The following is a 53,755-nucleotide window of genomic DNA, read 5'->3' as shown; positions in this document are numbered from 1 at the left end:
GCGTTCTGGGGCTGTTAGCAGGGCCAGCTGGCTAATTGCCTGCGTATCGTCACTGGCCATCGACTGCAGCAACGTCTGGAAATGGCCTGCATAGCGCTGCGCCGTGGCATGGTCGAACAGATCGCTGGCATACTCGATATGCCCATCAATAATATTACCGTGATCTGTCAATGACAGGCCTAAATCGAACTGGGTGGTCTGGCTCGGCAACTTTAGCGCCGTCAATGTCAGGCCTGGCAGCGTCAGATTATCGGGTCGCGGCAAATTGTTAAAGACCATGATTGCCTGGAACAGCGGACTATGGCTCAGACTGCGTACTGGATTGAGCGCTTCTACTACTTGTTCGAATGGTAGATCCTGATGGGTATAGGCTTCCAGCGCGGTTGCCTTGATCCGCGCCAACAGTGCTCCCACGCTTGGATCATCGCCGAGCTGCGTCCGCAATGCTAGGGTGTTAACAAAAAAGCCAATCAGGGGGTTGAGTTCCGCACGTTCACGGTTTGCCACGGGTGTACCGACGACGATATCGTTCTGTCCGCTCAGCCGTGCCAACAATACGGACCAGGCGCCAAACAAGGTCATGAATAATGTGACGCCATGGCGCCGGCTCAGATTGCGCAGGCCAGAGGCCAGTGCCGCAGGCAGTGTGACTTGGACGCGCCCGCCCTGATAGCTTTGTTCGGCGCTGCGCGGCCGGTCGGTCGGCAGTTCCAGCAAGGCGGGTGCACCGGCCAGGTGTCTATGCCAAAAGCTGACTTGGCGTTGCAAGGTTGCCCCTTGCAATGTATTGCGCTGCCACGCCGCATAGTCGGCATACTGGATCGCCAAGGGCGGCAGTGGGTCGGGCGAGCCCTGGTAAAACGCTGTGTACAGCGCGGTCAATTCTTGGATGAGCACACCGATCGACCAGCCATCTGAAACAATATGATGTTGCGTCACTAGGAAGACGTGATCTTCTTCGGAGAAGCGGAGTAGCTGGCCCCGAATTAATGGACCTTGCGATAGATCAAACCCTTTTGTCACCTCGTCATGATGTGCCGACACTATTGCGGCATGTCTGTCTTCCTCGGAAGCATCTTGCAAGTTCTTGATACTTAAGTCGAAGGGCTTGTTTTCACGGGATTCTTGCATGACCTTACCATCAACGCACGAGAATTGAGCGCGCAACACGTCGTGGCGGTTGAGAATGATATCTAGTGCCGCCTGCAAGATATCTACATGTAACTTACCCGCTAAATGCACGGCATCGAAGATCAGATAGGCTGATCCCGCTGCAGGGTCAAGTTCGTTCAGAAACCATAGGCGCTGTTGTGAAAATGAGCTATCAAGTAAACCATTTCTCTTGGCGGATGTAATGCCACTGCCACTCTTTTCACGATTGAGTACCTCGATGATTTCCTTCTTCTGATCTCGTATCATGCCCAGTAATTCACTTGAGACGGATTCCTTGGCTCCTCGATATGACAGCGAATCACCTTGAACTTCTAGCACAATCATTTTCTCTTTAAGAAGGTCGAGCAGCTTGTATACGTTCATCCAAATATTCCTTGCTTAGTTGTTCTCGAGTGGATTTTCCATTTGCTGCGTTTCAAAAACTCACCAAATGTTTCTATTTTCCTAGAAGAAAAATAATTTCCTTTGAGAAAAATTAAATTCCAGGGGATAAGGTACGCTTTCTGGAAGAGTTGGTAAGTTATGTTAGCAATAATGTCGGTATGGAATCTATTTTAGGAAAACAGTGGTAAAAATAACCACAAAAATCAGAAAAATGTGGTGTTATGTTACCAAATTATGAAGCATTTTCGATAGAAAATTTACTTGTTCTTAACGTTGAATTACTGGTAATATATTTGAGATCATTTAGAAAAGTCGGTAACGGGATCTTGAAATGAGGTGTTCCCGTTCGACTATGGCTTGTATGGTGCCGTATTGCCATTAATTTTCTTCGTATCTATTGCATGCTCCTTAAAGTAATGAGTGTTTCTCTCTGTTGACTTTCAGTAGGATGGATGCTGTTTCAAGTTGATCCTAGATGAAATTATTATTCACTACATCCGAAGGTGTTTGGAAAATGAAATTTCCGTTGAGCATCAATAATTGCAATGGAATCCATGCTGGAATACTTTTTGCCACATCGATTCATTTTCGGCACTCTTAATTCTATCCAAATGTAACTAATAAGATCGCCATCTTCGATATGGTGGTGGTTCATCGTTGTCGCCTTTCTATTTATCCGGAGTCCGAAGCGTGTCTGAATTGCCTAACCCCCAAGAATCTTCATGTGACATTGCAATAGTTGGTATGGCCTGCAATGTTCCTGGCGCGAAAACGCTGGACGAATACTGGTATCTGCTGCGTTCGGGTCAAAATGCAGTTCGGACGCTCAGTGCGGACGAATTGAAAAGAGCAGGCGTGGACTCGGAGCTGGCTTCCGATCCGAACTATGTGCCAGTGCGCGGCATTCTCGATAATGTTGAAATGTTTGATGCTGATTTCTTTGGTATGAGCCCGCGGGAGGCGGAGCTAACCGATCCTCAGCAGCGGCATTTTTTGGAATGTGCCTGGTCTGCTGTGGAAGACGCAGGCTACGATCCCCGTGCAGTAAGTGGTAGCGTGGGTGTCTATGCCGGATCAGGGTGGAACAGCTATCTGTTGCTCCAACTTGCGAGCCAAGCAGATCTTTTGAGGTCGGACGCCGGGCATCAAGCGTTGCTTGGCAACGAGAAAGACAACCTAACGACTCGGTTGTCTTACAAACTCAATTTGACAGGCCCCAGTGTGGCGATTCAGACAGGCTGCTCGTCATCTCTCGTGGCTATCTCGATGGCGTGCCAAAGCCTGCTGGAATATCAGTCTGATATGGCAATCTCGGGTGGTGTGTCGATTACTGTGCCGCAAGGTGGCTATCTGCATCGTCAAGGAAGTATTTTGTCCAAAGACGGTCAGTGCCGAGCCTTCGACTGCGATGCGAATGGTACCGTACTCGGTAACGGAGTTGGTGTGGTGGTACTCAAGCGTTTGGAAGATGCTCTTGCGGACAAAAACCATATCTATGCCGTCATCAAAGCAACTGCCATCAACAACGATGGTGCGCGTAAAGCCGGCTTCACCGCTCCCAGTGTCGATGGTCAAGCCAGCTGTATTGCCGAATGTCACAGTTTGGCAGGTATTTCATCTGATTCAATCTCGTATGTAGAAGCCCACGGCACTGGAACGGAAGTGGGTGATCCAATTGAAATCGCAGCACTTAAACAAGCATTCGGTCCAGCAGTAGCTGATAGTGAGCGTTGTCAGATTGGCTCTGTGAAGACAAATATTGGTCATTTGGACGCTGCTGCTGGCGTTGTGGGGTTGATTAAGGTGGCGCTCATGCTCCATCACAAGGAAGTTGTACCGACTCTTCATTTTAACCGCCCAAACCCTAACCTGAACTTGGAGAGCAGCCGCTTTGAGATCAGTACTACGCACACACCATGGCCGCTCGGCACCGCCCCACGACGCGCCGGTGTGAGCTCTTTCGGGCTAGGCGGCACCAATGCGCATGCTGTGCTAGAAGAGGCGCCGTTCGTTCCCATTGACCGCACAGTCTCGACGGAGCCGCAACTGCTGGTACTGAGTGCACGCAGCAGCGCCGCGCTGAAAGAAGTGGCCTGTGGTCTGTCCCGACATTTGCGCATGAATATGGACACATCGCTCGCCGCGGCCGCATTTACGTTGCGACAAGGACGGACGCCTTTTCAGTTCCGCCGCTTCATTGTCGCCCGCGATATCTCACATGCGATCGAGCAACTTGATCTTCCAGACCATGCAGTCCCCCAATCTGTTCAGTCAGATGTGACACCTGTTCAGGCTACGCTACTGTTCCCAGGCCAAGGTAGTCAGTATGTTGGCATGGCGTGTGGCGCTTACCAATCCAATCCGACGTTCCGCCACCATCTGGATCGCTGCCTGGGGCAGCTTGCCAGAAGACACGATATTGTATTGCAAGACCTTCTTTGCTCTGACCTGCCCCCTACGATTGAGCAAAGCAGTCGTTTGACTCAAACTGCTATTGCGCAGCCGGCATTGTTCGCAGTCTGTTACGCATTGGCACGTACCTGGATGGATGCCGGTGTTCAGGTGCACAGTTTTATTGGTCACAGCATTGGCGAAATAGTGGCCGCAACGCTCGCAGGCGTATTTTCCTTTGATGATGCGCTCGCGCTGGTGGTTGCTCGGGGCGCTCTAACACAAGGCATGCCCAAAGGCAGCATGATGGCAGTTTCGATGCCGGAAGATAGTCTACGCGCCGTACTTCCAGAGAACCTGGATATCGCAGTTGTGAATGATGTCCGATCTTGCGTTGTGTCAGGCTCGGATGACGCTATTGCGTTGTTCAAAGAGAGCTTGAAGCAACGCGAAGTCGCCTGCCAACATTTGCATACATCTCATGCATTTCACTCTCGCATGATGGACGGTGCAGTTGCGCCATTTGTACACTTACTGGAATCGATGACCCTCCATGCTCCGACGCTGCCATTTATGTCAAATGTCACTGGAAAATGGATCACCAATAGCGATGCTACAGACCCGCATTATTGGGGCCGACATCTGCGCCAAACCGTACGCTTTGCCGATGGACTGAACCTGCTTTTTGAAAAAGCGCCGAAGATCTTGCTGGAAGCCGGGCCAGGACAGACACTGACAAAATTGCTCAAGCGCCACCCTGCGTTGCTAGCTGGACAGATGGTCATTACAAGCATGTCGGACAGCAATGTGGGCTGGCAGTCTACCACGATGCTCGAGCAATTCGGCCAGCTATGGATGGCTGGCTGTAATTTGAACTGGAGCATGGCCACGCCAGGAAGTGCACAGCGGATCCGTCTTCCAACCTATCCATTCCAACGCCAACGACATTGGATCAATGCGCTGTCGCCGTTGGCTCCGCCAAAATCTTCATCGGCAGCTGAAATCTGGACCGCACTTCTGCAGGGGGCGGAAAGTCATAGTACGACGGCGTTAGCCAAATTCGATCGTCCTACCCACTCGACACGCAAGGAAGCGCTGAACTTACTATGTGTTGCGTACATTAACCGTGCAATGCAAAAGTTAAGGTTGTTCGGCAAAGGCGACATTGTCTACCCGGCTGATCAATTGTTGTTGCAATCGAACGTGAGTACCAGTTTCCGGCAGCTCTTTTTGCATATGCTTACCACGCTAGTTCTTCACCAGCAGTTGCGCAAGCAACATGATGGCTACTCCGGGTTGCAGCTATGTAGTGACGATGCGTTGAGTCTGTTGTTGCAACAAGCACGTCTAGTGTGGGCCGGAGAAGAAGAGGTTGTTGAACTGTCTGTTGCATGTGGCGAAGCGCTGGTAGCTGTGTTGCAGGGAACGCAGGCACCCCTTGAATTGTTTACTTCAGTGCTAGCGAAAGTCCAGGCGCCAGTGCAGGCCGGGGCATCTTTGCATGACGCTTACAACACGATTATCCGCGGTGGCGTAGAGGCCATCTTGCAACGTTTGCCGGAGGCTGCGCCTATCCGAGTGCTCGAAATTGGCGGTGGTACTGGGGTGGCCACAACGGCACTGTTGCCTGCGCTGCCTGCCGATCGAACCCATTATCAGTTCACCGACATTGGTGGCTATTTCGTTGCTAAGGCGAAAGAGAAATTTGGTTCCTATCCGTTCGTCGACTTTTCTGTGCTCAACATCGATTGCCCACCGCATGAGCAGGGACTCGTTCCACATCAATACGACATCGTTATTGCTGTCAATATGTTACACGTGACCCGTTCCATCGCGACATCGTTACAGCACGTGCGATCCATGCTTGCTCCTGGTGGAGTGCTGCTCATCTGGGAGATTACTCGCAGCGCCCCAGACTTCGATGTCACATATGGTTTGCTCATGGATGCCATTCATGATGGGCGCCGCAACCAGGGCGATCCCTTTTTCAACGCCACCGAGTGGACTGAATCGCTACAAGCAAATGGTTTTTCTCAAGTAAAGGTGTTGCCAAACGATGGATTCTTTGAGGAGCAAGTCATTCTTGCCCAAGCAGATGTACATTCCGAGGGCACTCTATTTGGAGGTGCAGCACCTCGCCTCCCCCGCTCTCCTGTGGGCATGCCTAGCACGCTACTTGATAAGAAAGGCGATATCTCGGATTGGTTCCATGAGATATCGTGGAAACGCCGAGCTCAACCCCGGATAAATAATGAGGATACGCCTGCAAATCAGCGATGGCTAGTATTGTGTGATGTGACACAACTCGGCCTGCCGCTCTCCCGGCGCTTACGATCCGACGGTGAGGACGTAGTCACGGTTGTACAGGGTGATCGCTACCTACGCGAATCGCCCCAGCACTTCGTTATCCGGTCCGGCGAGCTTGAAGACTATGTTCATTTGCTCATGGACCTACAGGAGGATCAGTGGACGCCTAACCATATTCTCCACTTGTGGGGTATTGACAGCGCTCCGCTTATGTTAGCTGCCGATGTGGCGCATATCAACAAGCTGGGCCACTTTGAAGGGCTGTTGTACCTTGCGCAAGCTATCGGAGAGCATCTCGGTTCCGCCCCTATTGGGCTAACAGTCCTCTCTGATGATCTCCATGAGGTCACCGGCTATGAATCGCTTGAACCGAGCAAGGCTCTTTTGCTTGGTTTTACGCATGTAGTTGGCCTGGAGTACCCGCATATTCAATGCCGTAACATTGATCTGTCTATGGGGGGCCTTCCCTTTGAAGAGCAGTGGCTTGGACGTCTTGTGGATGAGCTGCGCCATTCGGCTGCCCCAGCAGTGGTTGCCTTACGTGGTGAGCATCGATGGGTCAGAGGCATTGAGCCGATGCGACTTCCTCCAGTAAAGAAATCACCAGGCCAGTTTGGGCGACTACGTCATCAGGGGGTCTATTTAATCACAGGTGGACTGGGCAAGATCGGGTTAGCACTGGCCAGCCACCTCAGCCAATCCGTTGCTGCGCGTCTGGTTTTGGTTAGTCGCACACAAATCCCTGCGGAACAGGATTGGCAACGGATAGTCGATGACACGACTCATGCCCGCGAGCTTCGTGAACTCTTAGGGCAACTACTCAAGTTAAAAGAGTCAGGTGGAGAAGTATGTGTTGTCCAGGCTGATGTTGCCGATGCGCTGGCGATGGAGAACGCGGTCCGTCTTGCAGAGTTACGCTTCGGTGTCGTTCATGGTGTGATTCACTCGGCAGGTTTGCTCGGCGATGGCGCCATTCAAGACAAATCACTCGGCCAGATCAATGCAGTGCTCAGGCCTAAGGTGATCGGCACCATGGTATTAGACGAGATATTTAAACAGCGCCCTCTCGATTTCTTTGTATTGTTCTCGTCACTCTCGGCCCTGAAGCCGGGTTTCGGGCAATTGGCCTACTGCGCGGCAAACAATTTCGCGGATGCGTTCGCACGGGCTAGAAGCCAACGCAATACCATTTGTCTTAGCTGGGACGTATGGAAAGGTGAGGGGATGGCTTATGACGCAACCGCCCCCGCATTAATCGAGCAGATTAAACAATCCGATTTCATGCAGCGTGGGTTGACCACCTCTGATGGCGTAGAGGTGTTCATGCGTGCACTTGAGTGCCAGCATAGACATGTACTGGTTTGCACGTCGGACTATCTGCATGCGGACAGCAAAGATATGGCAGAAATCTATGCGACAAAAGCAGAAAGTGTTACGCGTACCTCACATCCTGTGCGGCCACAGTTCAAGCACAACTATGTCGCACCAGGTACCGAAATTGAGCATACGCTCAGCCAAATCTGGGGTGAACTGCTGGGTATCGCTGATATCGGTATCGATGATGATTTCTTTGTCCTCGGTGGCGACTCGCTGATTGGCACCTTGCTTGTTTCACGTATTCTGGCCAGGCTGAACGTCCGCCTACCCACGCGCTCCGTCCACGAGTGCCGCACCATTCGTGCCATCGGTGTGGCAGTGGAGGACACCATCCTTGCGCAAGCCAGTGATGACGAGCTTGACGAGGCATTGCAAAATTTGCATCACATTTAACCTGGCGCACGGTGTGGCCTCCCTTAGACGACTACTAGGAAGAATTCTATGAGCTTAGAAAGAAAAGACATTATTACCGCTCTGACACCGGAGAAACGAGCGGCAGTATTGCAAGCCTTGAAGAACAAAGGACTGCATGGACAGGGGGCGGTATTGAAGCCGCGCGCTCGCCAGGGTGATACCGCCCCCGTTTCGCCTTCGCAACAAAGCCTTTGGGTGCTGGAGCAAATGCACGGAAGCGGAGCATACAATGAGCTAGCTGCATTTCGTATTGAAGGCGAAGTAAATGTCGGAGTACTTGAGCGCGCTCTTCAAACTATTACACAACGACATGAGATTCTGCGGACTACCTTTCCGACCATTGCGGGAGAAGTCGTGCAGAAAATTTCTGCGGCGGTAGCCGTTGAGTTGAAAGTCATTAGTCTCAGCGGACTTGGTCATGCGGAACAGGATCATGAAGTGGCCTTGCATGTGGCTCATGCGCGTGCCTCCGAATTTGATTTGGAGCTTGGGCCATTATTCCGTTTGGAGCTATTACAGCGATCAAATGGTGTCAGCGTACTACTCGTCGCCGCGCACCATATCGTTCTCGATGGCTGGTCGATCGGTATTTTTCGCAGTGAATTGTCCGCGTTGTACCAGGCATTCCTCGACGGCACGCCATCGCCATTGGCGCCGCTGTCCATTCAGTATGCTGACTATGCAATCTGGCAACGACTGGAAACAGAGCGCCATGAAAAGCAACTCACCTATTGGAAGGAACAGCTTGCTGACATTCCTCCGTTACTGAATTTATCTGTTGCCAAACCAAGACCTGCTGAGCCGACAAATCTCGGGGCTCGTCATTACTTCAGTCTGTCACAGGATCTGACCGACCGTATTAAGAAACTGTCGCAAGATGAAGGGGTTACGTTATTCATGACCTTGCTTGCCGGTTTTCAGATCATGTTGCATCGCTATAGCCAGCAAACGGTGATCCCGGTGGGTAGTGCTGTTGCAAACCGCAATCATCCTGACCTGGAGAGGTTGATCGGTTACTTTATCAACACAGTGGTAATGCGCGGCGACTTCACGCAGGATGAAAGTGTCAGCCAATTCATTCGACGTACCGGCGAGACTGCGGTGGCAGCGTTTGACCATCAAGAAGTACCATTCCAGTCGGTGGTGGACACGTTGCAGCCACAACGCTCATCGAATCATCACCCGTTGTTCCAAGTTGCTTTCAATTTGCAAAATACGCCCAAGGCCGAACAAGCTAATTCATCCCTGCAACTGATTGCTGAGGATATGCATCAGGTCTCAGCCAAATTCGACCTGATTCTTTGGATGGAAGATCGGGAATCAGGATTACGCGGGTACTGGGAGTACAGCGCTGATCTGTTTGATGCTCCAACGCTGGATCAAATGTGTAATCATCTCCAATCTATCCTTGGGGCCATGGCGGAACAGCCAACCACACCAGTATCGTCACTGCCGATGCTGTCGAGCCGTGAGAGAACCGAGATGTTGGTAGACTGGAATGCAAACCAGGTGCCAGCGCCGACGGATCCCTATATCCATCGACGGATCGAATCGCTAGCACAACGTACGCCCAGTGCGCACGCGGTCACGCATGATGGCGTACACCTGACTTACTACGAATTGAATCAGCGGGCCAATATATTGGCACACCACCTCCGCCGACAGGGGCTGTTGCCCGGTATGTTGGTCGGTTTATTCGTGGATCGTTCATGCGAGATGATTGTCGCCCTGTTGGCGGTTTTGAAAGCGGGTGCTGCCTACATTCCGTTTGACCCCACCTATCCTGCGGCACGCAATGCCGAAGTTGTAGTGAGTGCCAAACCCAGTATTGTTCTCACACAAAGAAAAATATTGGATCGCCTACCTCCGGTCGACGCTACCGTAGTCTGCCTGGAAGATGCTGTTGAGCAGAACCTCGCTGCCTTGGCCGACCTCTCGCTTGCTATTCCGTCTGATTCTCCGGCCTACGTCATCTTTACGTCAGGTAGTACAGGCGCTCCCAAGGGCGTGGTTGTTAGCCACCGGAATTTGTTGTTCTCAACAACGGCCCGTCAACATTACTATGCACATCCTCCGAGTAGCTATCTCCTATTGTCGTCGATTGCTTTTGATAGTTCAGCCGCAGGTATTTTCTGGACGTTAAGCGAAGGAGGTTTGCTGGTCATTCCCGCGGAGGAGCGCCTGCATGACATCGCCTATTTAAACGATCTAATAGCAACCAACCGCGTAACGCACTTCCTGACAATTCCTGCATTCCATAGTGAATTGCTGCGAGCAGCACTACCCTCGCAACTCACTTCGTTGAAGACCGTCGTCCTAGCGGGGGACGTGTGTTCACCAAGCATCGTTGCGCAGCATTTTCACAAGCTCCCCTTGGTCGAGTTGTTCAACGAATACGGGCCAACGGAATGTACGGTATGGAGCACGGTGCACGCGTGCAGCCGATCCATGAATGAGCAAATTGTCCCGGTGGGCAGGCCCATACCGTATACCCAAGCGTACATATTGGATCAGCAACAAAGGTTGCTGCCCGTTGGTGTGAGAGGCGAGTTGTATATTGGTGGAGAAGGAGTGGCACAGGGGTATTTGAATCGCCAAGACCTGACTGCACAAAAATTTGTTAACTTGGTTATTGACGGCATCGACTTGGGTCGAGTGTACCGTACGGGAGACGTGGCCTGCTGGCGTCCGGATGGCACTATCGAGATTCACGGGCGAACGGACCAACAAGTCAAAGTCCGTGGCTACCGTATTGAACTTGGCGACATTGAGGCTGCATTGAAGCTACATCCGGGTGTTGACGAAGCAATTGCGCGTCTTGACGAAACCAGTGAGGGAGTAAAACGCCTTTCTGCCTTTGTCACTCGAACATCCAATGCTGACGTTTCGATCGATGAACTCTATGCCAGTTTGAGGGAGCGCCTCCCTGCATATGCAGTTCCCTCTATGTTACAAATGGCAGTAGAGCTGCCCAAGCTGCCGAATGGAAAAATTGATCGCTCTAGGCTGCCAAGCACCCTGGTCGAGCCGGCATTGAGTAAGGTAGTGAGTCCGATGGAACAGCTCATTATCGATATCTGGAAAGAGACATTAAAACTTCAGCAGGTCAATGTCGACGATGATTTCTTCAAAATTGGTGGTGATTCGCTGCTGATGATCCGCGTGTACAACCAGTTGCGTGATGCATGCGAAGTTAGTCTTCCCATTGTGGAGTTGTTTAAGCATCCCACGCCAAGATTGCTAGCGGAAAAGATTTCTCCAGCGGCTGTGCCGCAGGATGAGTGGTCTCCCCTCGAACGTAGCATTGCTGATATTTGGAAAACGGTACTTAAGTTGGAAGACGTTGGCCGACACGATGACTTCTTCAAGATAGGCGGTGATTCTTTGCTGATGATCCGTGTTTACAATCAACTACGTACCATCGTCGATACCAGTATACCGATTATCGAGTTGTTTAAGCATCCAACGCCAAGCTCATTAGCCACGCTGTTGAGCGCCGACACTGTCGTGGGTATTATATAAGATGCTAGTGCAGTCGACATTGATCAGCAAGGATACTGATGCTCGCATACCAACTGGCGTACACATTGTGGTGGCAGGTGGCGGGCAATCTGCCCGCTGGCTGTTATATCTGCTGGCGGAGCAATTGGCACGCGATGGTACTGCTATCGACGGACTGCGTGTCACCGTTATAGAAAGCGGTTCACAGTTTGGTACAGGCTTGGCATGGGATCGGCACAATGTATTGGAGGTTCACCTTGCCAGTCGAGCAGATATGGTCACGCGGTGGCAATACGGGGATCAACAGCAGTTGCAGTTTGAGCGTACTGCTGAGTTGCTGCGGGAATTCGGCGCGGCGGTGTTGATGATCGACAGCGATGAAGTAATCGATTTGGTGGAAATGCCAGGTGGTTTTCACCTGACGTTACGATCAGGGGTTATTCTCGATGCACAGTTTGCCATTCTTGCCACGGGATACGGTACCAAACCGTGGCGCGGAAAGGCTACTCAATTGGATCAGGAAGTATTGTCTGGACTGCCAGGGATTCACCGCTGTCCTTGGCCGGCCAAAGAATTACAGTCTGCGGTATTTCCCCCCGCAGAGTCTGTAGAACAAAAGCGCATTCTGCTTCTTGGTTCCTATCTTACTGCGGTGGATACTGCTGTGACGTTGGCATCGCAGGCTGGTCAGTTTAATCGCGATGATCACGGCCGACTGCGCTTTGACGCATCATCCGATTTCCACATTTGTATGGCCTCACGATCAGGCTTACTCCCTGCGGTTTGGGGACGTGAGGCCGCTAAACCTTGGAGATGCCGTCATTTCACCGAGGCGGCGCTGAAGAATCTACGTGAAGTCACGGGTAATGGCCAATTTGTCTCCATGGCGGCAGTGCTGCGGCTGCTGGGTGAAGAGTTATGTGCTGCAGCAGCAGAGATTGACGGGAGCGTACCTAAGGTTTTGTCCCGGCTAAGCAATCCGGAACGCCGACTACGAGCGCTTCGCAAGCTGATGTCGAAACGTAGCGCCGCCGAGTTGCTGCAAGTTGCACTGCATGATGTCGTTGCAGATGGCGAGATGCCGCACTCATACCTTGCACTGAGGCATTGCGGATGGCAAGCACCGATTGATAGTGCAATTGCTCTCTGGAACGACTGCTCACCGTGGTTTTCGGCGGAGGATGCCGACAGCTTTGAGGCCGAACTCAAAACTACGTTCTATAACTATATGTTGCCGATGACACTGAATAGTGCGCTGGAACTAGAGGCCATGATGCGCTCTGGGCACCTGTCACTTATCGCCCTGGGATCGCATTATGAACTTGCACCGCACTACCCGACCGGGTCGCGCTTTACTTTGCGCCGAGAGGCTGGCAATTCGGAAGCGCATGAACTCCATTTCACCGATATCGTTGATGCCACCGGCCACGATGGAGATTTGCAACAGTCGCACTCCACACTGTTTCAGTCCTTGTTGCAGAGGGGAGTCATTCAACCAGCCATGCGCCAATTCCGCTATGCGCCAGTTGCACACCGAAGCCGAGTCAATAGTCATCGGGTTCTTGAGCACGCTGGATGTCAGTTCCTACGCGGCACGGGAGTGTACGCGAATCCGCGTACATGTGAGGTCATACCGAGAGGTCACTTTAGTACCGACTACATGCGCACGAGTAATAAAGGACTCTATGCCATGGGCCCCAATCTGTCGGGGCAATTTTCCGATGCGCAAAGCATCGGTCAAGTACAGCGGGATGCTCGACGTATCGTCGCCGACATTCAGAAAAAAATATTGGCCTAGGCACCAGTGCTAATGCACTGCTGTAGCAACCGGGTTTTCACTTCAACATTTTCAGGAGATACACAAATGAATCTTGTTCCTCAGCGATTGGATGGAAGTGGCGGTGTCTTGATAAGCCGATGTAACGGTGAAAGCCTGCTAGATCTGCCAACAGAGTCGGTTAAATCGTTGATGAGGTCGGCAGGTGTCGTAATGTTTCGGGGATTCGATGCGGGGCCGGAAATGATGAAACAGTTTGCAGATCAATATTCGTACAAGTTCAACCGTGATCGTCTCCGTCCGACTGTCGAAGGCAGCGGCGGCCATGTGCAGATGGTGACTGAGGGAATGGGCTATGTCGATCCACATTGCGAACAGGCAAATTCGCCATTTCGTCCTGATGCTCTCTGGTTTACATGCACTAAGCCGGCGGCTGAGGGGGGGGAAACGCTTTATTGGGATGGCATACGGCTTTGGGCAGCACTTAGTGATGAACTGAAGGATGTGTTTCGCCAGAAAAAGCTGCGTTTCTTTCAGCGTTACAGTAAAGAAAAATGGCAATTGTTTCTGGGCTATGACGCGACAGTCGCCGATATCAAGAAAGAGCTTGATGGAGTAGAGGGCGTCTCCTATTTCCTTAATGCAGACGAAGCGCTGTATTTGGAATATGTATCTTCGGCCGTAGTCCAGACGCGTTATGGCCATGTCGAGGCATTCGCTAATAGTTTGATGTCCGAATGGAAGAACACCTTGGGTGATTTGATGACTTTTGATGATGGCTCGCTCATCACTGAAGACATTGTACAGGAGGTGAAAACCGCATTGGACAGCTGTACCGAGGCAGTTGATTGGCAACCGGGTGATCTGGTGTTCATCGATAACTCGCGCTTCCTCCACGGGCGCAATGGTTTTACCGATACTACTCGTAAAATTTACTCCAGCCTAAGCTTCTTAAATTTTTAATAGACACGGCTGAATACGCCAACGATGAAAGTTCGCGTTCCGTAAACCCACCAATGCGGCGACAGCCAATGCAGCCGCCGCATTGAATCACGCATGAATGGATAATTATGCTTCATCACATTTCCTTGGCTGTACTAGACCTCGACCGAGCCGCTGCGTTTTATGACGCGACACTTGCCACCCTTGGCTTCGTGCGGGTATTTGCCGACGATGAAGCCGTTGGATATGGCTATGAGGGCGGTGGCGATAAATTGGCGTTGAAGCTTGCACCCGCCGTGACGATCCCAGGCGAAGGCTTCCATCTTGCCTTTGCTGCATCCTCTCGGGAGCAGGTCAGCCAGTTTTATGCTGCTGCGTTACGGCATGGCGGGCGCTGCAATGGTAGTCCTGGCCTGAGACCCGACTATGGTGAACACTATTGTGCCGCCTTTGTCTTCGATCCTGACGGCTATCGTATTGAGGCCGTTATCAATGAGCCTGTTTAGCGACAAACCTTGCGCCGCGGGTTACAGGACGGTACGCATCCTAGTCGACTCAGTCACCACACCAAAATTTCAATAGAGATAGCAATGTACGAACAAACAACTACTTTAGTAACTCTCCGCGCGGGCGTGCGCCTTATCCCCATGGTGAATAGTTGGTATGCCACACCGTTGCTCGTTTCACCGCTCACCTTTGGGCTGGTGACTAAGCGAAGCCACCTTCCGCTCATCAGTTCCTATATCGATTCACCTGACGTCCATCAGCAATGCGTCGCTACGCCCGAGTTGCGGGGGGGGCCATTTGTGGACTATTCAGGTGATCCGGCTGCTGTTGCCGCATTGGCCAACTTTACCTATGCCGAATGTGCCGGAGCATTGCGTGTTGCAGACGCTATCGAGTCGTTATTTGTGCGTGTAGACGAGGAAGGAACTGGAGGAAGCCTGCGTAGATTGTATGACACAGTGGATGCGTCATTGGCTGGCTGTGTTGAGTTCCACTATGATGCTTATAAACGACCTGGAATACGTTTTATTGAGTCGACCATCTATAGCAGGATGCATGCGTATGCAAAGCTTCAAACCTGCAGACTCGAGCACGTGACAAAGGATGAGCGACCTTTCTTTCTCAGTACACCACTTCTGACCAAGGGGCATAGTACTGTCGACATTCACGCTCCGTTTGGTGCCCCGATTTGGGATACGCTTTATCGCCGCCAGCCGCTTGAAATGGCGGCAGTGATTGAGCAAGTTACCCCCTATTTGGCAGACCCGGACCGTGATATTCCTGTCCTGCTGGAGATGTTTACCCCGCAATTGCCGGATAAAAAACCTCACGGTATGTTACCTACGGGAGCCGCTCGAGTTCGGTATTTCGGCCATGCCTGTGTGTTGTTTGAAAATGCATCCACCAGCGTTCTCATTGATCCGCTAATCAGTTATCCAGGAGAGTCGGACATCGAACGGTTTACTTTTGATGATTTACCTAAGCATATCGACTACGTTCTTATCACGCATGCCCATGTTGACCATTTCGTGCTCGAAACCCTGTTACAACTTCGGCACAAGGTTGGATGCGTAGTGGTGGGACGCGCCAGTGGCGGAAGCCTGCAAGATATCTCGCTCAAGCTAGTATTGGAAAATTGTGGTTTTGATAATGTCATTGAGCTTTCAGAGCACGAAAAAATAGTATTCGAAGGTGGTGTCATTGTTGGCGCTCCATTTTTTGGGGAGCACGCCGATCTCGATATTCGCGCCAAAATGACGTTTGGCGTGACGCTAGGAGAATCGACCTGCGCCTTCTTTGCCGACTCCAATCCGCCGCATCCAGATTACTACGCACACTTCAAGTCGATGTTACCCCCCCTGGATTGTATTTTCATCGGTATGGAATGCGTGGGGGCACCGGCATCATGGTCATACGGACCTTTGTTGCAGCGTACGCTCTCGCGCGCCGAGGATCAGTCCCGTCGGCTTGATGGTTCCGATGCGAAGACAGCAATTGCATTACAGGCGTTTTTCGCCCCTAAGCGTATGTTTGTGTATGCAATGGGCGCCGAACCTTGGGTAACTCACCTTTCAAGCATTGTTTATTCGGAAGACCTTCCGCAATTTAAACAAGCGCGCATATTTGAACGCACCGCGAAAGAGAACGGCAAGCATGCAGAAGTACTTTTTGGAAAAATGGAGCTAGTACTGGCACCGCGCGCGTAACAGTAGGCTATCGCTGGCTACAGGGAGGCGGCGGGCCCGCTTGGCACCAACGACAACGACAACGGCAACACGCGGGAACGGGGCGGTCTACTCGCCTCGGTTTTGGGTACCCCTGCAGCGAACTTGCCAGTGTCTGGACGACACTGGGCGCATGGGGCGACAGCTTTCTCGCCGCTATGCACGCTTTCCACACTTGGTACGCGACAAAACGAAGATGCCCACCATGACCTTTCCACAGTAAAACTACAAGGATACCGAGGCAGATGAATCCAATCTCCCCCCCACAATTGCGCGGTGCGCCTGCACCAACCATCGTCGATTTAGTGATGGAGCGGGCTAGCCATGGCCATGACAAAAAGATTCTGGTCTATTTGGAAAATGGCACTCATGAATCTGCTTCGCTGGACTATGTCCAACTTGATACTCAAGCAAGAGCTCTTGCGGCAACGCTGCTGAAACAATGTGCGACAGGCTCCCGTGCATTGCTCTTGTTCCCCCCCGGGCTGGACTTCGTCATTGCTTTTTTCGGTTGCCTGTATGCTGGCGTTGTTGCGGTCCCGGCATATCCACCAAAGCGTAACCAGAAAGCAGTCAGATTGCAGGCTATCCTTAACGATGCTAGCCCTGCAGTGATACTGGCCACTAGTTCCATCTTGAACCGACTGAAAAATGACGATGCTAACGCTGAAGATTTTAGCCACGTTCCCTGTATCGCCACGGATGAAATTGATCCCGCGTTGGCAATCACTTGGCTTCCAGTCCGGCCGCAACTGACGGATCTCGCTTTCCTGCAATACACTTCTGGGTCCACAGCGACGCCCAAGGGTGTGATGGTCACTCATGGGAACCTTATTGCAAACTCTGAGTATATCCGGCATGCATTCGATTTATCCAGCGACCAGACCATTTCCGTATCCTGGTTGCCTAGCTACCATGATATGGGTCTCATCGATGGTATTTTGCAGCCCATCTATACTGACTTCACCGGCTATATCATGCCGTCAGCTGTCTTCTTCCAACAGCCCATTCTCTGGCTTGAAGCAATATCGAGATTTAGAGCGACACATTCCGGTGGCCCTGATTTTGCCTATAGTTTGTGTGCGCGTAGCACGACTGCAGAACAGAGATCTACCCTTGATCTGAGCTGCTGGACGACAGCGTACAATGGTGCCGAACCCGTGCGTGCGGCCACTCTCGACTTGTTCGCCGCGACGTTCGCCGCCTGTGGTTTCAGAAGCAATTTCTACTTTCCCTGTTACGGAATGGCAGAAACTACATTAATGGTATCTGGCGTTGCGGTCGACTCCGAACCGCCCATCTGTATTGTGGATGCAGTGGCGCTTGAAAGTGGCTTGGCCGTTAACGCCAACGCCGACAGTGCAAAGCAGGTAAGCTTAGTTAGCTCGGGACATGTGTTCGCCGGCACCAGTGTCGCTATCGTCGACCCGGCATCAGCGATAAAGCTTCCTGAGGACCAAGTAGGTGAAATCTGGGTCTCAGGATCGTCCATCGCAGCTGGATACTGGAACAATCCACAACAAACGGCCGAAATATTTAACGCCTATATCGAAACATCCGGCGAAGGCCCTTTCTTGCGTACAGGCGACCTTGGATTTTTTCGTGAAGGCGAACTGTTCGTCACTGGTCGCCTTAAGGATGTGATCATTGTTCGAGGACGCAATCACTACCCACACGATATTGAACTCTCTGCCGAGCGAAGCCATGCAGGATTGCGTCCTTCATGCAATGCCGCATTCTCCATTGAGCGTGGTGGCGAAGAGCAGGTTATTTTGGTTCAGGAAGTCGAACGCACGCAGGTTCGCAGGCGTAACACAACTGAAATCGTTTCGCAAATACGCCGTGCAGTCGCCGTCGAACATGGTTTGCACATCCACACAGTGGTGCTGTTGGCTCCTGGGAAAATCCTCAAAACGTCCAGTGGCAAGATACAGCGTCGAGCTTGTAAATCTGCGTATGAGGCTGGCACGCTGGATGCACTGGATATCAACACCGCCGACGGTGGCGATTTTCTGCTGGCCGATGCAAGCATTCGGGATGAATTGGCACTATTGGCGCCCGAAGAGCAGCGGCGCCGATTGTGTATTTATTTGCAAGAGGTGCTAGGGCGGCTGCTCGATATCCCTCCCCTCCAGATCAATCTCAATGTGGCGGTGGTTGATCTTGGACTGGATTCGTTAGGCACTGTGCAGTTAAGGCATCGCCTCGTCACCGCGCTTGGCTATGTTCTGACGCCAATGGACTTGCAACAACCAACTGTCTTGCGGACCCTTGTCACCCGGATTGCTGCCCATCTATCAGCACCACCTGCTTTCAATAGCGCCGTTATCAACCCATTGGTAGGGGATGTGGCAGACGATGCTTTGTCCCGTGGACAGCAAGCGATTTGGTTTCTCCATCAATTAGATCCGAATGGCGCAGCATATAACATGGCCTTTGCGGTGGACATTCTGTCCCCCATTGACCCTGCCATGTTTGAACGCGCGCTCGGCGTTGTTATCAGCCGTCATCATGCCTTACGTATGCGCATTACAGTGAGGGACGGCGTGCCATACCAGCAAGTAGAGGATGGCGGGGGAATGGATTTTGTCTTGCAGGATACAGCAAGCTGGGGGGATGAAAAACTTAATGAAGATATCGCTGCTTGCAGCCATATGCCATTTGATCTCACAGCTGACCGGCTCTTCAGAATACGTCTGTATGCAAACTCTGCTGCGCGTTTTACATTGCTCATCGTTGCGCATCACATCGTGACTGACTTCCGTTCGCTAGAGATCTTCTTTGATGAACTATCTGCTATCTATGCCACGCTTCGAGCCGGCAGAGAGGCGAACTGGAGACCTGTTGTGCGGCAGCAGGCTGACTTTGTACAATCTCAGGCCCGTTTATTGGCGAGCGACGTTGGGGCTCGCCAGGCGCAGTACTGGAAAGAAAAGCTCACGGATAGTCAACCCGCTTTGGCCTTACCGTATGACTCCCCTAGGCGGATTGGCATGCCTGTTCAGGGAAGTGTGCTCCGCGTTCCTCTGACTAGGATGTTAAGCACTGAAATCCGTCAGTTTGCGAAAGCACAGGGAGTGACACCATATACAGTATTGTTAGCCATTTTTAAAATTCAGCTATTCCGATACACGGAACAGTCCGATATTTCAGTTGGCTCTTCGGTCGACCAACGCAGCGCAGGTGAGTTTCACGATACGATGGGTTACCTGGTAAATCAGGTGGTGATTCGTTCATCAATCAACGCCGACGCATCGATCACTGATGTACTGCTCCAGCTCCGTGAGTCGTGCCAGGGGGCATGGGAACATCAGGACTACCCATTTTCCAGATTGGTTGAGCAGCTGCGGCCTGAACGCAGCAATTCCAGGTCGCCTCTATTTGATGTCATGTTTGGTTTTCTGCGCGCGTCACATCCCAGTGGGATCGGCCAACTGGCATGTCAAGTGCCTGGTCAAAGTATCGATTTGGGGGGGCTACGGTTTGCCTCCCGTCCGCTGCCGCGGCAAGCAACACAGTTCGATTTGATGCTAACGGTGATGGATTCGGGGGAACATTTGACAGCTTGTTGGGAGTTTGATAACGCTCTTTTCCGGGAATCTAGCATTCAGCGCATGCATGGCCACTTTATGACGTTGTTGCAAAGTGCTATCGCCGATCCTATGGTGACGGTGGGGAGTGTTCCACTGTTGACGTTGCCGGAGCGACAATTGCTCGCCCATGAATGGAACAATACGATAACCCCTTTCCCTGCTCACCTTTGCGTGCATCAGGTCATAGAGGCCCAAGTAGCTGAATCCCCCAACTCGACTGCCGTAGTGGACGCTAGCGGACAGCTTACTTTCGATGAGCTTAATAGACGTGCAAATCAGCTGGCCTGCCACCTGCGTGCGAACGGGGTAGGTGCCGAAGCGTTGGTCGGTATCTGTATGCGCCGCAGTATAGCGATGGTGGTTGCGATGCTGGCCGTTTTGAAAACAGGGGGGGCATATATCCCCCTTGATCCTGTGCAGCCGGATGAACGACTGCGAACCATGATCAACGACGCGAATGTGCCGGTTCTCCTTACTGATCGGTCAACAGCGATACGATTTGCCAGCGACGCACGAAAAGTCATCTGCGTTGAGTCTGATTGGTCGCAAGTTCACGACCTGAGCGACAGTAACTTAGCCAATACTGCCGTGCCAAGTGGTACCGCGTATGTCATGTACACATCCGGATCAACTGGTGCACCGAAGGGTGTCATGGTGACGCACTCGGGATTGATGAACTATCTGTCGTGGTGCATCGGTGCCTATGCAGTAGGTGCTGGTTGCGGCGCCCCGGTGAACTCGTCTTTCAGCTTCGATGCAACAGTGACCAGTCTTATCTGTCCGTTACTTGCGGGGAAAAAGGTTGTGCTCGTACCAGAAGACGACGAAATAGCTGCCCTCAGTGAATTGTTGCGAGGTGCTGAACGGTTCAGTTTGGTGAAAATCACGCCGGCGCATCTTGAAATTCTGAAGAGTCATTTCCCGCCCGGATCCTCCAGCGTGGCCACCAATGCTTTCGTGGTCGGCGGCGAGGCGCTACCTGCGCCTACAGTCAAATACTGGCGTGAGCACTCTCCAGCGACGCGTATTATCAATGAGTATGGACCGACAGAGACAGTTGTGGGTTGCTGTGTATATGACGTGGTCGATGTCAGTGGCATCTCTGGCAATATACCGATTGGGCGGCCCATTGCAAACACCTGCATGTACATATTGGATTCACATCGTCAACTTGTGCCAGTGGGTGCTATCGGCGAGATCTATATTGCCGGTGCCGGTGTGGCGCGTGGATATCTGAATCGTCCGGAACTCACGGCTGAACGGTTTGTGTGTGATCCGTTCGGTAGCGATGCGTCTGCAAGAATGTATCGAACGGGCGACCTTGGCCGATGGCTTAATGATGGCAATATCGAGTATGTCGGACGTAACGACTCCCAAGTAAAGATCCGAGGCTACCGGATCGAGCTTGGAGAGGTAGAAGCTGTACTTTTGAGTCTGCCCGACGTCGGCGACGCTGCAGTGACCTTGCAAACTACGTCAAACGGCAGCAAACATCTTGCTGCCCACGTGGTGTACCACGGAGAATTTACGGATCGCCAAGAGCGCCTGCTAGCTGACATGGGGCGCAGCCTGCCTAAGTACATGCTACCTAGTACATGGTATTTCCTTGACCAATTACCATTGACTCCTAATGGTAAAATTGATCGAAAACGCTTGTCGCAACTTACTCAGGAAACTGTTACCAGAGGGTGTGAGCATAGTATTGCACAAACAGATCTGCAACAAACCATCATGCGGTTATGGCAGGATGCGCTAGGCGCTTCACATTTCGGAATTCATGATAATTTCTTCGATGTCGGAGGCCATTCGTTGATGGCAGCACAGATTCATCAGCGTCTGGTTGAACGGTTGGGAGACGTGGTCACGATTGTCGATATGTATCGTTATCCGACCATCAACGGCCTCGAGCAATATCTACAAATGGGTGTAAGTAGCATGCCGCAGATTACGTCCCAGGAGATCAACCGCGGACAATTGCGCCGTCAACACCTACATCGCAAGAAGGGACCGGAGATGGGACCTAATTAACTTGGCGTAGACTGGATACTGCTTGGGTACGTCATCGATGATGGTGTACCAAAAACATGGTGGTGCCGGACACTCGGCGCTACTTACCTGTGCAGAAACCTTAGCGTGCGGCTTGGCTGCAGGCGTCTACTTGACCACGTGCCAGAGGGGGGCAAGTAAAATACGAACCTAGCCTGGAGTGCTGCCGATGGTTACTCTGATCAGCAAAAGAATACTGGGAGTACCTGTTGCCTCAGGTTTGGTTCTCGATTTTTGAGAACGTCGAAAATTCTTGATTGTTTGGTCGAGAGTACGTCGCACTAGTTATCCCAGCGGTCATTGAAGTTCAAAACAGGCTTCCCTGCCCCGTTGTGAGATTTACAAAATTATCATTCATGGGTAGTAGAATAGCATCTGCGATGGGCATCAATTGTTTAAACAGATAATGTTCGTAGTCAATATGCGAGCGTATTGCTTCCAGCGGCTCGGGACCACTGGTTGTCATGATGTAACTGATATACCCACCATTTTGGTAACGCATCGGTCTGCCGGTAGCTTGATTGAAAGTGTCTGCAAGACGTGCTGCCCTCACCTGAGGTGGTCCATTGACCGGATAGTCATTCAGTCGACGTACACGCTTCCGATACGCCAACAAGCCATCAAACTTACCGTCCAGAGTATTCCTGACGTACTCGCGCACATACTCTTGATATGGCTGCGCTTTGAAGATGCGCTGGATTAGACCCTGCTGAAATTGCTGGGCAAGTGGAGTCCAGTCACTACGCGCAACTTCCAACCCTCTGTAGATGACGTCTTCCTCCCCTTTGCCATTCACAATCAACCCTGCATAACGTTTTTTGCTGCCCTGCTCGGTGCCGCGTATGGTTGGCATAAAAAATCGTTGATAATGAGTGTCATATTCGATTTCTAGGAAGCTTTCTAGGCCTAGTTGCTCGTGCAATGTTTGTTTCCACCACATATTAATTTTTTGGGTTAACCGTTGACCGATTTCTAAAGCGTCATTGTTCGACGCCGCATTTTTCAGCGAGATGAAAATCGAGTCAGTATCACCATAGATAACCTCAAAACCCTCTTCTTCGACCAGTTTGCGCGTCAACTTCATCATCTCGTGACCGCGTAAGGTGACTGAGGAGACAAGCTTCGGATTGTAGAATCGACAATCCGTTGATCCAAGAACTCCGCAGAAAGAATTCATTAGTAGTTTAAGTGCCTGGGATAGCGCTTCATTTCGTTGCTGTTTGGCAGCATCGCGGCCTTGCCATAGCTGATTCACGATTGCGGGAAGGCAATGATCGTGGCGAGAAAAAACAGCTCCGTTCATACCGGGGACAATGGATGCTGTATCGTGTGCGGCCTCTCCAGCGATCATTCCCACCGGGTCGACCAGGAAGGTTCGAATAATGGAAGGATAGAGGCTTTTGTAGTCCAGCACGATGACCGAGTCATACAGGCCCGGCTTCGATTCCATGACAAAGCCGCCAGGCGAGTCGCTCTCTGGGATATCGCCGACGCTAGGCGCGACGTACCCCGCTCGATGCATGCGCGGAAGATAATGGTGGCTGAAGGCAGCGATCGATCCACCAAACTGGTCTGCCTGCAGTCCCGTCACATTGGCCCGGGCCATGATAAAAGCCATCAATTTCGTATGCTCAAATATGCGCGAAACCAACTCGCAGTCTTTCAAGTTGTAATAGGCCAATGCCGGTTTGTCTTCATGAAAGCGTCTTTCGATCTCTGCCATTTTGTCGTATGCGTCACCAATATCTTTGCCCTCCCCCAACAAAGTCTGTGCCACATTTTCAAGACTGAAAGAGGGAAAACTCCAGGAAGCGGCGCGTAAGGCTTCGATTCCATCGATTGCCATGCGACCAGGAATCGATGCGAACAGGTGCTGGTGCCGCGAGCGATGTTTTCGCCAATGAATGGACTGGCCTTCACGTCCGAGCAGCAAAGGTGTTTGGTGTTTATCGGCATTGTCTTGTAGTACACGTAAATCGAACTGGATGAGACTCCAGCCAATAATCACGTCTGGATCATTTTCGTTGAACCAGGCATTCAGCCGCTCAATTAAATTCTTTGGTGTTGGGCAATATTCCAAATTAAAATCATGAGCTTCATCAGAAGTCTTATTTTGCTTGTTTCCTAGCATATATACTTGACGATGCCCACAGCCGTACAATGCAATCGAGTATAAGTCTTCTTTGGCGCTCGTTTCGATGTCAAGCGATACCACCCGAAGTGTTGGGCGATAATCCGGTGCCGGCTTGAGCTTGCAGTCCGTGACTAATTGCCCGGCCTTTACTCCGCCTTCAAACACGACTGAGGCACAGATAAACCGTTCCATCAAATATCGTTCGGTTGGACGAATATCCGCTTCATACAGGGTGATGCCGCGCTTTCGCAGGTTCCTATCCAGCGCAGTGAGCTGTCGATAATGTGTAAAGTAAATACCCACGACTGATGTTTGCGCAAATGTCTTCAGCGGCAATGGGCGTATGTCTATACCGGCGACCGCCTTCAATTGGGCGCGGATGAGCGTTACTTGGTTGGCATCAGCAAAGGCGACAGAAGATTGGTTGTTGAGTCGAATTTTCCGAGGTCCATCATCTGTTGCCACCCAAAATTCAATCTCCGTTCCCTTGTCTGTGTCGCGCCAATGGCGTGTCAAAATAAAACCTTGCTGCGATATCATGGACATATCAAATCTTAACGATGAATGGAGGGAGCCTAGCGCTTTTCGTGCTGCGCATGCTCACGGCTGGCGAGGCGTCACCGACGTTGTTCGCTAATATCCGGAGGGAAAAAGCGTAGAGACGGAGCCAACATCTTTGAGTATCGGTGATCATTTCGCGTTGCGCTGTCGTTGTAGTCCAGGAAATACTGATCAGAATGTAGGCGCAGCGGTCATACCAGGCAAGAATCGTTGCTGCAAACGAGGTTGAGATATTCAATCGCAGAGCAAGGGAACCACTCGCCCGATTCCGCAGGTGATGCATGGCGGTCCGATGTTGCCAGTAAATTCAAGCGACTTGCCTCCTCGTCTGCGCGCCTACATCTTACGATTAACCCCCAGTTTGAACATCCCCATAAAACGAGGCTTAGTATCGACGAAAATGGTAAAAGTGGAGCGCATTTGCGTCGAATTCACAGAGACAATGTCCGATACGCCTTACAATCGGCTTTCACGCCACAGAAAGTGGTCGGTGTACTAGGGCTGCAGTACCGCCAATAGGTTAGATATGGCGGGATGCATAGTAACAACACGGATTATGTTTTGTGTGGATGAGCGGCAGATTGGAAAAAGGGACGCCAATGTTCCAAGAAGGCGCCGCAGGCAATAAAAGCGGGATTGAGCAACGATGCTTTCGCATTGTAGGCTAGCGGCGCCAATTGATCGCACAGCATCGTACCGCCAGCCTCTTCAACAATGCACTGCGCGGCTGCGGTATCCCATTCGGATGTCGGACCGAACCTGGGGTACACATCGGCGGCGCCCTCTGCCACCAAACAAAATTTCAGAGAGCTGCCCATTGCCGTCACTGACACATTTCCCAGGAACTGATGCAGCAAATGTTCTTTGTGCGAAGTGTGCGAGCGCGACCCCACAACACGCACTGCTTCCCCTGTCTCTGCGGCAGACACCCGAATCGCCCTGGGAAGAGTTGATCCGTCTTGACGAAACGCGCCCAATCCTTGCGAGGCGAAATAGGTACGCTGCAAGGCCGGCGCATGCACGACACCGAGTATTGGGCGGCCATGCTCAATTAGGGCAATATTGACCGTGAACTCGCCATTGCGTGACACGAACTCGCGCGTGCCGTCTAAAGGATCAATGAGCCAGTAACGAGTCCAGGTGCGGCGCAATTCCCAATCAATATCAGCCCCTTCTTCCGACAATTGAGGCAGTGGTGATAACGCTGACAGGCCCATCGCAATGATATTGTGAGCGGCTACATCTGCGGCTGTCAGCGGGCTGGCATCTAACTTTTGATCAACCTCAAAATCGCCTTGATAGACTTTCATGATTGCGGCTCCGGCTCGTTCGGACAGCTCAACAATCGACTGTAACAATGCACTTTCAGACATGGGTTACCTTTGAGGACTGGTGGATGAAACCATGGTGGACAAGGTGATCGATTACCTGGTCTGCGCATGCGTCTGGTGGAGACATATCTGTGCGTAAGTGGATGGTAGGATTTATAGGAGTCTCATAGGGTGAGTCGATGCCTGTAAAATGTGGGATCATCCCAGCGCGCGCTTTCTTGTAAAGTCCTTTGGGGTCGCGCCGTTCACATTCTCCGAGCGGTGCGTCTACCAATATTTCAATGAACTCCCCTGCAGGGAGGAGCGCACGTACCAAATCACGGTCCGATCGAAACGGCGAGATGAAGGCAGTAAGTACAACGAGCCCAGCATCAGACATCAAACGCCCCACCTCGCCAATTCGTCGAATATTTTCTACTCTGTCAGCTGCGGTAAATCCAAGATCCCGACACAAGCCGTGCCGTACATTGTCGCCGTCCAGCAAGTAAGTGTGAAATCCGCGAGCTGCTAGCCTTCGCTCTATGACTCCCGCAATGGTCGATTTCCCCGATCCACTCAAGCCCGTAAACCATAATAGGCAGGGTCGTTGATGCTTGATAGCGGCACGAAATTTTTGATCGACGCTGTGGTTATGCCAAGAGAGATTTTTTTCCATTTTACGTATCTAACAGGGGCTAAGTGTGTGCATCCGGGAAATAGTATGGGCGATATAGTTGAAAAAAATCAACTTTCTGCAATGGGGAACGCATTGCGTCGCGCGTATATATTTCATCTAATACGGTTACTTGTAGCCAAATTTCTGTAACGGTTCCCTCAGGATTTCATTCACATACTCATGTAGTTCTGATGGTATGTGGGTTTTCCACTTCCCGGGCTCACCAGTACTTGTTATATGATTTCCATTGATACCATCAACTACATATGCTCGCCAGTCCTTGTCCAGCCATCCGCTGGCACCATCCTGTTTACATAGTGCATTCGCACTTTCCATCCTCTCAAGATTAGTTTCTCGGGAGTAAAGCTTTTTAATTGCATCGCGTTTTTCGAGTGAAATCTCAATACCAAAAAATTTTTCTATTTCGGCAAACAAGAAGTCGAATTGATTGAAAAAATCCTCATATCGCAACCAAAGAATGTTCGGTCGTCCGGACCAATCCTCTGCTACTTTATTGATTTCCGTAAATGAACGAGCATCGACGGCATGGTATTTTGCGATAAACTCGATGCTGGCTTGGGTCGGTGGTAGGTCGGCCCTCCCAAGATATGTGCAAAGCACATCCCGAAAATCCCGGACGGTAGCTACAACCATCGTTCTCTCATCAAAATCAGGGCAATTATGGGTTTTTCTCACATCCCCGAAAATAAAATCAAGAACTTGCCAGACAAAGGTTGATCCACTTCCAGGAAATCCATACTGTACGACCTTGGTGCCATTAATTTTTTCAAGATTGGGATCTACTTCTTTTTCAAAGTTCTCGTATTTCTTTACAGATTTTATGGTGTCCACTCGGGTTCTCTCAGACGGGTTAATAAAAATGGCGAATATTTCTGCTTCAACTATATCGAATTTAACAAAATATTGCTAAGGTCTTCAGAAAATATTTTATTCATAAGGGCAGGGATTGCTGAAAGCCGCTACCTCCATTGGCTATTGCTCGATCAAGTGCTGTGGTTCGTGATGACTTCCCCAAAACAAGAAATTATCCTCTTGTGGCAACCGCAGATTGCGGCGCTACTTGTTCCACCAATTTTCCACTATCAAATTTACACACTCGGTCCGCAAGATGGAAGTACCGATCATCATGGCTAATGACAACCAAAGTTTTTCCCTTTGCTTGCATCTCGGGTAATAGTGTTTCATAAAAATGTGCGCGATATCCAGGATCTTGATCGGCAGCCCATTCATCTAGCACGCAAATTGCACTATCATCCAGCCAGCATTGCAGCAGGGCTAGACGCTTTCGTTGACCCTGTGAAAGTGAGATTGTGGACCAGCGACCGCGCTCTGACCTGACTTTTTCTGCCATACCTAATTGGGCAAGTTTTTGATTCGTTAGGGAGTCCGGAACAGTGTTGCCATTTCGATCAAGTACTGATGAAAATAGAAAATAGTCTGAATATATTGTCGAGAAAAGTGCACGATAGGCTGTTGGGGTATCGATGGGCACTTCAACTCCATCGATGCTGATTGCACCACCGGTGCGTTGATACAGGCCATTCATGACCTTGGCATAGGTAGATTTGCCACTACCGTTGCCTCCGACCAGGAATAGTACTTCTCCCCTGCGTAAGCTAAGTGAAATCGGTCCCAATTCGAAGGGTTGTTCACTGGGTTTGCCTGATGTGTAGGTCACACTATCGAAACGGATTTCATCCCAATTCTGATAATTGTTATGATCTTCAGTTGACTCAGGCGTCTTGTGATTACCTAGATTAATACGGGACACCGCTCGCGCAGAAATGACTGCTTTTGCCATGGTTGAGACACTATTCATCACGAAATCGATGGATCCAGCGACAAAAGTGATAACGACAAAATAGGTCACAGCAAGACCAACAACATTGTCTGCGGACGACTGTACTGCAGCGATGGCGACACCTAGTGCCAAGAATAGAAGAACGCTAGTCCAGGCTTGCCCCAAGTGCCAGTACATATCCCACACGATTTGCGAACGCTTTAGCGCATTAACTGATGGGAAAAGTTCATGATTGGTAAAATGATGGCGACGAGGCATGTTTGTGGCCAGCTCTTTTGCGCCATCAAATAAAGCATGCATATGAACATAATACTCGTCCTTTAATTTCCGATAGTGTGCATATTGGCTATTTCCACGATTTAGAATGATCATGGTCAAACCACCACCGACAATAACTGTCCCAAAGAACCATAGAAAGGCAAATGGCGAAAGCCATGCGAGATAGCCAAAGCAGGCAATCGTTGTGATACTGTTCATCAGGAACTGCGGCGCATCGCTTAGACCGTTGGCTAAGTTGTCGATGTCGTCGGTCAATACGCCCAACAATGCTCCCTTGCCTGCAGATTCAAGTGCTGGGTAGTGGGTAGCGAGTACCCCTTTTAGCAGCTCCGTGCGGATAAAAGCCAGTGCGTTAGTCGAAATATTTACTAAGAGAGCGCTGGCTAGCATTTTCGCAAAAAACAATGCTCCCACTCCAAGAAGGTAGCTGGGAAGCCACGTTCCATTCGTTTTGCTATTGAATTTTGCAACCTGACCATTGAGAAAATCAAGCAAAGTGAGATTGGTTAATGCCGTTAATGCGCACAGGAAACCACATAAAAGAAGTATCCATCGTTTTTCATAAAACAGTGCTTTTAGCATAAATTGGAGTGTTGTTAAGTGCTATGAATAATATAGTAGAATAGATAATGTGCCTCATGTCATTCTGACATTTAACTTGCGCACTACAGCATCCACTGAAATTTGAATGTGGCAGCTACGGTTTTTAATGATGTTTCCAATGCAATATCCCTTGAGAGGCCAATTGAGAATGACCGCTCGTGCTGCCAAATATGCCGATACATAATTGATTGATGCTGCTGACGGTTTTGCCATGAGTCAACCTTTGAAATGTCATCCTTAAAACGAGAAGATGATGTGTTTTGCATCAATACCCGCATTGAGTCGCGCGAGCTGAAGTGGAGCATCCCAAGCCAGCGCCATCCTTTGTCAACAAACGCCGGTCTATCGGTGCGGCCTTGCACCCAAATCCTGTTCCACCGGTGGTCCATCTCCAGCGCGGTGCCTCGGATCATGGGCAAGCGCCATCGAACCCCTAATTGTGCCGCACCGCCATTTCCGACCCGATCCGTTTCTTGGTCCAATTGTTTCCCTACAGTAATCTCGCCGGTTATCAAGGCTAACCATGGCAGCGGCGAAGACTCGCCTCCAAAATGCAAAGCAGGGGTGTTGTGCAGTTTTCCATGGCGCCTCGCGCGCAATTGATCGAATCCTAGATTTGTCCAAAATCTGGTTTGTCCTGGTGCATACAGCCAGATCCCAGGTTGTATTTCGCGTTGTACTATCTGGTTTGCGACTTGTTGAGTTTCTCGATCGAGGTAAGTGCGCGTTTCGCGCACCCCCAGATGAAATTCCAGCTCATGAAGCTCGACAGAGAAATTATCTGCTCCTACGCGCGCAGATCCTAAGCGTCGATTGATGTCTGCAGCCATTTTCAAGACGCCAGCCTGAGGCACAAACCCATTGTCATTAACGAAATTGGGCCCGATTGACTCCAGCGTAACTTGGTTTGCCCAGTGAAGCGACCGATGAGAATATTTTCCCAAACCATACCACCCCTTGTGTTGAACCGTGGCAATCGGCTGTTGTTGCACGTTAAATCCGGCGGTGTTGGTTGATTGCATTAACATCCAGGAAACTTGATCTTGTCCTTGTTCAGTTTTGCTGCTCCATTGTCCGTCGATGCCGAGAACGCGATTCACGCCGGCCAAGCCATAGTGTCGTTCAGAAAGGAATATGCCGTTGACGCGGTTCTCACTATGCCAGCGCATCCGCGCTAAACTGATTCGGGAACGATTGTTTTGCTGATACTCATCGGTTCCATAAGGGCTACCGCGTAGTACCTTGGCTCCAGCTTGGTCTCTCAGGCTCATACTTGTCGCGTCGGACTCCGTCCCCCTCCATGTTGCGCGTAGTCCCCAACTTGGGTCGGCCACACTTCTGGAATAAAACGCGGATATTGGCACACCCAATACGTCCGAACTTTCCAAAAAAAATCCACGTTTCTCAGGTAAATCTTGTGCAATGTGACTCGCTCCCACCGCGCTGGGCTCGTCAATTTCAACTTGGGAAAAATCGGGGTTAATAGTAGCGTTAATCACCCAGTCAGCTCGCGGACGTGCATGTATCTCCATTCCGATCGAACTAACAGTGCTTTTCTTTCGCGCCAATCCCACATCATCCTGGATGAGGCGCGTGGTTAATTCAGGGCGAATCGTGAAAAAACTGCGATCTCGTATCGAGGACAATGTTTCCTCAATTCCTAATATTTCCTGCATTTCTGAAATGTAGCTGAGCGCATTTTTTTGCAAAGAAGTGCTTAAAAGCATCATTCCGTTCGCATGAGGAACACTTCTTTCAATCATCATGCGCCACTTCCTATCCTGGCTATAAGGGAAGCGCAAACTAGATAAGGGCCAGCGAACCTCCATACTATAACCATCTGGAAGCTTCTTAACTGCAGCGTCGATAGGAAAATCCGGTCCGAGATCTGTTTCATCATCCACGCCACGGTATAGACCATCTGACAGCACGCCTGCAGTATTTATCCTGACGAATTGTGCGTCACGTCCATGGCCACTGGGATCGACAAAGATGCCAATGAAATCCTGATCCTGGCCTACTTTGTCCCGCCGAGCCAATGTTCCCTGAGGCCGATCTCCTGTTCGATCCCAGGCGCGTATTCCAATAATCAATGCATCCGCATCCACCAGCACTTGCACGCTCGTGCGAAGGCTACCCGGTGCAGCCTTGCCATTATCAGGCTCATATAGATAAAAATGATCATTGCTAGGAGCTCGCGACCATACTTCCTCTTCCAGTATGCCGTCCAGATGCACATTCATATCTTTCCCGATGGCTAAGGCAGCGATCCCCTTGGGATTCGAACCTGTTTTAACCTTTGTATCGGCTATTGCATCAGAAAGGAAAAGTGTTCCTAACAACCACGCGGCCATTATTTTCCCAGTGTCACTTGACCTTCGAACCTCAACTGTCAACACTCATTTTCCTTCTCGTTAATAACTATAAATGCACTCTGTCGCACATCGCGGAGGAAAATAGTGGAACCATCAGATATTTTCACGAGACGCAATTGGTTGGTCTTTTTTACCAGAAGAAGCCGAGCTCTCCGGCAATAAGAAATTAAGACTAAACCAAACGAGCGCGCCATAGCTGCAGAGTCAAGGTTGAGGAGCGTAGATTATAGCAAAATAGTGATTTAAATTGCAATTTTTCTAAAATTGACCGATTGTTCCATGCGGGCCAAGTATATTTTAAAATTGAAAATATGCCTGTACGGTACGGTGTGCCCAAATTTTACCTTGGAGCCATCTATTTTTAAATCATGCTTGAACTCAAGCAACATGCAATGAGAACTCTATTTTTAGTAATAAAATTCGGCCAAACTTTTAACATACGCCTGGAAAGGTAGTTAGAAAAATTTCTAAATAGGCAACTTTAACTTCCAGGAAAGACGATACTGTGCATCAAACTTGACAGCTCCGCCCTTCCAGCGCATAACATTGTTCGGCGAACGATACTGCATCAGCGTCATCGATTGCGAATTGGCTCTTGTGGATCTTGTGCATAAATTCGATGCTGGAGATCATGTCTCCAGTGCGGCAGAACGATTTGATATTGAACATCCGCCTGCCTATCCGCGTGACAGCACGATAGACATGCTCGGCAGTGTTGTGGAGGGATTTGACCGGATGCACTATGACGAGAACCGTACCGCCGGCGTTGATCACGTCGATGGCCGCGTTATTTGCACTACGCACCTCCATCGCGACTTGACCAGGAGCGCCATTTGCCTCTATAGCCGGGGCGAAAAAATTGTTTCGCCATGGGCATATGTAAGAAACATGGCATAGCCCAACTATCCCTATATCTCCTTTGCAAGCTTATATTGCTTCGTTCTACGGTAATCGCCGCAGACTCTAGGCGACGGTACTCCGCTGTTGGTCTTGGATTTATGCGCGGACAACCCCTTGCTGCCGCTGATCCTGCATCCAGGCGGTAAGGTTAGCCAGCGACCGAGGTCCGCTTCATAGATGGCACCGGGGTCAAGCTGATCCGATTTGCATAGCTTGGTCGCTTGATAGTTCGTCTGGTCTGGTTGCATTCGTCTAAAACCCGAGACCATTCAGCAAATATTCCAGCAGCGGTGCAATCGCTTCTTCCTTTGTCATTTCCCCTGTGGACAGCGTAAAGGCCGGCGCAGGCGGCACTTCATATGGACTTCCGATCCCCGTCATATTGGGTAGTTCACCCTCACGCGCCCGACGATACAGCCCTTTGACGTCGCGTGATTCGCACACCTCAAGCGGCGTGCTGACATACACCTCGATAAAACGCTCGGCTCCGATCAGCTCCTTCGCCATCTCGCGCTCGCGAAGAAATGGTGAAATGAGCGCAGTCATGACAATTAGGCCGGCATCAGCCATCAATTTAGCCACTTCGACAATACGCCGAAGATTCTCCACGCGGTCGGCATCAGTGAAGCCGAGATCTTTGTTTAAGCCCTGCCGTACATTGTCTCCATCAAGAATATAGGTGCGCCTGCCGTGCTGATGCAGCGCCACCTCCAAGGCGTTGGCCAGCGTCGATTTTCCTGATCCCGACAAGCCAGTGAACCACACCACTTGGCCACAGTGCCCGTTGAGGCGTTCCCGATCCGCGCGGGCGATCGAGAGCGGCTGGTGGTGCACGTTCTGCGCGCGGCGCAAGGTGTGGCGGATCATGCCAGCAGCGAGCGTCGCTTGGCTGAGCCGGTCCACCAGAATGAAGCTGCCCAGCTCCTGCGAGTTCTTATACGTGTCGTATACCACCGGCATGACCGTGGCCACAGTGCACACCGCGATATCATTTAGGGTCAGCGAGGGGGCGGGCACCTGGCTCAGGCTGTCCATATCCACCTTATATTTGATACTCGTGATGGCCGCTGCTGTCCATTGTGCATTGAGTTTCAATTCATACGAGCGCCCGGACAAGCCCTCCTCAGCATGCATCCAGACAATGTCTGCTTCAAACTGGTCTGTCATCTCCAGCGGCGTGCTGCTGAGCGCCATGACGTCGCCACGCGACACTGCAATTTCGTGATCGAGACAGATCGTCACGGCATCGCCGGCGGCAGCCTCGTGCAGTGGACCGTCCATGGTGACGAGTTGCGCAACCCGGGCGGTTTGGCCGCTGCCGGTAACACGGATGTCGTCCCCAACCTTGATCCTCCCTTCGAGCACGGTGCCGCTATATCCGCGGAAACTGGAGTCCGGGCGGTTCACATACTGTACTGAGAAGGCAAAACGCTGGCTGACAGCTTTGGCCACATCAATGGAATCTAGCAGTCCCATCAAGGTGGGACCGTTATACCAGGTCGTACGAACCGACCTTTCAATGATATTGTCGCCCTTGAGCGCTGACATCGGAATAGCATGGATCGATGCGAATCCCAGTGGTTTGGCAAACGCTGCAAAGTCCGCCTCGATGCTCCTGAACACTTCCGGCTGGTAATCGATCCTGTCCATCTTGTTTACCGCCAGTACCACATGCTTGATGCCTAGCAGCGATACCAGATAGGCGTGGCGCCGTGTCTGGGTCAGCAAGCCTTGTCCGGCATCAACCAGCAGGATGGCTAGGTCCGCAGTGGATGCGCCTGTTGCCATATTACGCGTGTACTGTTCATGCCCCGGCGTGTCGGCCACTATAAACCTGCGGCGTGCGGTCGTAAAATAGCGGTAGGCCACATCGATAGTGATGCCCTGCTCGCGTTCGGCGGCGAGGCCATCGACCAGGAGGGCGAAGTCGATGTCGTCACCTTGGGTGCCAAAGCGCCGCGAGTCTGCCTGCAGACTGGTCAGCTGGTCGTCAAATAGGTGCTTCGCTTCCCATAGAAGGCGTCCGATCAGCGTACTCTTGCCGTCATCCACGCTGCCGCAAGTAATAAAACGCAGCAAGTCCACCTTTTGCTGCTCGGAGAGGAATTGCTCCATAGATACTGGCACCTGTGCATGTGCATCGATGGGCTTGAGCTTGTGTACCATCAGAAATATCCTTCTTGTTTTTTCTTCTCCATGCTGGTGGTAGCGTCGCTGTCGATCGTCCTGCCTTGCCGCTCCGAGCTGCGAGTGCCGATCAGTTCCAGTAGGATGTCGTCGAGCGACGCGGCGTTCGATTCTTCCGCGCCAGTCAGCGGATAGCAGCCTAGACTGCGAAAGCGTACGCGCCGCTCACTGATTTTCTCTCCCGGCAGCAAGCGAAAGCGGCTGTCATCAACCACCAATATCATGCCGTCGCGTACCACCACCGGCCGTTCCTTTGCAAGGTACAGCGGAACGATGGGAATGTTCTCCTGACAGATATATTGCCAGATATCGAGCTCGGTCCAGTTTGACAATGGGAACACGCGGAAGCTTTCTCCCTGCCGTTTGCGGGTATTGAACAGATTCCACAACTCTGGCCGCTGGTTCTTGGGGTCCCAGCGATGTGCAGCTGAGCGGAAGGAGAAAATTCGCTCCTTGGCGCGGGACTTTTCCTCATCGCGGCGGGCGCCGCCAAACACCATGTCGAAACCATGCTGATCGAGCGCTTGCTTCAAGCCTTCGGTTTTGGTGATATGTGTGTGCAGGGCTGAGCCGTGGTCAAACGGATTGATATCCTTAGCGATCGCTTCCGGATTGACATGCAACAGCAGCTCCATGCCGCTCATCTTAGTCATCTGGTCGCGCATCAGATACATTTCTTGGAACTTCCAGCGCGTGTCCACGTGCAGCAGCGGAAAAGGCGGCGGCGCCGGATAAAACGCCTTGCGCGCCAAATGCACCATCACGGCACTGTCCTTACCGATTGAGTACAGCATGGCAGGATTATCGCTCTCGGCCACCGCTTCGCGGATGATGCGGATGCTTTGCGCTTCCAGCCGTTTCAAATGGGGCGTAGGCGCGTGGCGGCGTCCACTGGCTGGCGGTAGATTCAAGACCGGCGCGTAGGCATTCATGCATAGCGTCACTTGTTCTAACGCGGGATTGGCGCGCAGCGTTTTGACCAAAGCACCATGGGGAAATAGGGTGATGTGCTTACCGATGTGCTGCTGCAGGCGCATGAGGGCTGGCAACATATCACCTTCGTCGGTGGGTTCAATCCAGAAGCGGGCATTACGCGCGTCGTTCGCATGCACAATGGCCGCACCGGACTGGTTGTAATGTAGCTGTACGAACAAGGCAAGATGCCGCTTGGAACGTGCCCGTTCAAGCGCCCATTGAAAAACGACGCGGTTTGGTTCGCGCCCCCATTCATCGCGCAGGGATGCCTCGGTCACCTCGGGCGGTAACAGACCCAGCTCGTGCAGCCGCCGCTCCGCTGTACGCTTGGTATCGGCCATTCCGGCGCCCTGCAGTGCCTGGAATGCAGATTCGATATCCCAGGTGCGGCCAGCACCCAACACGGTTGTCGCAATTTGCATATTTTTAATATTTACGGAAATGAATTGCAATGATAACATTGCAAAAATATAAAATGTAAGGAAATTGCATCATGCGACAACATTTCTCCCAAGAGCTATCGAATGCAATACCGAGATTGACTGGTCGGTTGCCGCACTTACTGGAGCAGCGATGAAATCTATCGTCATTATCGGGGCCGGGTTTTCTGGTGTAGCGCTGGTCAGCCAGTTGGTGCGGCAGGCCGGAACTGCCCCGCTGCGCATCGTGCTAGTAAACCGCTCCGGCAGCATGGCGCGCGGTTTGGCCTACGGCACGCGCAGTGCCGACCATGTGCTTAATGTTCCCGCGGGGAATATGAGCGCTGTAGCCGAAGATTCGAACCATTTCCTGAACTTTGCCCGCTCCCAGGATCCTTCGGTGCAAGCGCACTCCTTCGTACTGCGCCGCGTGTATGGAGACTATCTTGAATCAATGCTGAAATCTGCAGAGCAATCGCTGCAGTCGAATCTCTCTCTAGAACGTATCACGGGCGAAGTGGAGTCCATCGAAACCGCGCTGGGCGGCCAACGCATCACCCTCGTCAATGGCCATGTCATTGAGGCCGACAAAGTCGTACTGGCGTTTGGTCACTTCGCATCGCCGCACCCTGGCGCGGCCGCCACGCCGTTCTTTGCCGGCCACCGCTATGTTCGCGATCCCTGGAGCATGGCGGCATTGGACGCCATTCCGCACGATGCTCCGGTGTTGCTGGTCGGCACTGGTTTGTCTGCCATCGATGTGTGTATGACCTTGATGAACGCCGCACCGGCGCGGCAGATTCACATGGTGTCGCGCCGCGGTTTACTGCCTAAGGCTCACCGGAGCGGACCTCCGCGCCGGTCTTCGCATGCGCTGCCCGAGATATTCAACGCACAGGGTGCATCTCTGCGCCAGTTGTTTAAGGCATTCCGGCGGCATGTCCGCGCCATCGAAGCGAAGGACGAAGACTGGCGTGAGGCGTTGAACCTTTTGCGCCCGGGCACCCACATCTTGTGGCAAGGGTGGAGTGACGCTGAGCGACGGCGCTTCTTGCGTCACGTACAGCCATACTGGGATAATCACCGCCATCGTGCAGCGCCACAGCCGCATGGACGCTTCGAAGAAGCCGTGAAGGCGGGCCAGATCCAGGTACATGCGGGGCGTATTGCGACCTTTACCGAAAAAAATGAAGGCGTGTCGGTCCTGCTGCGCTTGCGCGGCAGCGGCGCTCAGCGTTCACTTGACGCTGCGTACGTTGTAAACTGCATCGGTCCGGATTGTGACCTGCGCAAGACAGATAGCCCGCTGGTCAAGCGCCTGCTCATGGATGGGGTGATCCAACCCGACAGACTAGGCCTGGGCGTCGCAGTCGACGAAGAGTGCCGCGTACTGAGTGCGGACGGAACAAAGTCCGTAGATATGTACTACATCGGTCCTTTGCTGAGGGCCCAGTACTGGGAGGCAACAGCGGTGCCGGAATTACGTAAATTTGCCTCGCGCCTAGGCGCAATCCTTCTGCGAGCGACCTGACGTCTGCTGGGTTCTGTCGTGCTGTTGATTCGAAGGCGGAATTTTCCAGGAAAGAAACTGAGCGAGGCCCCAAACTGGACAAGCCATTCCTACCAGCGCATAAAATTGGTTCCGCACGACATTGCACGGATGCATTCGATGGCGAACTGTTCTTTGCGAATCCTGCGCACGCGTTCGATGCCGGCAAGCATGCTACCGGTGTGGTGAAACACTTTGAAGTTGAAACCCTGCGTGAGCACCAGTCTGATGGCACGATGATCTTGTTCAGTTCTGTCGCATTGGCAAGCCTCCGGAGACCGGCCAGGTAGACTACGACGCCTGCACGCTGGACTCGACATGCTCAATTTTAATGGAATGCGATTCCCGATCGAAGTCATCTTGGCACGCATCCTGAATCGCCACAAGTTCACTAGACACCCGCGAGCCGCTCAAAATGCCTTCGCTCAAACTCTGCTGGCGAAAACCTGTCATTAAATCCGTGACGGCGCTTGGGATTGTAGAACATCTCGATGTAGTCGAAGATGTCCTGCCTGGCGTCGTCCCTGGTTGCGTAGGTCTTGCGTTTGATGCGCTCGCGTTTTAGAAGCTGGAAGAAGCTTTCAGCGACAGCGTTGTCGTGACAGTTTCCACGTCGGCTCATGCTTGGCTCCAGCCGATGCGCCGTCAAGAAATCACGCCAGTCCTTGCTGGTGAACTGCGAGCCCTGATCCGAATGAACCATCACAGGATGGGCCGGCTTGCGTCGCCAAACGGCCATCAGCAGCGCGTTCATCGCCAGTTCGGTATCAATCCGTGAGCTCATCGACCAGCTGACGACCTGGCGCGAAAACAGGTCAAGTACCACTGCCAGGTACAGCCAGCCTTCATGGGTTCGAATGTAGGTGATGTCCGTCATCCAGACCTTGTTTGGCTCGAGGACGTCAAATTGCCGCTGCAGATGATTCGGCGCCACCACCGATGGCAGGCCGCCGTCTTTCCACTTGCGCTTGCCGTACCCGGTCTGCGAGCGCAGGCCCGCTGAGCGCATGATGCGGTGAACGCGATTGATACCGCATCGCTCTCCCAGGTCGCGCAGATCGTCGGACACCTTGCGGTAGCCGTAGACCCCGCCGCTTTCCAGCCATGATTGCTTAATGTGACCGAGCAGGCGCTTGTCTTCCTTGGCCCGTTTGCTTTCTGGCTGAACACACCACGCATAGAAGCCGCTGGGATGAGCTCCCATCATCTTGCACAAGCGCCGCACCGGAAATTCGTCCTGTACTTCCTGAATGAAGGCGTACCTTACCCGGACATCTTGGCAAAGTACACCGCGGCCTTTTTCAAGATGTCGCGCTCCTCAGTAACGCGCTTCAATTCGGCCTTCAGTCACGGCATCTCATTAGACTGGGCGCCCTGCGCTTTGCGCTCGACTTCGGGCGCGCCATACCGCCTTTGTCCACGCATAGGCGCTGTGGATACTGACACCAAGCCGTTCAGCGACCTCGGCCGCCGGGTGCCCGCGCTCAACAACCTGCTTGACCGCTGCGACCTTAAATTCTTCCGTGTAACGTTGCCCACTCATGATTTCTCCTTTGCCTAAATTATGGCTCAGGAGTGTCTACGATGGTCGTGGCGATTCAAGTTGCGGCAGCGGCTGGACCGTTTACCGCGCAAGAGTTCGGAACGCGTCACCCAAATCGCCGCCATGGCCAGTCTGTACGCTGTGTCCGCGACAACCGTTTATCGGGCGTTGCAAGCATTTCAGAAGCCGCATGCCGCGCACCGCGCCGACCACGGCAAGCCCAGGATGTTGCCGCAAGCGGAGTTGGAGCGCTATTGCGAACTGATCGCGGCACTGAAACTGCGCACCACCAACAAGGCCGGACGCCACCTTTCCACAGGTCGGGCCATCGAGTTGCTGGAGGAGCATGGCGTGGAGACGTTGCAGGGCTTAGTCAAGGCGCCCAAGGGTCTGCTGCGGCGCCCGACCGTCAATCGTTACATTTCCCTGTTGCGGCTGGACCAGCCCCATTTATTGCGCGAACCGCCCGCCGTGCGCTTCCAGGCAGAGCACAGCAACGACTGCTGGCAATTTGATATGTCGCCGTCCGACCTCAAGCACATCGACAAGCCGGATTGGATCGATCCTTCGAAGGGCGTGCCGACCTTGATGCTGTTCAGCGTGGTGGACGACCGCAGCGGCGTCGGCTACCAGGAGTACCAGTGTGTGTATGGCGAGGACGCCGAGTCCGCGCTGCGTTTCCTGTTCAACGCCATGACCGTCAAGGCCGATCCAGCGTTTCCGTTCCAGGGCCGGCCGAAGATGATCTATCTGGACAACGGGCCGGTGGCCAAGAGCCGGGTGTTTCAAAACGTCATGTTGGCTCTCGGTATCGAGTGGCGCACGCACATCCCGGCCGGTAAGGATGGAACGCGCACGACGGCCCGTTCGAAATGCAAGGTAGAGCGCCCGTTCAGGACGGTGAAGGAGGCGCACGAAACGCTTTACCATTTCCACAAGCCGGAAACGGAACGCCAGGCCAACGAATGGCTGATGCGCTACCTGCTGCGTTACAACGACCAGAGCCATCGTTCAGAAAAGCACTCTCGTCTTGCCGATTGGCTGGCCAACCTGCCGGCCGAAGGTGTGCGCGACATGTGTGCGTGGGAGCAGTACTGCCGGTTCGCGCGCGAACCTGAAAGCCGCAAGGTCGGCATCGACGCGCGTATCGCCATCGGCGGCACCTCCTACCAGGTGGAGCCGGACATGGCCGGCGAGACCGTCGTCCTGCTGTGGGGCTTGTTCGACGACGAAATGTATGTCGAGTTCGATGCCGAGAAGTTCGGGCCGTACCGCCCAGTGTCCGGGCCGGTCCCGCTGCATCGCTATCGCGCGTTCAAGCGCGGCAAGGCGGACGAGCGCGCCGACCGCATCCGTGCGCTCGCCGACCAGCTAGATCTGCCGATCAGCGCTTTGGCCGGAAGCGATATGCATCTTGCGCCGTCGGCCGCCGCCATCTCGCTGCCGCACCAACCATTCGACGCCGAGGCGCACGCCTACCACTTCGCCAGCGCTATCGCCGCCAAGCTGGCCATCGCCGACGAGCTGGCGCGGCCGCTGGCCAAGCTCGCGCCGGAGGATCGCACCTTCATCGACCATGTGCTGGCCGAGACGCTCAACCGCAGCGTCGTGCTGGCACGTGTGCGGGGTTATTTCCGAAACAAACAGACAGGCGGTCATCATGCGGGTTGAAGTTATGGAGTACTACGGGCTGACGCAGGCGCTCAGCCAGGCCGGCTATTACGAGACCGAGCACCACCAGCAGCTTATCAAGGACATCAAAGGGGCGGTCATGCAGGGGCGCCTGATCGCCGTTTGCGGCGTCGTTGGCAGCGGCAAGACCGTCACGCTGCGCCGACTTCAGCAGATCCTGAAGGACGAAAACCGCGTGTCCGTCGCCAAGTCGGTTTCGGTAGAGAAGCACAGCATCAAGCTCGCCACGCTGATTTCGGCGCTCTACTACGATCTGTCGCAGGACAAACAGGTACAGATCCCCAAGCAAGGGGAACGGCGCGACCGCGAGCTGCAGGATCTGGTGAAAAAAGGCAAACGCCCCGTGGCGCTGTTCATCGACGAGGCGCACGACTTGAACGGCCATACGCTCATCGGTCTCAAGCGTCTGATGGAGGTCGTGGAGGACGTCGGCGGCCGGCTGTCGGTGATCCTGGCCGGCCATCCCAAACTACGCAACGACCTGCGCCGGCCGACGATGGAGGAAATCGGCTACCGCACCGACATCTTCAATTTGGACGGCATCGCCGGCAGCCAGCTCGACTACATCCAATGGCTGCTCGGGGTCTGCACCGGCAACAAGGCCGAGCCGGGGGAGATCCTGACGGACGAAGCGATCGATATACTGGCCTCCAAGCTGCGCACACCGCTGCAGGTTCAGTTGCACCTGACGCTGGCCCTCGAAGCGGGTTACCAGACGGGCGAAAAGCCGGTTACGGCGGAATTGGTGGAGACGGTGCTGTCGCGCCAGCTCGACGACCTGGAACCGACGCTGGCGCGCCACGGCTACCGGCTCAAAGACATGACCGAACAGTTCGACGCCAAGGCGGCAGAGATCCGCGCGATGTTCAGCAACCAGCTCGAACCGAAGCGCACGGCCGAGATCCGCGAGCGCATGTTGGCGGCGGGCTTGCCGATATGAGCCGTCATTTGCAGTTAGCGTGAGCCGGCGGCGGTTGAATTCGCGCCGGCGCCGTCGATTGCAAGCTCATTTGCAGATAGTGTGAGCATGTGCGCGCCGTCATTTGCAGTTAATTCGAGCCGAGACCGACGTCGAATGCGAGCATGGCCGGTTTCAAACGCGAGCCGTTACATATAAGCATCTTCGGCGATCCGGCGAAAAAATCAAGCAGTACTAAGGCGCTGCTAGCTGATCCGTTCCACAACCTCTTCAACTCAGGTTGGCCAAAATGACCTCTTCAGGGTCATCCATGACCTCGTTTAGCTCATCTGTGAGCTGTATACAGCTCATTTCCATTAACTGCGAGCAACTTTTTGCTCTTCGATCGCCTTGCGCCCGGAAAAAAATCAAGATCCTATTGCCGGTGATGACCTGTCTGAACCCCTCCGCGATCTGTTCCGGGCCGATGCGGGTTGGCCGATTGAGCGGCCACCATACCGCGTCGACCGTGAACAGGCCCGCGTAGCCTTCCACGTCCTTGGTGCGCACAAAATGCGGCTGGATTTCCTTGTATATTTTCTCGATCTGTTCTCTGGTGACCATGACGGCTGTCCTTGTAATTAAATGACGGTTTCGATGCCGTGGAAATTCTCGTAAAAATCGAGCGGGAATATCTGGCTCGGCGCCGGCGCGAACGGGCATCCCAGCCATTGCGCGATCAGATCGGCTTGCTCCGTCGATCCGGTCCAAGCGAGGCCGGTCAGGGCGGTTCGCGTGCCGGGGATAATCGTGCACGTGCGCGCCTGGTTCCCCCTCAGCACGTCGAGCACCACGGCCTTTTCGTGCGCCGCCGCCCAGCTCAGCGCCTCCAGTGAATATGGGCTTCCGTTGACGCTGACGATCACGTCTTCGGCCGCGAGCCCGCTCTCCCCTGCGGGACTGGTGTCCAGCACGCTGTAGATGGCCGGGCCGGTATCGTTTTGGACTATCAGGCCCACATACGGTAGCGCCGCCTCGCCCACCTCGAAGCCGAGCCGGCGCAGGCAATTCGGCAGATCCAGGCCGGCCGGCTCCATCGCCTTGCGCTCCAGGCGCTGGCCCAGCCCAGGCAGGCGCTCGTCGGCGAATGCGCACAGCTGCGCAACGGTATAGCCCTGGCCCAAGCCGACGTAAGCGTGGTAGAACGCCGCGAACACGCGGTCGAGCGACAGCCCGGGCGCCTCGCGCCGCAGGATGGCGTCCAGTTCGAACGCGATCACCATGCCGGCGTCGTAGTAGTCGATGGCGCTGTTGGCGCGGCCCGGGTACTTGTCGTGGTTCAGATACGTCGCCGCCGACGCGTCGGCGGGGCTGACCCGGTCGTAGGCCGGCAGCGCCACCAGATGCGCATAGTAGTTGGCGACGACACTGAAGAACTGCCCGGCCGTGTAGATCCCGGTCCGCGTGCACGATAGGAATTCGTAGTAGCGCGTGAAACCTTCCGCCACCCACAAGCCGTCGCTGAAGCAGCCCTGCTCCAGATCCAGCCTGCCTAGCGGAAGTGGGCGCAGCCGCCGGACGTTCCAGGCGTGGAACAACTCATGCGCGCACACCCGGACGCTGACCTTGTACTGGTCGTCGTCGTAGAACGTCGCCGGGTCCAGCCCCACCATCGTGCCGCTGAGGTGCTCCAGGCCCCAGCTGTCGTTGGGGTTGAGCGACAGCACGTAGGTGTAGTTCTCGAACGGGAACGCGCCGAACATGTCGTGGTAGGTTTCCGCGATCTTGCACAACCGGGTGACGAAACCCTCGACGCCGCCCTCGTAGCCCACGCCCCGCGTCAGGAATACATGGTGAAAGGCCGTTCCCCGCACCTGCCGCGTGATCAGGTCGAACATGCCGAACGCGACCGGCGTGTCGAGCAGTTGCTCGTAGCCGTCGTATTCCCAACTGCACTCCCCAACCTGCCGGGCGCCGGCCGCATGGTGTATCCGCCAGCCGGCCGGGACCTCGTAGTGCACACGGCATGGCCCGGCGTGCCCCCGCACGCGCAGGTAGCGGGTGCCGAGCAGCACGCCGTTGCGGTCGCCGAGCACGCCGCACTCCTCGCTGAAGTCGACCGACGCCGCCGCCGCGCGGTACGTGACGGTGACCGCGTCCGCTCCGTGCTCGAAGGTGTAGCCCGACCAGCCGTCGCGCCGCAGCCGGACCGCGCCGCAGCCCGGCTGCCGCGCGCGCACGTCGAATAGATCGCGGCCGAACGTCTGGAAATCATAATCGCCGGGGACCCAGGTCGGCGTCGCCAGTGCCAGCGTGCCCGGCGCCAGATCTTCGAGGCGCAACTCGACCCGCAGTTCATGGCGGGCCGGATCCAGAGCCACGTGGTAATCGACCTTCATTTGGACCTCCCGTGCGGCGCCATCCCGGCGTCCTGGCAGGGGTCCCTGGCGTTCAGCATGTTGCCGGTGCTGTACCAGTAGGTCGGCCCCAGCCGCAGCGACGCCGGCGCGCCGGCGATCCCCTGGAACAGCACCGGATGGTCGCCGGCCGCCAGCGGCGGCGCACAGCCGATCGGCGTGCCGGACTGCGCGAATGTGACCTCGACGCCGGCCTGCAACTGCGCCGGCAACAGCCACGTCGGCACCTGGGGCAGCGTCATCAAGTGCTGGTAGTCCGGGTCGGCGGCGATATAGTGGTCCAGGTGCGCCTCCTTGCCGTCGCCGAACAGCATGTAGCTCAGGCTCTGCGGCCGCGGAATATTCTGGTTGAAGGCGCGGAAATAGATCACCCGCACCGGCGTGACCGTGGCCTTGGCGACGATCAGCGGTCCGGGCGTGCCGCCGTTCAGGTTCGAATAGCCGCGATAGATCGCCGCGCTGTAGGTCTTGACCTGGCCCGTGACCAACGCCGGCAAGGTGAATTGGTCGCTGTCGAGGTTGATGAGGTTGTAGGCCTGGCCGGGATGCGCGCCCTTGTCCGTCAGGTAGGTCGTCATGGACGCCGGATCCAGCCGCGCCTGCAGGGTCAGCTGATAATAGTGGTCCTGCTTGGTGAACATGGGCATATGGCTCAGGTAGAGCGTGCTGGTGCCCAGCATGAACATGCCGTGGGTATTCGGCGTATCGACTACCGGCCAGGGGATGGCGTCAATCATGAGCGGGACTCCTCAGTGTGGTGGTGGCGCCCAGGCCGGCCGCCGTGGCTTGCCGGCGACGCTGCCAGAACGGCGCGTCGGCCCAGCGTATTTCCTGTCCATACAAATAGTCGCGCAGCCGCAGGTAGCCGGCGAAACGCGCGTCCATCCAGGCTTGGTGCCCGGCCAGCTCCGCGCCGTCGGGCTCGCGCAACCACTGGGCGATCCGCCGCGCGCCCGCCAAACCTTCGACCAGCGCCTTGTGTACACCCTGCGACGAGATCGGGTCGTAGGCGGAGGCGGCGTCTCCGACCGCCAGCCAATTCGGTCCGGCGCAGCGGTCCAGCCGGACCGACAGCGCGCGCCGCACCGCCAACGCCGGTGGCGCGCCGGTGGCGCGGTCCGCCGCGCCCAGCGCCGTGGCCAGGTGACGCGTGCCAGCGAGATGGGTACGCCAGGACGCGGCCTCGTGCAGGCGGCGTTCGCGCACCAACTCGGCATCGCTGGCGAGCACCACGATCGCCTCCTCCGGGCCGACGCGCGCGGCATACCACCAGCCGTATTCCACCGCCTCGAGCAACGTCATCTGTCCGAGCGATTGTTCTTGGTCGAGCTTCACCAACGCCGCCACGCAGATCAGCCGGTCGTTGACCTGCGGCACGGCGCCCAGCGCGCGCGCCAGCCGCGCGCGCTGGCCGGAGGCGTCCACCGCGAACCTGGCCTCGATGGTGCCCGCCGCGCCCGCGCCCGCCCGCAGCCGGATGGCGATGCCACCGCCGCTGTTGGCCGCCCCCTCGAACGCGGTCCCCGGACGCAGCGCCACGCCGGCGGCCAGCGCCTGCTCGAGCAGGAAGGCGTCGAACTGGCGGCGCTCGATGTGCCAGCCGGAACCGTGCGGGTTGAACAGGAAATCGTTGCAGCCGAGCGCATCGCCGCCCCACGACGACGCGCTGCCGACACACGGCTCCGGGCGCTGCGCCTGGAACGCCGGCCACAGCCCCAGGTCGCTCAACGGCAGCCGGCAGTCGGGAGGCAAACTCTCACCGAAGCGCGGCCTCGCGCCGCCCGCCGCCGCCACCAGCACCACCGAGTCCACCCCTGCCCGCCGCAACGCCAACGCGGCGGCGCAGCCGGCCGGGCCCGCGCCGATGACGGCGACATCGACGGCGGCACCCATGCGTCAGCTGTCCGCGCTGTTCGAGTTCATCGGCCACGGCGCGATCTCCGGCGCGTCCAGCTGGCTGCCCACCTCCAGGTAGAAGTCGGGACTGTAGCGCGTTTCGCCGGCGATGGCGCTGCCCTGGATGACGATCCCGAGGCGGTGCCAGTTGTGCACGATGTCGAGCAGATCCTGGTAGCGGCCGGCGTCGGCGAGATCGTCGGAGGCGGTGCCAGGACCGCGTATCGAATACCGTTGCGCACCCAGCTGGCCGTCGCGGACATCGGCCGCCACGTGCACCGCGACGGGGCGCTGCGCCGGCCACGACCAGTACAGCGCCGAGCTGTTGTCCGGATTGGGGGCGGAGTTGTGGGTGGCGCAGGCGTTGTAGTCGGTTTGCCAAGGCACGGCCATGAACTTGGAGACGTCGCCGGGTTCCAGCGGCGCCGGCATGACACCGTCCGGACCCGGATGCATCGGGATGTAGCCGACCGTCAGGAAGGGCTGGCTATATTGCGCGGCGGCGTAGTCGAGTTCGCGCGCGCGCAGGCGAAACGGCCCGCAGCCCGTCGTTTCCCACTCGGTGCGATAGATCGCCGGATCGCGCACGATGAACGTCAACTCGATGCCGGGAGCGAAGCGGCCGCCCAGGCAGTTGACCATGACGGCCCGGTCCAGGTACTCGCCCGGGCCCAGCGCCATCTTGACCGCCGGCTCGAAGCGCTGCTGGTTCCACTGGGTCAGGAAGAAGTATTGCGTCTGCGTGACCGACAGGAAGGCCTTGCCGGCATCGCCCATCGACAGCGGCATAAAGGGCGCGCCCAGACTGGACTGGTTCGGCAGGTTGGGATTGCGGACGAACGCCAGTCCGGTCATGATGGTCGCGGCCGGATCGTCGGTGGCGCTGATCGCGCCGACCGCGTCGTGCGCGGAAATCGCCCGCGACGGCAGGTTGGTGTTCCAGCGCTGCAGCGCGGGCGCGCGGAAAATCGGCCGCAGATGGTCGTCGAAACGCGGCCGGTAGGCGTCATTGAAGCGGTGCGCGAACAACTCGGGCATCAGGTCGATCTTGCGCACCCAGGTGTCGAACACGTCGTCCCACAGGCTGACCACGTTCAACGTTTGCGGCGCGTAGCTGGGATCGGTCGTGACGGCCCACGCCGGCACCACGCTGGCGGTGCTGTCGTCGTCGAACACAAGGGTGGCCGAGACCGGGCCGTCGCCGGTGTCGTCGAACCAGCCGTCGGCGTTGACGTCGCCATACACGCCGGTGGCGATCAGGCCGCCGATCAGCGGGAACGGCGTGCCGTCCGGCCGCATCCAGCCGCAGGCGCGGCCGAAGGCCGGCAGCACGAGCAGCCGGCCCCGTTCGTCGGTGCGCAGTTCGCCCAGCGTGTCGATCTTGCCGGTCGGTGTGTAGAGCTGGGTGAAGGCGTCGTCCGGGAACGACTTCGGATAGGCCGGCATGCGGACGATGGCGGCGTCGGCCGCGCCGTAGCAGGCGATGGTGGCCTTGTCGATGCGGACGCCGCCCTCGTCGCTGGCGCGGATGGCGCGGGGGCCGGGGTCGATGACCAGCCGCCGGAGCCGCGCCGCGTTGTTCAGATCGTTCCCCTCGGCGGCGTTGCGCAGGTTCAGCTTGGCCGCGTTGGCCTTGTCGTAGACCGACAGGCCGAGTTCATCGTTGAGGAAATAGGAGTTCGCCTTCTTGTTGGCCAGATGCACCGTCCAGACGATGTCGCGCACCGTCTTGCCGTCGACCTCGCTGCCGACCGCCACCTCCACGCCCGCGCCGCTGGGATAGGTCTCGCGTGCCTGCCGCGGGTACTGGTAGATGCGAAAGCGGGCCGCCTGCCGCTTGAGGCGGCCGTTGCGGTCCCGCAGGTCGTCGCTGGAGATGACGGCCGACTCCGTCCCGGCCTTGATGGGCAGGCCGCCGGTGACGTTCGGGTTGCCGGTGGCGATGCCCGGGTCGATGGGCAGGCCGGCCATGGTTTCCGGCCCGAGATAAAACTCATCGCTGTTGCCGACGCGGGCGATGCCCACGGCGGGATGGACGCGAAACACGGATTGCGGTGTCGACATGAATGGCTCCTAGGAAAAGCGCGGAATGGCGTTGCGTTGCCAGCAGGTCAGCACGTCGCCGCCGAGCTTGGCCATCTGGGCGCCAAACGCCGGCAACAGGGGCTCGCCGCTGAACATGCGGTTGAGGGTGGCGAGGAAGGCGCTGAAATCGGCGATCAGCATCTGCTGCGCCGCGTGGCCGGGCGTGGCGGGGGCCGGGTCGGCGGTTCCGCCATAGCACTCGGGCCAGTTCGCCAGGCGGCGGATATAGTCGAACTTCTGGAAGTGCGGCCAGCTGTTCTGGAAGCCGTCGGCGGTGTTCTGGAATTCCGCCGGCACGGTATCAACCGGCTCGGTCTGACCCTCGCCCTGGTCGACGATGATGTCGAGCAGCGTCATTGCCTGGCGGAAGCCGGCCTCGCCGTCGTCGCTGACGTACAGCTGCCCGCATTGATTGTAGAACGGGCCGAACTGGTCCAACTGTCTGCGGTTGCCCCTGACCTCGCCGCGCAGCTGCGTCATGCCGGCGCGCAGGGCGACGTAAAACTCGCCGATCGAGCCGTAATCCTCCAGCGTCTCGCTGGGGTCGGGGTTGCGCTCGGTGCGCCATTCCGGGTATTCGACCAGACACAGCGTGTTGATGCGCGTCCTGTCGAGCGGCCCCAGTTCCGCGCTGTACGGCGAAAACTCCGTGGTGGGATTGGGGGTGTCCAGGTCGAAGTCCAGGTGCGGCACCGCCTTGCCCTGGTACGGCGGCGCGGCCAGTGTCGGCGAATAGCCGTAGGCGTTAGCGACGTTGGCGACCAGCTGCGCATGCAACATCTCCTGGTACACCGCGCTCTGGATCAGCCGGTACGCCTCCGAAGTCGGGTCCTTGATCGAATACATCACGGTCAGATAATACGGAATCGTCCACATCTCGAGATCCACCGCCCCTTGAAAATGCGTGTAGAGGTGGGGCAGCGTCCAGCGCGGCGGTATGGTGAATAGTTTGTGTTTCATGGAACTCTCCTGGTGGATGGGCGCGAACCGTCCCGCTTCATGGCTGCCGCACGGTCGGCACGTCCGCCATGTGGAACAGGAAGCTGTAGTCGCTGGAATAGTTGGTCGGTTTGCTCCAGCCGGCCGGCACGCCCATCTTCGATATGCTGGCCGTCGTATGGCAGGCCAGGCAGCTGGGTTGCGACAGGTGGGGATTCGGGCTGGGGTCGCCAATGCGTTGCTGATAGGTCTCCAGCGTGACGTTGGCCAGGCCGCCCGTGCCGGTCGGCGGCATGGGGTTGCCGCCGGTCAGCGGCGTGAGCGGCGCGCCCCGGATGGTGGTCGACGACGACGGCCACATCGTGCTGACCAGCTGGTAATACTGCATCACCGAGCGCGGGTTGGCCGCGCGGATCGCCGATTGCGTGGCGGCGTTGAGCGCGACGGTGTTGGCGTCGATGGGCTGCTGGCGGACCACCTGGAACGGCGCGGCGTAGTCGCACCCCTTCCCCTGGCAGGCCGGCGCCGTGTTGACGGCGCACTGGTACTTATCGGTGGTCGGGTCGCACCGGGTGTTGTAGTAGGTGTAGGGGCCGCCGCCCACGGCGTTCATCGTCGGCGCGTTGTCGACGTGCTCGAACGTGGCCCAGACAAACTGTTGGCCTAGCTGGGTCTTGTGCATGATATGCAATCCAACGAGCCCGACAACCACGTCGCGGGTGTCACCGCTGACCGGATCGGTGATGCTCGCTTGCGCGGTCAGATAGTTGCTGTACTGCGCCGTGTCGGTGAGCGGCAGCCATGCCGCCTTGACCTCGATGGCGCCAACACTGCCGCTGGCCGAACCATCAGGCAGATGGATGCCGACGCCACTCTGCGCGGCGCGCCACTGCGCGTTGGCGTCGTACAGTCGATTGGCGACGATGTAGTCGTACTCCTCTTCGTTGAGGCGGACCTCGTAGTACGTCAGCTGGCCGTTTTGCGCGGTGAGCCAGCCGTGGCTGAATGCCTGCAGGATGCCGGACAGCTGGTTCTGGGAGTCGCCCCCTCCCGCCGCGGCCGGCTGCCGCATCGCCGCCTGCAGCATGCGGTGCCGGCCCGCTGCCTGGAACGGCAATGGTGTCAGCGCGCCGGTGCGGAACACGTCGGTGTTCAACGCGTAGGTTTCCCACACCGTGGCCGGGCCGGCGCCGGTGGCCGACGGTGCGCCGAAGGCGGAGGCCGGTGCCGAGGTGTCCGGCTGGCCGTTCTTGCCGGGCGCGGCCCGCCAATTGAGCGCGATGAACTCTTGCCAGGCCAGGCAATTCATATTGTCCTGATCCGGCAGGGCGGCATCGGCTGGCAAGTCGTAGCTGACGACGGGACTGGCGGCGCAAGAGTAGGATCCGGGCGCCGGTTGCGACCTGGCGCCCGGGATCTGCATGCAGGCCAGCAGAGCCACCGCCAACGTGCAAACGACGGCAATGGCTCGCATCACACCGCGACCCTGAGGAAGGCGGGCGCGGCCTGACCGGCGGTTTCCCCGAAATTGACGATCGTCACCGCGCGCAAGCCCGGCTGGGCGGAACCGTCGACGGTCACCGACAGCGACAGCGCCTGCGACGGCGAAGGGTAGGTGTTGCCGGGCACCGTATAACTGACAGTGTCCATGTTCCCCACCTCGGCCACCACCGCCCCCTCCGCGCCGTCGAACACGACCGTGGGCAGTTCTCCGTTCGGGCCGCGCGACGCGCCCACGCATACAAGCGTCATGTTGAGCCCGGACTGGCCGGCGCACACGGAGGGCGGCACGATGACGGTATTGCTGGCGACGACCATCGGCACGCCCACCGGATTGGCCGGCGCGGCCGCACCGTAATAGGCGTTCCAGCTATCCGTGAAAAACATCTGCAATGGCTGTGGCGTCTTGTTTTCCAGGTCGCCGGCACAAGGCAACGCCGTCACCGGTCCGGGAATCGCTATCGGCGTGGCATTGATTTGCATGAAGAAAGTCGCGGCGATCTGGGCCCCATACAGGATCGGCTCGCCGCCGATGGTGATATCGCCGACGGTAAAGCCCAACCCGGGGGGGACCTGGTACACCGCATGCAAAATGAAGTTGCCCGGCAAAGGATTGCCGAACATGTCATCCAGCGTCATGGCGCCGCGCGAAACAGTCCAAAAATCGTCGGGTTTTAAACCCGCCGGCGCTGTCGACGGCAATTGATATTGGCTGAAGTCCGGTGTCTGAATATATAGGCCGGGCGGGTCCGACAGCGAGATCTGGTTGTTGGCGGCGACCAATAGATTGGTCAGTAGTCCGATATGCGGATCGCTGTTGCGGAACGCCTGACCGAACTGGGAACAGCACAGCAAGTCCTCGGGGGCCTTGTGATTGCCCGTACGTTGAATCGTGGCGCCGCCGGCCAGGCCGACAATTTCGGTCTGCAGCGTGTTGGGCGTGCTGGTGAGATGCATCGCGCCGCCCGTTGTCGCGTCCTGCACCGTCCCGCAGTTCCAGGCATTGAGCGGGTTGTAGACCGGCCGCCGCGTCGACGGATCCAGCACCTTGTTACCGCTGGCATCCATCAGGCACAGGTCGTCGGCCTGGATGTTGGGCTTGCCCAGCGTCGAGCGGTACAGCGCCAACACCTGTTCCGGCGCGATCTCCCACAAAGCGTACCAGTATTCGGGATTCTCGCAGGTAAAGTCGATGCGCAGGATCTTGCCGGTTTCAGGGTCGCGCTGCACGCTCCATTCGCAGTATTCGTCCATCCATCCCCGCGGTCCGTAGGGGCCAAATGGCTTGGGGGCCGGTAGGCCGCTGCACGGGTCGTTGCTGATGCCGGGGAAGCTCTGGCGGTCGGCGGCGCCGGGATCGGGCTGCCAGCCGAAGTCGGCCAGCTGGTTGATTTGTGTCGCCGACAGTTGCGAATTCCAGTCGGCCTCGTTGTAGTAGGCGATGCGGCCGGGCATGGCCGACCATTGAATCGCCTTGGCCCTGGACGCCGCGGGCATCGGCGTCGTCAATGGGTTGTAGTAGTACGGCGTGTTGGCCGAATTGCTCACCTGCCAGGGATTTCCGACGATGGCCTGCTGCGAAAATCCGTCGAGATAATCGTTCCACAGCGCCGCGAAACTGGCCAGCAACGCTGGCTGGTCGGCCAGGTCGCGCGTCGCCTGGTCGGCCGGGGAACGGAACAAAGGAAGAGTACGGTCTTGCATATCCATATAAACCTCAGGGTGAAGTAATCAATAGAAAATACAACCGCTGTGCTGTCGGCGACGCCTGCGTGATTTGTAACCGAAATTACGGGTTAAAAGAATCCCACGCCTCCGTTTTAGGGAAGAGCAACTACATTTATACTAGTTATTTTGAAATAAACCGTTGCCTGGAATGGCGTGTGAGGAACCAAAGTTATTCCATTGGCATAGTGATGTCAATTAAATAAAATTTATATTTTGTTTTCGGTGAAATGTGACGATCGGAGAGACTGTCAGCTATTTTTCTTGGTAACGTATTGCGTCTTTTTTTCACAGGTAGTTGATTTTTAGCGAAAACCGGACTGTCCATGCAACTTGCTCCAGGCAGCGCTCGCGAATGAGGCGATAGGCCTGCTTCTCGCCGAGGCCCGTCTTTTGCTTGATCTCCTCGGCTTGGGATCCCTGCAAATACAGGGTAACCGCAGCTTTGCGAGCGAAATAAAGCGCGCGCTGCTCTTCGACGAGCGCACCCTCGTCCGGCGTCGCCCAGCGTGAGATGTCGACGTTTGCGCCGCCGACTATTCTGATCGACGCGCACAACATGTGATCTGGAATATCCTGCATTGCAGGCCCTGGCACAATGATATTCTGAAAAAATAGCACGCAATGCTGACGAAAACAAGGTTCCGGGGTCGCATGAAATGCCTACATTCTTGTGCAATTCGTCACGAAAGGATACAGTTTTATGCAAATAAATTTTGCGCATTATTGTTCTTTTTCAAGACGGCTATACAGGTAAATTGCCAGAACAATTTTGTGCAAACTTACGGTTTTTCAATGCGCTCGACAGTACGCCGACATCATTCTGAGGTGTTTTGCGACATCATTATGGGGTATTTACGAAATCGTCCTAAAAGGTACTTTTGCCTTCACTCATTTGCTATCGTCCTTTCGTGGACGACAGCTTAAACCACCGTCTCAGATTCGGGGTCCACTTTAGGGCGCCTTGCTGTAGCAGGCGCGGCTGGCCCGCAGCTTCATCCTGACCAGAGAGACTAGGTGTCTGGAGTCGTGTGATTATGTACCCTTTCGTAGCTGGCCGCTATTCAAAGCCAGACACGTTTTGCGTACACTGTTGCACAACCTTAATCAGCCGCCATCTCATGACTCAAGCCC

The 53,755-nt window shown here is 55.1% G+C and carries 29 protein-coding genes and 1 pseudogene; 11 read left to right on the top strand and 19 right to left on the bottom strand.

Annotation, left to right across the window (positions count from 1 at the left end; genetic code table 11):
• On the bottom strand, positions 1 to 1,536 hold a 1,536-nt coding region (locus ACQ4WP_RS24375), incomplete at its 3' end, for a condensation domain-containing protein (RefSeq protein ID WP_436525150.1).
• 711 nt (positions 1,537 to 2,247) lie between these two features.
• Here ACQ4WP_RS24375 and ACQ4WP_RS24370 point away from each other — a divergent pair.
• The 7 genes from ACQ4WP_RS24370 (at position 2,248) to ACQ4WP_RS24340 (ending at position 22,118) form a co-directional block, all read left to right on the top strand.
• Complete coding sequence (locus ACQ4WP_RS24370) at positions 2,248 to 8,025, top strand: SDR family NAD(P)-dependent oxidoreductase (RefSeq protein WP_436525148.1); 5,778 nt, start codon at positions 2,248 to 2,250, stop codon at positions 8,023 to 8,025.
• A 48-nt stretch (positions 8,026 to 8,073) separates the two neighbouring features.
• Entirely contained in the window at positions 8,074 to 11,568 is a 3,495-nt protein-coding gene (locus ACQ4WP_RS24365) for a non-ribosomal peptide synthetase (RefSeq protein WP_436525146.1), read from the top strand.
• Between the two features lie 19 nt (positions 11,569 to 11,587).
• The gene (locus ACQ4WP_RS24360) at positions 11,588 to 13,345 is read left to right on the top strand and encodes an FAD/NAD(P)-binding protein (RefSeq protein ID WP_436525144.1); all 1,758 of its coding nucleotides are present in this window, start codon (positions 11,588 to 11,590) and stop codon (positions 13,343 to 13,345) included.
• Positions 13,346 to 13,411: 66 nt separating this feature from the next.
• Complete coding sequence (locus tag ACQ4WP_RS24355; RefSeq protein WP_436525142.1) at positions 13,412 to 14,287, top strand: TauD/TfdA dioxygenase family protein; 876 nt, start codon at positions 13,412 to 13,414, stop codon at positions 14,285 to 14,287.
• Positions 14,288 to 14,394: 107 nt separating this feature from the next.
• Positions 14,395 to 14,772, top strand: a complete 378-nt coding sequence (locus ACQ4WP_RS24350; RefSeq protein ID WP_436525140.1) for a VOC family protein — start codon at positions 14,395 to 14,397, stop codon at positions 14,770 to 14,772.
• 84 nt (positions 14,773 to 14,856) lie between these two features.
• Entirely contained in the window at positions 14,857 to 16,479 is a 1,623-nt protein-coding gene (locus tag ACQ4WP_RS24345) for an MBL fold metallo-hydrolase (protein ID WP_436525138.1), read from the top strand.
• Between the two features lie 263 nt (positions 16,480 to 16,742).
• Positions 16,743 to 22,118 (top strand): non-ribosomal peptide synthetase, encoded by a 5,376-nt coding sequence (locus ACQ4WP_RS24340; protein ID WP_436525136.1) that lies wholly within the window; start codon positions 16,743 to 16,745, stop codon positions 22,116 to 22,118.
• Positions 22,119 to 22,443: 325 nt separating this feature from the next.
• On the opposite strand, the gene ACQ4WP_RS24335 is transcribed toward ACQ4WP_RS24340, so the two are convergent.
• The 6 genes from ACQ4WP_RS24335 to ACQ4WP_RS24310 form a co-directional block, all read right to left on the bottom strand.
• Complete coding sequence (locus tag ACQ4WP_RS24335; RefSeq protein WP_436525134.1) at positions 22,444 to 24,816, bottom strand: DNA polymerase II; 2,373 nt, start codon at positions 24,814 to 24,816, stop codon at positions 22,444 to 22,446.
• Between the two features lie 569 nt (positions 24,817 to 25,385).
• On the bottom strand, positions 25,386 to 26,204 hold the full coding sequence (cysQ, locus tag ACQ4WP_RS24330) for a 3'(2'),5'-bisphosphate nucleotidase CysQ (protein ID WP_436525132.1): 819 nt from the start codon (positions 26,202 to 26,204) through the stop codon (positions 25,386 to 25,388).
• Positions 26,197 to 26,817 carry an adenylyl-sulfate kinase gene (cysC, locus tag ACQ4WP_RS24325; protein ID WP_436525130.1) on the bottom strand — a complete coding sequence of 207 codons (621 nt, stop codon included), beginning with the start codon at positions 26,815 to 26,817 and terminating at the stop codon, positions 26,197 to 26,199. Before cysC ends, cysQ begins: the two co-directional genes overlap by 8 nt.
• Positions 26,818 to 26,943: 126 nt before the next feature.
• Entirely contained in the window at positions 26,944 to 27,669 is a 726-nt protein-coding gene (locus tag ACQ4WP_RS24320) for a sulfotransferase domain-containing protein (RefSeq protein WP_436525128.1), read from the bottom strand.
• A gap of 193 nt (positions 27,670 to 27,862) precedes the next feature.
• Entirely contained in the window at positions 27,863 to 29,500 is a 1,638-nt protein-coding gene (locus tag ACQ4WP_RS24315; protein ID WP_436525126.1) for a cyclic peptide export ABC transporter, read from the bottom strand.
• A gap of 83 nt (positions 29,501 to 29,583) precedes the next feature.
• Positions 29,584 to 31,875, bottom strand: coding sequence for a DOMON domain-containing protein (locus ACQ4WP_RS24310; protein ID WP_436525124.1), 2,292 nt, complete (start codon positions 31,873 to 31,875; stop codon positions 29,584 to 29,586).
• 537 nt (positions 31,876 to 32,412) lie between these two features.
• Here ACQ4WP_RS24310 and ACQ4WP_RS24305 point away from each other — a divergent pair.
• The gene (locus ACQ4WP_RS24305) at positions 32,413 to 32,793 is read left to right on the top strand and encodes a hypothetical protein (RefSeq protein WP_436525122.1); all 381 of its coding nucleotides are present in this window, start codon (positions 32,413 to 32,415) and stop codon (positions 32,791 to 32,793) included.
• A 255-nt stretch (positions 32,794 to 33,048) separates the two neighbouring features.
• Here the strand turns inward: ACQ4WP_RS24305 and cysN are convergent, their stop codons facing one another.
• Both cysN and cysD read right to left on the bottom strand, forming a co-directional pair.
• Positions 33,049 to 34,962, bottom strand: a complete 1,914-nt coding sequence (gene cysN, locus ACQ4WP_RS24300) for a sulfate adenylyltransferase subunit CysN (RefSeq protein ID WP_436525120.1) — start codon at positions 34,960 to 34,962, stop codon at positions 33,049 to 33,051.
• Complete coding sequence (gene cysD / locus ACQ4WP_RS24295) at positions 34,962 to 35,915, bottom strand: sulfate adenylyltransferase subunit CysD (RefSeq protein ID WP_436525152.1); 954 nt, start codon at positions 35,913 to 35,915, stop codon at positions 34,962 to 34,964. Before cysD ends, cysN begins: the two co-directional genes overlap by 1 nt.
• Positions 35,916 to 36,531: 616 nt before the next feature.
• Between cysD and ACQ4WP_RS24290 the strand changes: the two genes are divergently transcribed.
• Positions 36,532 to 37,908 carry an FAD/NAD(P)-binding protein gene (locus ACQ4WP_RS24290; protein WP_436525118.1) on the top strand — a complete coding sequence of 459 codons (1,377 nt, stop codon included), beginning with the start codon at positions 36,532 to 36,534 and terminating at the stop codon, positions 37,906 to 37,908.
• Between the two features lie 409 nt (positions 37,909 to 38,317).
• On the opposite strand, the pseudogene ACQ4WP_RS24285 reads toward ACQ4WP_RS24290, so the two are convergent.
• Positions 38,318 to 39,469 (bottom strand): annotated as a pseudogene (locus ACQ4WP_RS24285) (IS3 family transposase).
• Positions 39,470 to 39,529: 60 nt separating this feature from the next.
• Between ACQ4WP_RS24285 and ACQ4WP_RS24280 the strand changes: the two are divergent.
• Together ACQ4WP_RS24280 and ACQ4WP_RS24275 are read left to right on the top strand one after the other, a co-directional pair.
• On the top strand, positions 39,530 to 41,140 hold the full coding sequence (locus ACQ4WP_RS24280; protein WP_436525116.1) for an IS481 family transposase: 1,611 nt from the start codon (positions 39,530 to 39,532) through the stop codon (positions 41,138 to 41,140).
• A complete protein-coding gene (locus tag ACQ4WP_RS24275; RefSeq protein WP_436525114.1) occupies positions 41,130 to 42,101 on the top strand; it encodes an ExeA family protein in 972 nt (323 codons plus the stop codon). The genes ACQ4WP_RS24280 and ACQ4WP_RS24275 overlap by 11 nt, the downstream gene beginning before the upstream one ends.
• Before the next feature lie 249 nt (positions 42,102 to 42,350).
• Here ACQ4WP_RS24275 and ACQ4WP_RS24270 read toward each other — a convergent pair whose 3' ends face one another.
• From ACQ4WP_RS24270 to ACQ4WP_RS24230, 9 genes are all read right to left on the bottom strand, one after another.
• Positions 42,351 to 42,683, bottom strand: coding sequence for a nuclear transport factor 2 family protein (locus ACQ4WP_RS24270; protein ID WP_436525112.1), 333 nt, complete (start codon positions 42,681 to 42,683; stop codon positions 42,351 to 42,353).
• A 17-nt stretch (positions 42,684 to 42,700) separates the two neighbouring features.
• Positions 42,701 to 44,458: a M61 family metallopeptidase gene (locus tag ACQ4WP_RS24265; protein ID WP_436525110.1), complete on the bottom strand. Its 1,758-nt coding sequence runs from the start codon at positions 44,456 to 44,458 to the stop codon at positions 42,701 to 42,703.
• Positions 44,455 to 45,213: a hypothetical protein gene (locus ACQ4WP_RS24260; RefSeq protein ID WP_436525108.1), complete on the bottom strand. Its 759-nt coding sequence runs from the start codon at positions 45,211 to 45,213 to the stop codon at positions 44,455 to 44,457. Before ACQ4WP_RS24260 ends, ACQ4WP_RS24265 begins: the two co-directional genes overlap by 4 nt.
• Entirely contained in the window at positions 45,206 to 46,369 is a 1,164-nt protein-coding gene (locus tag ACQ4WP_RS24255) for an NAD(P)/FAD-dependent oxidoreductase (RefSeq protein WP_436525106.1), read from the bottom strand. Before ACQ4WP_RS24255 ends, ACQ4WP_RS24260 begins: the two co-directional genes overlap by 8 nt.
• A gap of 3 nt (positions 46,370 to 46,372) precedes the next feature.
• The gene (locus ACQ4WP_RS24250; RefSeq protein ID WP_436525104.1) at positions 46,373 to 48,436 is read right to left on the bottom strand and encodes a LodA/GoxA family CTQ-dependent oxidase; all 2,064 of its coding nucleotides are present in this window, start codon (positions 48,434 to 48,436) and stop codon (positions 46,373 to 46,375) included.
• 9 nt (positions 48,437 to 48,445) lie between these two features.
• Entirely contained in the window at positions 48,446 to 49,417 is a 972-nt protein-coding gene (locus tag ACQ4WP_RS24245) for a ferritin-like domain-containing protein (protein WP_436525102.1), read from the bottom strand.
• Between the two features lie 37 nt (positions 49,418 to 49,454).
• Complete coding sequence (locus ACQ4WP_RS24240) at positions 49,455 to 50,870, bottom strand: hypothetical protein (protein WP_436525100.1); 1,416 nt, start codon at positions 50,868 to 50,870, stop codon at positions 49,455 to 49,457.
• Complete coding sequence (locus ACQ4WP_RS24235; RefSeq protein WP_436525098.1) at positions 50,870 to 52,606, bottom strand: DUF8225 domain-containing protein; 1,737 nt, start codon at positions 52,604 to 52,606, stop codon at positions 50,870 to 50,872. Before ACQ4WP_RS24235 ends, ACQ4WP_RS24240 begins: the two co-directional genes overlap by 1 nt.
• A 303-nt stretch (positions 52,607 to 52,909) precedes the next feature.
• Complete coding sequence (locus tag ACQ4WP_RS24230; protein WP_436525096.1) at positions 52,910 to 53,203, bottom strand: hypothetical protein; 294 nt, start codon at positions 53,201 to 53,203, stop codon at positions 52,910 to 52,912.
• Positions 53,204 to 53,755 lie beyond the last annotated feature (552 nt).

The organism is Janthinobacterium lyxosi (assembly GCF_051380665.1).
GTDB lineage: Bacteria > Pseudomonadota > Gammaproteobacteria > Burkholderiales > Burkholderiaceae_D > Janthinobacterium.
The sequence above is the reverse complement of the archived record's forward strand: the minus strand, read 5'-3'. Positions and strand labels throughout refer to the sequence as shown.

Bases quoted from the DNA above. Each gene is read 5' to 3' on its own strand.
- ACQ4WP_RS24250 (WP_436525104.1), bottom strand. From the start codon at position 48,436: ATGTCGACACCGCAATCCGTGTTTCGCGTCCATCCCGCCGTGGGCATC.
- ACQ4WP_RS24350 (WP_436525140.1), top strand. From the start codon at position 14,395: ATGCTTCATCACATTTCCTTGGCTGTACTAGACCTCGACCGAGCCGCT.
- ACQ4WP_RS24355 (WP_436525142.1), top strand. From the start codon at position 13,412: ATGAATCTTGTTCCTCAGCGATTGGATGGAAGTGGCGGTGTCTTGATA.
- ACQ4WP_RS24315 (WP_436525126.1), bottom strand. From the start codon at position 29,500: ATGCTAAAAGCACTGTTTTATGAAAAACGATGGATACTTCTTTTATGT.
- cysN (WP_436525120.1), bottom strand. From the start codon at position 34,962: ATGGTACACAAGCTCAAGCCCATCGATGCACATGCACAGGTGCCAGTA.
- ACQ4WP_RS24265 (WP_436525110.1), bottom strand. From the start codon at position 44,458: ATGAAGGTCGATTACCACGTGGCTCTGGATCCGGCCCGCCATGAACTG.
- ACQ4WP_RS24345 (WP_436525138.1), top strand. From the start codon at position 14,857: ATGTACGAACAAACAACTACTTTAGTAACTCTCCGCGCGGGCGTGCGC.
- ACQ4WP_RS24310 (WP_436525124.1), bottom strand. From the start codon at position 31,875: ATGGCCGCGTGGTTGTTAGGAACACTTTTCCTTTCTGATGCAATAGCC.
- ACQ4WP_RS24260 (WP_436525108.1), bottom strand. From the start codon at position 45,213: ATGATTGACGCCATCCCCTGGCCGGTAGTCGATACGCCGAATACCCAC.
- ACQ4WP_RS24365 (WP_436525146.1), top strand. From the start codon at position 8,074: ATGAGCTTAGAAAGAAAAGACATTATTACCGCTCTGACACCGGAGAAA.
- ACQ4WP_RS24290 (WP_436525118.1), top strand. From the start codon at position 36,532: ATGAAATCTATCGTCATTATCGGGGCCGGGTTTTCTGGTGTAGCGCTG.
- ACQ4WP_RS24230 (WP_436525096.1), bottom strand. From the start codon at position 53,203: ATGCAGGATATTCCAGATCACATGTTGTGCGCGTCGATCAGAATAGTC.
- cysC (WP_436525130.1), bottom strand. From the start codon at position 26,817: ATGGAAAAAAATCTCTCTTGGCATAACCACAGCGTCGATCAAAAATTT.
- ACQ4WP_RS24235 (WP_436525098.1), bottom strand. From the start codon at position 52,606: ATGGATATGCAAGACCGTACTCTTCCTTTGTTCCGTTCCCCGGCCGAC.
- ACQ4WP_RS24335 (WP_436525134.1), bottom strand. From the start codon at position 24,816: ATGTCCATGATATCGCAGCAAGGTTTTATTTTGACACGCCATTGGCGC.
- ACQ4WP_RS24245 (WP_436525102.1), bottom strand. From the start codon at position 49,417: ATGAAACACAAACTATTCACCATACCGCCGCGCTGGACGCTGCCCCAC.
- ACQ4WP_RS24275 (WP_436525114.1), top strand. From the start codon at position 41,130: ATGCGGGTTGAAGTTATGGAGTACTACGGGCTGACGCAGGCGCTCAGC.
- cysQ (WP_436525132.1), bottom strand. From the start codon at position 26,204: ATGTCTGAAAGTGCATTGTTACAGTCGATTGTTGAGCTGTCCGAACGA.
- ACQ4WP_RS24340 (WP_436525136.1), top strand. From the start codon at position 16,743: ATGAATCCAATCTCCCCCCCACAATTGCGCGGTGCGCCTGCACCAACC.
- ACQ4WP_RS24270 (WP_436525112.1), bottom strand. From the start codon at position 42,683: ATGGTCACCAGAGAACAGATCGAGAAAATATACAAGGAAATCCAGCCG.
- cysD (WP_436525152.1), bottom strand. From the start codon at position 35,915: ATGAATGCCTACGCGCCGGTCTTGAATCTACCGCCAGCCAGTGGACGC.
- ACQ4WP_RS24240 (WP_436525100.1), bottom strand. From the start codon at position 50,870: ATGCGAGCCATTGCCGTCGTTTGCACGTTGGCGGTGGCTCTGCTGGCC.
- ACQ4WP_RS24255 (WP_436525106.1), bottom strand. From the start codon at position 46,369: ATGGGTGCCGCCGTCGATGTCGCCGTCATCGGCGCGGGCCCGGCCGGC.